Genomic DNA, 57,671 nt, shown 5'->3' on the forward strand with positions numbered 1-57,671 from the left:
GGTATTAGGCACGCCGCCAGCGTTCATCCTGAGCCAGGATCAAACTCTCCAATAAAGTTAGTTTGTCTAGCATCTAAAAATAAAAATTGACGTTTCACGTTGTTTGTTTCGTTTAGTTTTCAAAGTTCAACATCGCGTTTCAGCGACTTTCATAATATATCATAGTATATTATTTTCGTCAACAAGTTTTTTAAGATAATTTGTATCTCTCATTTGCTGACTCTGCCTATTATATAGAGTTTTCCATTGCTATGCAAGTATTATTATAAAAAAATAAGAGGAGGAAAAATCCCCCTCTTATTCTTCAGAAGAAACCTCTTCATTAGATTCCTCTTCTTCATCTTTCTGTGCTTTTGCTACCGTCGCTACCTCTTGCTCATCCTCTAATCGAATTAGACGAACACCTTGTGTATTACGTCCCATTTGAGAGATTTGATCAACTGGCATACGAATAATAACACCTGCTGCCGTAATTAACATGATATCTTCTTCACCTGTTACAGATTTAACAGCTACTAATTTACCGTTTTTATCTGTAATATTACAAGTCTTCAGACCTTTACCACCACGGCTTTGTAGACGGTATTCATCAATAGGTGTACGTTTTCCATAACCATTTTTCGTTACGATTAGAACATTTACATCCTCTTCGACAATTTCCATGCCTACAACTTGATCTTCATCACCTAATGTAATTGCTTTTACACCAGCCGCATTACGTCCCATAGAACGCACATCTTGCTCGTTAAAGCGAATTAACATACCATTGCTTGTTCCTACAATAATATCCTTATCACCAGATGTTAAACGTACAGATATTACTTCATCCTCTTCACGAAGAGAGATGGCGATTAAACCATTCGTACGTATATTTGCAAATGATGAAAGTGGCGTTCTCTTAGAAATACCTTGTTTTGTTGTGAAGAATAAGAATTCATCATCACCAAATTCACGAATTGGAATAATGGCGTTAATCCATTCACCCTTATCTACACCTAATAAGTTAATAATAGGTATACCTTTTGCTGTACGACTATACTCTGGGATTTCATATCCTTTCGTACGGTATACTTTCCCTTTATTAGTAAAGAATAAAATGTGATCATGCGTAGAAGTAGTTAATAAATGCTCTACGAAATCATCATCATTTGTTCCCATTCCTTGCACACCACGTCCACCACGGTTCTGTGTTTTGTACGTAGAAGCCGGTAACCTCTTAATATAACCATTATGAGTTAACGTAATAGCGATGTTTTGTTCTGGAATCAAATCTTCATCTTCAATAAATTCCATGCCACCAATTGTAATTTCCGTTCGTCTCTTATCATTGAAGCGTTCTTTTACTTCCGTTAATTCTTCACGAATAATCTCAAGAACTTTCTCTTCATCTGCTAAGATTGCTTTTAATTCAGCGATTAACTTCATTAAGTCTTGATATTCTTGCTCAATTTTTTCACGTTCTAATCCTGTTAAACGTTGCAGACGCATATCTAAAATTGCTTGTGCTTGTTTCTCACTTAAACCGAAACGTTCCATTAAGCCTTGTTTTGCAATATCTGCTGTTTTCGAACTACGAATTAACGTAATAACTTCATCTAGATGATCTAGAGCAATTCGTAATCCTTCTAAAATATGAGCACGCGCCTCTGCTTTTTCTAATTCATAAGCAGTACGTCGACGAATTACTACCTTCTGATGCTCCAAGTAATGATATAAATTTTGTTTTAAATTCAGTACTTGTGGCTCTCCATTTACAAGAGACAACATATTAATACCGAAACTTGTTTGAAGTGCTGTATGTTTATATAGATTATTTAATAGTACATTGGCATTGGCATCACGGCGTACTTCCATAACAATACGCATACCGTTTCGATCTGACTCATCACGTAAATCCGTAATACCTTCAATTTTCTTATCACGAACTAATTCTGCAATTTTTTCAATTAATCGCGCCTTATTAACTTGATAAGGTAGTTCAGTTACGAGAATAGATTGTTTACCATTTGACTTCTCTTCAATTTCAACTTTAGCTCGAAGCATAATAGAGCCTCTACCTGTTTCATACGCTCTTCGAATCCCACTTCGTCCCAAAATTAAACCTGCTGTTGGAAAATCTGGTCCTGGAATAAACTCCATTAATTCCGCAATCGTAATGTCGGGATTATGGCTTAGTGCCAATACACCATCAATTACTTCACCAAGTTGATGCGGTGGAATATTCGTTGCCATACCTACCGCAATACCCGTCGTACCATTCACTAATAAATTAGGGAAACGCGCTGGCAATACAATTGGCTCTCTTTCAGAACCATCATAGTTATCTTGATAATCAATCGTATTTTTTGAAATATCACGTATTAATTCCATAGAAATCTTAGACATTCTTGCTTCTGTATAACGCATCGCTGCTGCTGAATCACCATCAACAGAACCAAAGTTACCATGCCCATCAACAAGCATATAACGTTGACTAAAATCTTGCGCCATACGTACCATCGTCTCGTAAACAGCTGAATCACCGTGAGGGTGATACTTACCGATTACTTCACCGACAATACGCGCTGATTTTTTATACGCTTTATCAGCTGTAATTCCTAAATCATTCATCGCATATAAAACCCTACGATGCACAGGTTTTAATCCATCACGAACATCTGGTAATGCACGAGATACGATAACACTCATTGCGTAATCTAAAAACGAGGTACGCATTTCATGACTAATATTAATTTCTCGAATTCGTGCTTGTTGTTGATTGTCTGACATCAACCAGCACCTCCTCTTACATTTCCGTTACACATACATTGATTTATATGTAGAAGACAGGAATACTTAGATTCCTGTCATTACCCATTTAAATATCAAGGTTTTTCACGTATTTTGCATTTTCTTGGATAAAGTTACGACGTGGCTCTACTTTATCTCCCATCAAAATTTCAAATGTTTCATCCGCTTCAATTGCATCTTGAAGTGAAACTTGAAGTAATGAACGTACTTCTGGGTCCATTGTCGTCTCCCATAACTGAGTTGGATTCATTTCCCCTAGACCTTTATAACGCTGAATCCCCGGCTTAGGTTGGGCTGGTAATTCAGCTAAGATTTTTTCAAGTTCCTTATCATTGTAAGCATATTGAATTTTCTTACCTTGTTGTACTTTAAACAAAGGTGGCTGTGCAATATATATATAACCGCACTCAATTATTTGACGCATATAGCGATAGAAGAACGTTAATAATAGGGTACGAATATGCGCACCATCAACATCGGCATCCGTCATAATAATAACTTTATGATAGCGTGCTTTTTCAATAGCGAAGTCTCCGCCGATATTTGTACCAATCGCCGTAATAATTGTACGAACTTCATCATTTGATAAAATCTTATCTAAGCGTGCCTTTTCAACATTAATAATTTTACCCTTCAGCGGTAAAATTGCTTGGAAATGACGATCACGTCCTTGTTTTGCAGACCCACCCGCAGAGTCACCCTCTACGATATAGATTTCACTAATTGCTGGATCTTTAGAAGAACAGTCTGCCAATTTCCCTGGTAAACTTGAAACTTCTAAAGCACTCTTTCGGCGAGTTAACTCACGAGCCTTTTTAGCTGCTACACGCGCACGCGCTGCCATCGTCCCTTTATCTATAATCTTACGTGCAACATTCGGATTTTCCAGTAAGAACTTTTCAAATGCCTCTGAGAATACTGACTCTGTAATTGTTCTTGCTTCACTATTTCCAAGTTTCGTCTTCGTTTGTCCTTCGAATTGTGGATTTGGATGTTTAATTGACACAATCGCTGTTAAACCTTCACGAACATCTTCACCAGTTAAATTACTATCCGCATCTTTTAAAATATTATTTTTACGACCATAATCGTTGATCACACGAGTTAAGGCTGTTTTAAATCCTACCTCATGTGTACCACCTTCATACGTATGAATATTATTTGTAAATGAGTAAATATGATTTGTGTATCCTTCGTTATATTGAAGCGCAACTTCAACCTGAATACCATCTTTTGAACCCTCTACATATACAGGTTCTTCATGAATTGGCTGTTTTGAACGATTTAAATGTTCAACATATGATTTAATTCCACCTTCATAATGGAATTCTTTCTTCTGTTTATGTTCACGTTTATCTTCAATTGTTAATTTAATATTACGATTTAAAAATGCTAATTCGCGCATACGAGTTGCTAACGTATCAAATTCGTATACTATTGTTTCCTGAAAAATTTCTGGATCTGGTTTAAATCGAGTTATTGTCCCTGTTTGATCTGTGTCACCAATGACTTTTAAATCCGCAACCGGGATACCTCTTTCGTATTTTTGATAATGGATTTTGCCTTCACGATGTACAAATACCTCTAGTTCTGTTGATAGAGCATTTACTACAGATGCCCCAACACCATGCAAACCACCAGAAACTTTATAACCGCCACCGCCAAACTTACCACCAGCATGAAGAACGGTCATTATAACTTCTACAGCAGGACGTCCCATTTTTTCTTGTATACCAACTGGAATACCACGTCCATTATCCGTTACAAGAATACTATTATCTTCTTCGATACTAACGTTAATTTCATCACAATACCCTGCAAGTGCTTCATCAATACTATTATCGACGATTTCCCACACAAGATGGTGAAGTCCTTTTCCACTTGTAGATCCAATATACATCCCAGGGCGTTTTCGAACCGCTTCTAATCCTTCAAGTACCTGTATCTGACTTTCATCATATGAGTTTTCTTCCATTTGCTTTTGTTCCATTGACACAAAGATCACCTACTTTTCCATTTAAATAGGGATTACGCCCTATCTATTTCACAATCTACCGTGCCGTTCGTTACATGAATTGTTTTCGCTTCTTTTAATGTTTCGTGTTCAATTCCGTCGACACTCGTCGTTGTCACAAATGTTTGCACTTTTCCTTGAATTGTATTTAACAGATGCGATTGACGATAATCATCTAATTCTGATAATACATCATCCAATAAAAGAATTGGATATTCCTTAACTTCTGAGTAAATCAATTCAATTTCAGCTAATTTTAGGGACAGTGCGGTCGTTCGTTGTTGTCCTTGCGAACCAAAGACTTGAACATTTTTACTATTAACGAAGAATTGTAAATCATCACGATGAGGACCAATTAAAGTCGTACCACGGAAAATCTCACGTTGTTTCACAGATTGAAAATTTTCATAGTATACTTCTTTTATTTTCGACAAATCCATTGATTCTGATACATCTACACTTGGTTTATAGACAATTTCTAATTCTTCTAATCCGCGGCTTATACCGCGATGAATTGGAGCTGCCCATTCTTGTAGTAAATGCAAAAACTCAAACCGTTTTTGCAATATTTTTGCACCATGCTCAATAAGTTGAAGTGTAAATACATCCAACATCGTTTCCTCATTCTTACTATTCCCTTGCATCTTTTTCAGCAAGTGATTTCGTTGCGTGAGCACCTTTTGATATTGACTCAATTCATACAAATAGATTGGAGCTATTTGGCCTAATTCCATATCTAAAAAGCGTCTTCTTACTTGAGGGCTTCCTTTTACAAGATTTAAATCTTCTGGGGCAAACATGACAACATTCATCATGCCAATATATTGACTCAATTTTTGTTGTTCAAGTTGATTTAATTTTGCCTTTTTACCTTTTTTCGAAATATTTAATTCCAAAGACAAAGAACTATTTCTCTTTTGTAATTTCCCTTTAATTTGACCGAAGTCTTCATCCCAACGGATAAGCTCGCGATCATTAGAGGTTCTATGAGATTTCGCCATCGCTAAAACATAAATAGCTTCCATCAAATTCGTTTTCCCTTGTGCGTTTTCACCGATAATCACATTCACTTTATCTTCAAAGGAAAGCTCTAACTTTTCATAATTGCGATAGTTTTTTAATTGTATTTCTGAAATAAACAAAGGGCTCCCCCTTTATGCCTGAACTTGGAAACTTCCGCTTCCTGGAATTTCAATAATATCGTTCGCATATAATTTGCGACCTCTTCTATTTTCAAGTTCTTGATTCACGTACACTTCATATTCTTGTAAAAACCATTTTACAGCGCCACCTGTATCAATTACATCGGCTAACTTCAAAAATTGTCCTAGTGTAATATACTCTGTTGAAATTTTAATACGTTTCATAAAATCGCTCACTTTCTGAAAGTGTTCATTCTTTCATTGTACTAAATAAACTAACATTAGGAAAGTAATACCCAAAAATCAAATAAGGGCTACTAGTATCTGAAAACTAGCAACCCTTACTTCTTACTTAGTAAGTACGAACCGGTAAAATTAATTGAATAATGGACTCATCATTTACTGTACGAATTAAGAATGGTCTCATCGCACCAGTAAAGCTAATTTTAATTTCAGTACTATCTAAAGCTTTTAGTGCATCCATCATATATTTTGCACTAAAAGATATTTTTAACTCTTCCCCATCCATCTTTTCACATTGAACTTCTTCTACTACTTTCCCAATTTCTGGTGAATTCGAAGAAATTTCTAGCATTTCCTGTTCTAAAGTTGATAATTTTACAACATTATTACGACCATCCCTTGCTAATAAAGATGCACGATCAATCGCTTGTAAAAATTCTTTTGTATTTACAAAAATATCTGTTTTACTTTCGGCTGGAATTAAACGAGTTGTATCCGGATAATTACCTTCTAACAATCTTGAGAAGAATAATAAATGCTTTGTACGGAATAATACTTGATACTCCGTAATAACGATATCTACCATTTCTTCAGACTCATCTAGAATTTTGCTTAATTCATTTAAGCTTTTACCTGGAATAACAACATTCGCTTGAAATTCATCTGCGATTCCTTCGATTTTTGCTTTTCGAAGAGCTAACCTGTGACTATCTGTAGCAATGCAAGTTAATTCGCTGTTATATACTTTCCAGTTTACACCTGTCAAGATTGGTCTTGTTTCAGAAGTGGAAACTGCAAATACAGTTTGTCTGATCATATGTTTCAGTAAATCTGTTGGGATCTTAAAAACATGATGTTCTTCAATTTGTGGTAACAATGGATATTCAGCAGAATCTAAACCATTTAAATTAAACTCTGATTTTCCAGAAATTATTTTTGTCATAAAATGATTTTCCACAGAAATTTCGACAGTCTCTTTAGGTAATTTTTTTACAATCTCACTAAAATATTTTGCTTGTAAAATAATACTTCCTGATTGTGCTACTTCTACGATTTCTTTTCCATTGTCTTCAACTGGGATAAAAGATTCAATAGAAATATCAGCATCGCTTCCTGTTAACGTAACTCCTTCTTCCGTAGCGACAACTTTAATTCCTGTAAGGATCGGAATTGTTGTACGAGAAGAAACAGCCTTCATTACATCTTGTACACTTCTTACAAGATAGTCTTTTTGTATTGTAAAACGCATAAAGAAAAACCTCCGGTAAGTATAATATTTTATTTAATTAATAAAGATAAAAAATAGTAGTAATAGTAATAGGGCCTGTGGATATGTGGATAACCCCGTTGAAGGATGTAAAAACAGTCTATCTACATGTGGATAGACTGTGCGTAAAACAAGGGAAGTTATTCACACTATTCAGCTACTACTTTAAAATATCGTTAATTTCTTCAACTTGTTTTTGTAATTGCGTATCCGTTTTAAGCAGCTTAGAAATTTTTTCATGAGCATGGATAACTGTTGTATGATCACGTCCACCAAATTCTTCACCGATTTTAGGTAAGGAGTAATCTGTAAGTTCGCGTGATAAATACATTGCAATTTGGCGAGGGAAGGCAACTGATTTTGTTCGCTTTTTCGCCTTGAAATCTTCCAGTTTTATTTGATAAACATCCCCGACAGCCTTTTGAATATCATAAATGGAGATAATTTTTGGTTTAGAATTTGGAATAATATTTTTAAGTGCTTCAGCTGCTAAATCAGCATTAATATCTTTGTTAATTAAAGATGAATAAGCTACAACTCGGATAAGTGCACCTTCTAGTTCACGAATGTTTGAATCAATTTGATTTGCAATATAAAGCATAACCTCATTTGGTATATCGAGTCCTTCAGCCTTTGCTTTTTTACGTAAAATTGCAATTCGTGTTTCTAAATCTGGTGGCGTAATATCCGTAATGAGTCCCCATTCAAAGCGAGAACGAAGACGATCTTCTAAAGTTGGAATTTCTTTTGGTGGCCGATCACTTGAAATTACAATTTGTTTACTTTCTTCGTGTAATGCATTGAATGTATGGAAAAACTCTTCTTGAGTTTGTTCTTTTCCTGCTAGAAATTGAATATCATCTATCAATAAAACATCTACATTACGGTATTTATTACGAAAATCGACCGCTTTATTATCACGAATAGAATTAATGAATTCATTTGTGAATTTTTCTGATGATAAATATACAACCTTTGCGTTGGGGTTATGTTCAATTACATAATGACCAATTGCATGCATTAAATGGGTCTTTCCGAGTCCAACTCCCCCGTAAATAAAGAGGGGATTATATGCTTTAGCTGGCGCTTCGGCTACGGCCAATGAAGCAGCGTGAGCAAAACGGTTACCAGAGCCAATAACAAATGTATCAAACGTATATTTTGGATTTAGCATACTCTGTGGTAAATGATTAGAATCATCTTGTGCTGAATTTGGTTTAGAAGGAGGAAGATCAATCTCCTCTTCAGCTTGACTTTGGGGAATAATAAAGCGAATAGCTAATTTTGCCCCCGTTAAATCATAAAGTGTTTCCGAAATTAGCTCTGAATAATGAGATTCTAACCAATCACGAGCGAATTCATTTGGAGCTGTAATTGTTAACACGTCTTTCTTTAAATTATGTGCGGTTGTTGATTTTAACCATGTTTCATAACTTGGTTTACTGACCTTTTTTTCTAGTTCTTTTAAGGCGCTGTTCCATAAATCAGAGATGTTTTCCAAAGGTGTCCCTCCTTTACTAAGATGGTAAAAGAATAAGGTTGCGCAACAAATGTACAACCTAAATAAATATAAAATGTATATTTATACGAAACGTATTTTAAAACCTAAAAACGTCGTTTGTATATGAGATAGGGTTTTCGACAAAAAAAGCAAATGTGGATAAGCATTTACCCACATGTGATTAAAACTGTCCACATGTTATGCACAAATTGTGGATAAGATAAAGGTGTGGAAAACTTATTCAAAGTGAAAACACAACTATAATATCAAAAAAAAGTAGCTATAGCAATGAATTTAAGAAAGTTATCCACAAAATCAATACCTTGTGGAATAAACTTGTCCACAACACGATATACTGTGTAAAAGTACGAAAAGGGTTTGTGGATATAAAAACCGAGAAAAAACATTTATCCACAAGGAAATATAGGGTCTGTGAAAAAGTATGTGAATAGGTTCAAAATGAATATTTGATGAAAATTTCGAGAACCATTGACATTTTCCTAGTTGATTAACTATAATTTATAGGACTGTCTTTAACAGATATTCCTCAGGGAGGTGTCATATAATGAAAAGAACTTACCAACCAAATAAACGTAAGCGCAGCAAAGTACATGGTTTCCGCAGCCGTATGAGCACAGCGAACGGACGTAAAGTGCTAGCAGCTCGTCGTCGTAAAGGAAGAAAAGTATTATCTGCGTAGACCACTGATCGTTCAGTGGTCTTTTTTTCTAATAATAGTGAATTTCCACTGATGAACTACAGGAGTGTCAATTGATATGAAGAAAAAATATCGTATAAAAAAGAATGATGAATTCCAGACGGTTTTTCAAAAAGGAAAATCGAATGCTAACCGTCAGCTTGTTGTCTATCAACTAGATAAGGGAGAGCAGCCAAACTTTCGTATTGGCCTTTCTGTCAGCAAGAAAATAGGAAATGCAGTAGTGCGTAACCGAATTAAACGTATGATTCGCCAGTCGATCACAGAATTAAAAGATGAGATAGATTCTGGAAAAGATTTTGTTATAATAGCAAGGAAGCCTTGTGCAGAGATGACATATGAAGAATTAAAGAAAAGCTTAATTCATGTCTTTAAACGCTCTGGTATGAAAAGAATAAAAAAGTAGCGTAAGGAAATGAATTACACTATATACATACCGAAACAAGGAGGAGCAGGCTTTGAAAAAGAAAATAGGTTTACTAGCCATGGTTATTGCATTAATGGCAATTGCTGCTGGCTGTAGTGAAGTGAAACAGCCGATTACACCGAAAAGTACTGGAATTTGGAATGAATATTTCGTATATCCGCTTTCTCAGTTAATTACGTATTTTGCCAACTTATTTGGTAGTAATTACGGTTTAGCAATCGTTGTTACAACTCTTATCATTCGTTTTGCATTATTACCATTAATGATTAAACAAACGAAGAGTACGAAAGCAATGCAAGCGTTACAACCAGAAATGGTGAAGTTAAAAGAGAAATATAGTTCTAAAGATCAAGCAACACAGCAAAAACTACAACAAGAAATGATGCAGTTATATCAAAAAAATGGTGTAAACCCATTAGCAGGGTGTTTACCGATATTTGTTCAGATGCCTATTTTATTTGCGTTTTACCATGCGATTATGAGAACGGCAGAAATTAGTAAGCATACATTTTTATGGTTCGACTTAGGGCAGGCAGATCCGTACTATATCTTACCGGTTGTCGCGGCAATTACGACATTTATTCAGCAAAAGCTTGCAATGGCAGGAACAGCTGGTCAAAATCCGCAAATGGCAATGATGATTTGGCTTATGCCAATTATGATTTTAGTCTTTGCAATTAACTTCCCAGCTGCATTATCACTTTACTGGGTTGTTGGTAATATCTTTGGTATCGCTCAAATGTACTTGATCAAGGGGCCAGAAATTAAGGCTAGTAAGGCAGAAGGATCAAGCAAGTGAGTGTAATTACTGCTAAAGGACAAACAGTCGAGCTGGCAGTACAAGATGCTTTAAGGCAACTAAATGTTCTAAAAGACCGAGTAGATATAAATATTATCGATGAGGGTAAAAGAGGGTTCCTAGGTTTATTTGGGAACCGACCTGCAGTAGTAGAAGTTGTATTGAAGAAAGATCCGATTCAAGAATGTGAAGAATATTTAAAAAATATTATTCATGATATGGGTGTGGAAGCTGAGATTAGTAAAATTGTAAAAGGACGCGAAGTTGAATTTACAATTTCCGGCAAAAACATAGGTGTTTTGATTGGGAAAAGAGGAAACACCTTGAATTCTTTGCAGTATTTAACAAAACTTGTGGCGAATCGTAGTACGAAGCAGTATATTGGCATCACACTAGATGCTGAAAATTATCGTAGTAAAAGAAAAGCTACATTAGAAGCACTTTCTTATCGATTAGCAAAACAAGTAGTAAGTACGAAAAAAAGAGTTGTGTTGGAGCCTATGCCATCTTTTGAACGAAAGATTATCCACCAAGCATTATCTAATCATCAAAATATCATTACAACTTCTGAAGGAAAAGAACCACATCGACATGTTGTAATATCTTCCAAGTGACCGGTTACTCAATTGAGTGCCGGTTTTTTTGAGGGGAAAATAGGTGTGGATAACTAAAAAACACTAAACTTATCCACTGTGAATAAGTTTAGTGTTTTTTACATGAGGACATAATAAAATGAGTTATTATTCTTTTGTAGATAGGTTCGTTATGGTATTCTAATAATTTAGTGAAGAAAATAATCATGTTGAAATAGAGATAAATAAGCAAGTGAGGTGAAAGGACATGGAATTTGATACAATTGCCGCGATTTCCACAGCGCTTGGAGAGGGTGCAATTGCCATTGTTCGAGTAAGTGGAGATGATGCGGTTGAAAAAGTTAATCGTATTTTTAAAGGGAAGGATTTAACAGAAGTTCCTTCTCACACAATTCATTATGGTCATATTGTGGATTTAGATACAAATCAGGTTATTGAAGAAGTGATGGTATCTATTCTGCGTGCACCAAGGACTTTTACACGTGAAAATATAGTGGAAATTAACTGTCACGGCGGACTTGTTTCGGTAAATAAAGTATTGCAGCTTATTTTAGCGCAAGGAGTACGATTAGCAGAGCCTGGTGAATTTACAAAACGTGCTTTTTTAAATGGCCGTATTGATTTATCACAAGCAGAAGCTGTTATGGACTTAATCCGTGCAAAAACAGATCGTGCAATGAACGTAGCGATTAATCAAATGGAAGGACGATTATCTAAATTAATCGGCCGTCTGCGCCAGGACATATTAGAAACGTTGGCTCATGTTGAGGTAAACATAGATTACCCGGAATATGATGATGTGGAAGAAATGACACATAATATTTTAATTGAGAAAGCTACACATGTTCGCACGGAAATTGCAAAAATATTAGAAACATCGAAGCAAGGAAAGATTTTACGTGAAGGTATTGCTACTGCAATCATCGGTAGACCTAACGTTGGGAAGTCATCGCTATTAAATAGTCTTGTTCAGGAGAAAAAGGCAATTGTAACTGATATTGCAGGAACAACTCGTGATGTTATTGAAGAGTACGTTAATGTGCGTGGTGTACCACTTAAACTTATAGATACAGCCGGGATTCGTGAAACAGAAGATGTTGTTGAACGAATTGGTGTAGAGCGTTCAAAAGAAATGATGAGCCAAGCTGATTTAGTGTTAGTTGTCGTTAATTATAGCGAGGCTTTAACGCATGAGGATGAAGATCTATTCCGTGCCGTACAAGGAAAAGATTTCATTGTTATTGTAAATAAGACAGATTTATCGCAAGTAATCGATATGGAACGTGTTATAGAATTGGCAGCGGGAAATCGTATTATTACAACATCGTTAATTGAGGAACAAGGAATAGATGAGCTTGAAAAGGCAATAGCTGATTTATTCTTTGAAGGAACAATTGATTCTGCAGATGTGACATATGTTTCTAACGCGAGACATATTGGATTATTAACACAAGCAGGAAAAACAATTGGAGATGCAATTGAGGCAATAGAAAATGGTGTTCCAATTGATATGGTGCAAATTGATTTAACAAGAACGTGGGAAATACTTGGTGAAATTACTGGTGATACCGTCCATGAAAGCCTAATTGACCAGTTGTTCTCTCAATTTTGTTTAGGAAAATAATATAGCGATGTTTGAGAAAGATAGAGATTTTTAGGAGGAATAAACAATGGGATACAATGCCGGTTCATACGATGTCATAGTAATCGGTGCAGGTCATGCAGGATGTGAAGCTGGTCTTGCGGCAGCACGAATGGGCTCCAAAACATTAATGTTAACAATTAATTTAGATATGGTGGCGTTTATGCCATGTAACCCTTCTGTTGGTGGACCAGCAAAAGGGATTGTTGTTCGGGAAATTGATGCATTAGGCGGAGAAATGGGACGCAACATCGATAAAACATATATTCAAATGCGTATGTTAAATACAGGTAAAGGACCAGCTGTACGCGCGCTTCGCGCACAAGCAGATAAGTTTTCTTACCAGCATGAATTAAAGAAAACAATTGAAGAAACACCAAATTTAACGTTGTTCCAAGGAATGGTTGAGCGTTTAATCGTTGAAGATGGCGAATGTAAAGGGGTAGTTACGCAAGCTGGTGCTGAATATACAGCCAAAACAGTTGTAATTACGACTRGAACATTTTTACGCGGTGAGATTATTATGGGAGATTTAAAATATTCGAGCGGTCCGAATAATCAACAACCATCTATTACTTTATCCGAGCATTTAGAGGAGCTTGGATTTGATCTTGTTAGATTTAAAACAGGTACACCTCCGCGTGTAAATAGTAATACGATTGATTACAGTAAAACAGAAATTCAGCCAGGTGATGACAAACCACGAGCTTTCTCTTTTGAAACGACAAAATTTATTATGGATCAAATTCCATGTTGGTTGACGTATACAAGTACGGAAACACATCGTTTAATAGATGAAAACCTACATCGCTCAGCTATGTATTCTGGTATGATTAAGGGAACAGGACCTAGATATTGTCCTTCAATTGAAGACAAAGTAGTAAGATTTAATGATAAACCACGTCATCAAATTTTCTTAGAGCCAGAAGGACGTAATACACAAGAAGTGTATGTACAAGGTTTATCCACAAGCTTACCAGAAGATGTGCAACGTGATATGCTTAGAACAATACCTGGCCTAGAAAATGTTGAAATGATGCGTACAGGTTATGCAATTGAATATGATGCAATTGTGCCAACACAACTATGGCCAACACTTGAAACGAAAAAAATTAAGAATTTATATACAGCAGGACAAATTAACGGAACTTCTGGTTACGAAGAGGCGGCAGGACAAGGGCTTATGGCTGGGATTAATGCAGCATGTCGTTCTTTAGGTAAAAAAGAAGTTATTTTAGGTCGCGCGGATGCTTATATCGGTGTCTTAATTGATGACCTTGTAACGAAAGGTACAAATGAACCATATCGCTTATTAACATCTCGTGCAGAATATCGCCTATTATTACGCCACGATAATGCTGATCTTCGTTTAACTGAAGTTGGTCGTGAAATTGGATTAATTAAAGAAGAGCGCTATGAGCGATTTACAAATAAAAAATTAAAAATTGAACAGGAAAAGGAACGTTTAAGCAGCATTATTATTAAACCACGTCCTGAAGTTCAAGAATTAATCCGTAGTATTGGCGGAAGTGAATTGAAAGATGGAATACGTGCAAGTGACTTATTACGTCGTCCAGAGATGACATATGAGCATATTCATCTTTTAGTACCAAGCGAAGTAGAATTAAGTGATGAAATTACAGAACAAGTTGAAATTCAGATTAAGTACGAAGGATATATCGAAAAATCCTTACAGCAAGTAGAGCGTATGAAGAAAATGGAAAACAAAAAAATCCCTGTGGATATTGATTATGATGCGATTTCTAGCCTTGCCTCAGAAGCGAGACAGAAATTGAAAGATGTGCGTCCACTTTCAATGGGGCAGGCTTCACGTATTTCTGGCGTGAATCCAGCGGATGTTTCTATTTTACTTGTGTATATTGAACAAGGAAAAATTGCGCGAGTATCGAACCAATAAATAGTAAGGAGATATTGTTAGATGAAAATAGAACAATTTCAATCTATGCTAGAAGAGAAGGGTATCACCCTCTCTTCTAGACAGTTAGAGCAGTTCGAAATCTACTTTGAAACATTAGTAGAGTGGAATGAAAAAATGAACTTAACGGCTATTACGGAGAAAGAGGAAGTATATTTAAAACACTTTTTTGATTCCATTACAGCTGCTTTTTATTATGATTTTTCAGAACCATTCTCAATTTGTGATGTTGGCGCAGGAGCTGGATTCCCAAGTATTCCTTTGAAAATCTGTTTCCCGCACTTAAAAGTAACAATTGTAGACTCATTGCAAAAACGTATTAACTTCTTAAATCATTTAGCACAAAAGTTGGAATTAGGTGACGTTGCGTTTTGTCACGATCGTGCGGAAACATTTGGGAAAAAAGAAGGTGTACGTGAATCATACGATATTGTAATGGCACGTGCAGTCGCGCGTCTTTCGGTATTGAGTGAGCTATGTTTACCACTTGTAAAAGTTGGGGGAACATTCATTGCAATGAAAGGTGCCGCAGCAAACGAAGAAATTGAAAATGGCAAGTATGCTTTAGAGGTGCTAGGTGGGAATTTAAAAGAAATGTCTACGTTCCAATTACCGTTTGAAGAAAGTGAACGTAATATTTTATTAATCGAGAAAAAGCGCAAGACACCAAAGAAATATCCACGCAAACCGGGAACACCCAATAAATTACCTATTGAAAAATAAATCTTATTAGACGTAAGATTAAATTATATAAATGAAAACGTAAATGTTTCATAGGAAACATTTTATGGAGAATAGTCAATAGGCCTAAAAGGTGGTGGAATATGTATGAAAAATACGTTTTCTCGTTTATTTGGCTTTGGAGATAAAGAGAGCGAATTCGAATTACAAGACGAAAGCCATGAAGAAATAGATAAAAAGGTATATGAAGAAATACAAGAAATTCCGATAGTAAATATTACCCCTAACCGTTATCAACCACGAACAGTTTTTGATGATGCACGAATTGAAGAGCTAGCACTAACGATTCGTACACATGGGCTGATTCAGCCGATTGTTGTGAGGCAATATGAGGATGACAAGTACGAGATTATCGCTGGAGAAAGGCGTTTCCGTGCAGCAACAAAGTTAGGGTGGGAAAAAGTTCCTGCAATTATAAAGAACTTAAATGATACAGAGACAGCTTCTGTAGCTTTAATTGAAAACTTGCAACGTGAGGAACTAACAGCAATCGAGGAAGCTGTGGCATATCAAAAGCTAATTGAGTTACATAATTTAACACAAGAAGCATTGGCACAACGACTTGGAAAAGGACAATCCACAATCGCAAATAAGTTGCGATTGTTAAAGTTGCCTGAAGAAATAAAACGTGCGTTATTAGAAAAAAGTATTACAGAACGTCATGCCCGCGCTCTCATTCCTTTAAAGAATGAGGAATTACAACTGAAGGTTTTACAGGAAATTGTGGAGAAACAACTGAATGTAAAGCAAACAGAGGAACGAATTGCGAAATTACTAGAGGAAGCCAAACCGAAGCGTAAGGCAAAGCAAAAAGCAGTAAGTCGAGATACGAGAATTGCCATGAATACAATTAGGCAGTCATTACAAATGGTTGCTGACAGTGGTTTAAATGTTAATTCTGCGGAAGAAGAATTTGATGAGTACTATCAAATTACAATTAAAATTCCGAAGAAAAAATAATAATGGCGTGTTAGAGACCTTATCCTACTGGATAGGTCTCTTTTACTATATTTTCTTGTTAGATGAAGAAGGAGTTTAGAAATAAATTTTGAAGTTTAATAAGGACGTAAAAGAAAAACTTTTATTTCATGTTACAATAAACGTAATTGTTACTAGAATAAGATAGAAAGGTTGAAAGTAGGTGACATCATGGGAAAAATCATTGCTATTGCCAATCAGAAAGGTGGCGTTGGAAAAACAACAACATCTGTTAATTTAGGGGCTGGATTGGCACAAGTAGGTAAAAAAGTCCTTCTTGTAGATATTGACGCTCAAGGAAATGCAACGACTGGTGTGGGAATTGAAAAATCCGAATTAGATCAATGTATTTACAATGTTCTTGTGGAAGATGCAGATGTTCAAGGGGTTATACGTAAAACCGCAACTGAAAACTTAGATGTTCTACCCGCTACAATTCAATTGGCAGGTGCTGAAATTGAATTGGTACCGACTATTTCCCGGGAAGTACGTTTACAAAGGGCATTACAGCCAGTTCGTGATGAATATGACTATATTATTATCGACTGTCCCCCGTCCTTAGGGTTATTAACGATTAATGCATTAACCGCAGCAGATTCTGTTATTATTCCTGTTCAATGCGAATATTACGCACTAGAAGGATTAAGTCAGCTATTAAATACAGTTCGACTTGTGCAAAAGCACTTAAATAAAAATCTAGCAATTCAAGGTGTATTGTTAACGATGTTGGATGCCCGTACGAATTTAGGGATTCAGGTTATAGATGAAGTGAAAAAATACTTTAGGGATAAAGTATACCGTTCGATTATTCCTCGTAATGTTCGTTTAAGTGAAGCACCAAGTCATGGGAAACCAATTATGCAGTATGACGCTAAATCAAGAGGGGCAGAAGTATATATAGATTTAGCAGAGGAAGTGATTGCAGGTGGCTAAAGGATTAGGAAGAGGAATTAATGTGTTTTTTCCTGATTTAGATGTGAAAGAAGAAGAGGCAATTCAGGAGATTGTGATAACTGAATTAAGACCGAATCCATATCAACCACGTAAACACTTTAATAAAGAGGCAATTCAAGAATTATCGGCCTCTATTAAAGAGCACGGCATATTGCAACCGTTAATTGCTAGGAAGAGTATTAAAGGATATGAAATTGTTGCAGGTGAAAGAAGATATCGTGCTGCCAAAGAGGCAGGGCTCGAAAAGGTACCTGCTGTTGTAAGACAATTAAATGAGCAGCAAATGATGGAGTTTGCATTGCTTGAAAACTTACAACGAGAAGATTTAAACCCAATGGAAGAAGCAATGGCATATCAAATGTTAATGAATGAGCTAAATGTAACGCAAGAACAATTAGCAAAACGTCTTGGTAAGAGCAGACCTTACATTGCAAATTATACGCGGTTATTAAGCCTCCCTTCTTTTGTGCAAGATATGATTGCAAATGGTCAACTTTCAATGGCCCATGGGAGAACTTTGCTTACTATAAAAGATGAAGAACAATTGAAATCTTTATTAAAACGAATCGAAAAAGAAGGATTAAACGTTCGTCAATTAGAGAAAATTGTTCAGGAGATTAATCAACGCGTTTCACGTGAAACAAAACAAGTGAAAAAAGAGAGGAACATATTTTTCGTAGAACGCGAAACGTTCTTAAGAGAAAAGTTTGGCACAGATGTGAAAATTAAAGAAACGAAAAAAGAAAAAGGTAAAATCGAAATTGAATTTTTTAATAAAGAAGATTTAAATCGTATTTTAGAATTATTAGCGCAGAAAAACTAAAAAGCAAACCATCTTATTATTTATAGATGGTTTGCTTTTTTTAATACAGATAATTTTTGGTCTGTTTCTTTTATACTTTGTGCAATTACATCAGCCATTTTCATGACTAAACTTAATCTTGTATTTTGCAGGACGAAAAACTCCATAAAACCATTTAGATTTACGATGCCATGAATATGTAAATCACCAACTGCAGGTAATTTTTTATTCATCGCAGCTCCAGGTTTACTAGGCCCCATTCCGGTAGTGATGGAACCGATGTTTTGAGACTTTCCTAAACAGGCATCAACCGCAATTATAAATGAAGTAGGATTATCTTTCTGTATATTCTGAATTCTTTCTTCTAAATTTAGCGCATGCACTGGCTCATCTAGTGTGCCGAACACTTGGAAGTTTTTAATTCCTGCTTGTTCTAGTTTCGTACCGACTAACGGACCGAGTGCATCGCCTGTAGAACGATCTGTTCCGATACAAACGAGAATAATCGGTATATTCGTTTTAATAGGGATATGGGAAAGTAAGAAGTTACTAATTGTCTCGGAGGCTTCTACGTCTTGGTGCATAACATTTTGAGTTTCTTTTTCGAAAAAGGGTAAGCGAAAACTTCCAATATTCATGAAGCATCCATCCTTTTAATAAATTTTCAAAATATGTTATATGGTGAGTAAAATGGAAAACTATAAGTGCGTACTTCCTGTAAAACTTGAGTGAAAACGGAAATAATAGTACTAGTATATATATATTCGTTCCATTTTATACCTGCATGGAAGTTAACAAATGCAATTAAAGTCATAAAAATTTTTCAGAAATCAGGGTGACTTCTGATACAATAAGAAGGATGATTAAAAAGAAATTTTAGCTGGAGAGGTAGAGGTACATGGATTTAGCGTTGAAATGGTTTGAGTCCATTGATTGGACGAATATAGGTGTGAAATCACTAAAAATAGTCGTTATTTTAATACTTGGTGCAATTATTGTGCGAGTTGCGCGTGCAATTGTACGAAATGCGTTTCGTATGGGAAGCCGTTCGCCAATTCAAATTTCAGAACGTCGTACAGTTACAGTAGCGAAGTTACTTGAAAATATTGTGGCATACGTTGTTATGTTCATTATGTTAATTGCGATTTTGGGTGTGTTTAATATTAATGCATCTGGTTTATTAGCGGGTGCCGGGGTAATTGGTTTAGCAGTCGGATTTGGTGCTCAAAGTTTAGTAAAAGATGTTATTACGGGGTTATTTATTTTGCTAGAAGATCAATTTTCAGTAGGTGACTATGTAAAAATTGGTCAGTTTGAAGGTGTCGTTCTAGAAATTGGACTTCGTACAACAAAAGTAAAGAGTTGGACAGGCGAAATTCATACTTTACCAAATGGAAGTATTATTCAAGTTACGAACTATTCAGTTAGTAATAGTGTAGCATTTGTTGATGTATCCATTTCGTATGAGGCTGACATAGCGAAAGCGGAGCAAGTCATTGAAGAGTTATTAGAAGAATTACCTGCACAGTATACGCAAATGGTAGCAAAGCCTCAGTTATTAGGTGTGCAAACATTGGCTGCGTCAGAAGTTATATTACGTGTTATTGCGGAAGTAGAGCCGATGCAACATGCGGTTGTTGCGAGAGCACTTCGTAAAGAAATTAAAAATCGTCTAGATTTACATGGGATTGAAATTCCATATCCACGTATGGTTTTATATAATCGTGAAGAATTGGTGAGTGGAAAAGCAATTTAGTATGGAGAGGGGTTTGGAGAATGGAGCAAAAGCAGTATAACTTGTACGATGTTGTGGAAATGAAGAAAGCCCACCCATGTGGTGAGAATCGCTGGAAAATTATTCGTATGGGAATGGATATCCGCATTAAGTGCGAGGGATGTGACCATTCAGTAATGATTCCTCGAAGAGAATTTGATCGTAAGGTGAAAAAAATACTTGTGAAGCACGAAGAATAGAGAGAAAGTAACAGTTGCAATGGGTAGCTGTTACTTTTTTTCGTTTGGAGGAAACTTGTCATTTTTTTCGTTACTATCTATAATGATGAAAGATTGAGACATAGGAGTGAAAAATATGGGATTAACGGCTGGGATTGTTGGATTACCTAACGTAGGGAAGTCAACTTTATTTAATGCAATTACACAAGCAGGAGCAGAATCTGCAAACTATCCATTCTGTACAATTGATCCAAACGTAGGGATTGTAGAAGTACCAGATGAGCGTTTAAATAAATTAACGGAATTAGTAGAACCGAAAAAAACTGTTCCGACTGTATTTGAGTTTACTGATATTGCAGGTATCGTAAAAGGTGCTAGTAAAGGTGAAGGTTTAGGAAATAAATTCTTATCTCACATTCGCCAAGTAGATGCAATTTGCCAAGTTGTTCGTTGTTTTGAAGACGAAAATATTACACACGTTTCAGGGAAAGTAGATCCAATCGATGATATTGAAACAATCAACTTAGAGCTAATCTTAGCGGATTTAGAATCTGTTGATAAACGTATCGAGCGTGTTGCGAAGTTAGCAAGACAAAAAGATAAAGAAGCAGTATATGAGCATGAAATTTTAGTTCGTTTAAAAGAAGCTTTTGAAGAAGGAAAACCAGCTCGTACTGTTGAATTTGCAGAAGAACAAATGAAGATTGTTAAAGGCCTTCATTTACTTACAACGAAAGAAATGTTATACGTAGCAAACGTAAGTGAAGATGATATTATGGATCCTTCTGAAAATAAATATGTACAAATGGTAAAAGAATTTGCTGCAAATGAAAATGCTCAAGTAATCGTTGTATGTGCAAAAATCGAAGAAGAAATCGCTGAGCTAGACGAGGAAGAGAAAAAAGTATTCCTTGAAGAACTAGGCATTGAAGAATCTGGTTTAGATCAATTAATTCGTGCTGCATATGATTTATTAGGACTTGCTACTTACTTCACAGCTGGTGTGCAAGAAGTACGTGCATGGACGTTTAAACAAGGTATGAAAGCACCACAATGTGCTGGCGTAATTCATACAGACTTTGAGCGTGGATTTATTCGTGCGGAAACAGTTTCTTACGAAGACTTAATGACAAACGGTTCTATGACAGCTGCAAAAGAAGCTGGTAAAGTTCGTTTAGAAGGAAAAGAGTATATCGTAAAAGATGGAGACGTTATGCATTTCCGCTTCAACGTTTAATTTAATATTTCCTAGGAAAAATAAAGATATGAGCTTGGCAAATATATTATGTGTTTGCCAAGTTTTTTATGCATGGGTGAGTTGATTCATCTAACTTACTATGATATAATCTAAACTCGTGAGTAATTACTATAAATTAATTGCTCCTTGCCCATTATGGGCCGTTTAGACCAAAAGGAGGTGAAAGTGTAATGAGAAAGTACGAAATTATGTACATCATTCGTCCTGGCGTTGAAGAAGAAGCTCAAAAAGCTTTAGTTGAACGTTTCGCAGGTGTTTTAACAAACAATGGTGCAGAAATCATTAACACGAAAGAGTGGGGTAAGCGTCGTTTAGCTTACGAAATCAACGACTTACGTGAAGGTTTCTACATGATCTTAAACGTGAACTCTAACGCAGAAGCGATTAACGAATTCGACCGTTTAGCTAAGATCAACGAAGACATCCTTCGTCATATCGTTGTTAAAGAAGAAGAAAAATAATTGATATATAAGGGAGAGTGGTTCGATTGATGAATCGTGTTATCCTCGTTGGTCGTTTAACTAAGGACCCTGACTTACGTTACACGCCCAATGGTGTTGCAGTAGCTACTTTTACGTTAGCTGTGAATCGCGCATTTGCGAATCAACAAGGTGAGCGTGAGGCTGACTTTATTAATTGTGTAATATGGCGTAAACAAGCAGAAAACGTAGCAAATTATTTGAAAAAAGGTAGCTTAGCAGGCGTAGATGGACGTCTTCAAACTCGTAATTACGATGGACAAGATGGTAAACGTGTATATGTAACAGAAGTTCTTGCGGAAAGCGTACAATTTTTAGAGCCGCGTAATGGCGGTGGGGAGCAACGTGGTTCATTTAATCAGCAACCATCAGGAGCTGGTTTCGGTAACCAAAGCTCTAACCCATTTGGTCAATCTAGTAATTCAGGTAACCAAGGTAACCAAGGTAACTCTGGATTTACGAAGAATGACGATCCATTTTCAAATGTAGGTCAACCGATCGACATTTCCGACGACGATTTACCGTTCTAATACAGTAAATTAGTTAGTTTTAACAAAGAATGGAGGGAATAGACATGGCAGGACGCAAAGGTGGACGTGCGAAACGTCGTAAGGTGTGTTTCTTCACATCTAACGGCATCACTCGCATTGACTATAAAGATGTTGATTTATTAAAACGTTTCGTTTCTGAGCGTGGTAAAATTTTACCTCGTCGTGTAACAGGAACAAGCGCAAAATACCAACGCAAACTTACAGTTGCAATTAAACGTGCTCGTCAAATGGCACTTTTACCATATGTTGGTGAATAATAGCGTATGAAATGCACAGTAGAGTCGGACTCTACTGTGCATTTTGCTATGCTTTTCTTTTTTTGAAAGAGAGGTTAGATGATGAAGAATACGAAATTTATTACTGAGGGTGCAGCGTTGCTAGCGATATATGCAATGTTATTGCTTATATCTATGTATGTTCCAATTTTAGGTACAGTTGTAACGTTTGCGTTGCCATTGCCGTTTATATTGCTAACGATAAGATATAGATTATCTAACGCCTTTGTAATTTTTACGGCGGCACTTTTTATTACTGTTATTGTCAGTCAACCGATGAACCTAGTAAAGACAACTATGTTTGGATTGATAGGTATCGTTTTAGGATATATGTATAAAAAACAAAAAAAACCGGTAGAAATTTTGATGGCGGGGACGCTTGCGTACTTAATTGGTATTATGCTCATTTATGTTGCAAGTATAAAGTTTTTTAACATAGATTTAATGAAGCAAATGCAAAATATGCTTAATGAAAGTATGGCGCAAAGTGAAAAGATAGTCACTGCTGCTGGTATGCCTATTAGTAAGGAGCAAAAAGAATTATTTGCACAATTTAATGATGTGTTACAAACGTTTTTCCCAAGTTTGCTTGTAATGGTCTCGGTATGTTTTTCTTGGATTACAGTTATGATATCAGGTAGTGTTTTGAGAAAACTAAAGCATGACGTTATACCTTGGCCTAAATTTAAAGATATACAATTACCAAAGAGTATTGTTTGGTATTACGTTATATTTATTTTGCTATCAACTTTTATAAAAGTAGAACCGACATCATATTTACATATGGTATTTTCTAACCTATATGTCATATTTGCCTTACTACTAGTACTACAAGGTCTGACATTTATCGCTTTTCTAGCGCATAGCAAAGGTTTTACGAAAGGGGTTCCTATTATTAGTTTTATTGTCTGCATGTTTATACCGATGTTGTTTCCTCTTGTGACAATCTTAGGTATAATTGATTTAGGGATTTCATTGCGTTCTAAAATAGGAGGATAAAGTAATATTCCTTATACTATTTTAATCTGTTTAACTAACTGAAAGGTGAGTTAGTTTTACTTTATAGGAGTTGTATACATGCCTGAATTTTATAAGAAACAGTGGTTTTTATATCCTGTTTATGTATTGGCATTTTTCTTGTTTGTGCTCATTGCCATCCTCTGTTATTTTCATTTAATTATGGGGATATCCACCTTTTTTATTTTTTGCATTGTACTTTTTGTTGTTATACGCTTTGAACTGACCTTTCAAAGGAATTTCGAAAAGTATACGACAGATATGATTACAAGAGTAAAGAAAGTGAGTAATGAAGCATTTAACCAAATGCCGATTGGTATTTTGTTATACAATAAGGATTATGGGATTGATTGGGCGAATCCTTATCTATCTTCATGTCTAGGACAGCATGCGTTAGCTGGATGGCACCTTTATGATGTATCAGAAACGTTGCTTCTTTTTATTAAGGGAGAAACTTCCGACGATATAGTCTCTTTAAATAACCGAAAGTTTCGCGTTTTTGTAAGGAAAGAAGAAAAGTTAATTTATTTCTTTGATGTAACGGAACAAACAGAGATTGAAAAGATGTACGAGGATCAACGAACTGTTTTGGCTGTTATTTATTTAGATAATTATGATGAAGTTACACAGGGGTTAGATGATCAATTACGTACGAATATCACAAGTCTTGTAACATCACGACTAAATGAATGGGCCGTTAAGTATGGGGCATATTTAAAACGTGCATCTTCAGAAAGATTCTTCGTTGTACTAAATGAGAGTATTTTAGCGCAGATGGAGAAAGGGAAATTTAGCATTTTAGATCAGGTGCGTGAAGAAACATCCAAAAGGAATATACCACTCACCTTAAGTGTAGGTGTTGGATCAGGTGATTTACCTTTATCAGAGCTTGGGGCAATGGCTCAGTCCGGTTTAGACCTTGCGCTTGGCCGTGGTGGAGATCAAGTAGCTATTAAACAAGCGACAGGTAAAGTTAAGTTTTATGGTGGTAAGACGAATCCAGTTGAAAAACGTACTCGTGTACGTGCCAGAGTTATTTCGCATGCATTAAAGGATTTAGTATTAGAAAGTAGTAATGTCATTATAATGGGGCATAGGGCTCCTGATATGGACGCAATTGGTGCTGCGATTGGTATTTTAAAGGTAGCGCAATTAAATGAGCGCAAAGGATATATTGTGTTAGATGAAAATGATTCTGATAAGGGAATTAAGCGTTTAATGGATAAAGTGAAACAAAACGAAGAGTTATGGTCTCACTTTATTACCCCAGGACAAGCGATGGAATTTGCAAATGATGATTCATTACTTGTTGTTGTTGATACGCATAAACCTTCAATGGTGATGGAAGAAAAGCTGTTACATAAAATTGAAAATGTAGTTGTTATTGACCATCATCGCCGGGGAGAAGATTTTATTGAAGATCCATTGCTTGTTTACATGGAGCCATACGCTTCTTCCACGGCAGAACTTGTTACAGAATTACTTGAGTACCAACCGAAAAATTTAAAAATGACAATGTTAGAAGCAACGGCATTGTTAGCAGGTATTATTGTTGATACGAAAAGCTTTACATTCCGGACGGGTGCTCGTACGTTTGATGCCGCTTCTTATTTACGCTCACATGGTGCAGATACTGTACTTGTACAAGAGCTTTTAAAAGAAGATATGGATCAGTATTTACGGGTTGCAAAAGCTATTAAAAATGCGTACATTTATACAAATGGAATTGCGATTGCAAAAGTTGATAGTGATGATTACTACGATCAAGTGCTTATTGCGCAATCAGCGGACACATTATTAACAATGACAGGAATTATTGCGTCATTTGTTATTGCAAAACGTGGCGAGAATTTCATTGGAATTAGCGGTAGGTCTTTAGGTGAAGTGAACGTGCAGCTAATTATGGAAAATTTAGGCGGTGGTGGGCATTTAACGAATGCAGCCACACAAATGAAAAATGTTACAGTAGATGAAGCTGAGGAGAAGCTTCGATTTGTTATTGATGACTATTTACAGGGAGGCACACAATCATGAAAGTAATTTTTCTAAAAGACGTAAAAGGTAAAGGGAAAAAAGGAGAAATAAAAAACGTACCAGATGGCTATGCAAATAACTTCTTACTAAAACAAGGATTAGCTGCTGAAGCGACAAATAGCAGTATGAAAACTTTAGAAGCTCAAAAGCGAAAAGAAGAAAAAGATGCAGCAGCAGAGGTTGAAAATGCAAAAGAGTTGAAAGAAAAGTTAGAGAAACTAACTGTAGAAGTAAAGGCGAAATCTGGAGAAGGTGGCCGTCTATTCGGTTCAATCACAAGTAAACAAATCGTAGATGCAATGCAAAAATCACATAAAATTAAACTTGATAAACGTAAATTTGAAATGGATGATGCAATTCGTGCATTAGGCTATACAAACGTTACTGTGAAGTTGCATCCGCAAGTAACAGCAACAGTAAAAGTTCATGTTAGTGAACAATAAAAATAAGTTAAGCAAGGAGGATTGCGTATGAGTGATGTAATGGCTGATCGTACCCCTCCGCATAATATAGAGGCTGAGCAGGCGGTTTTAGGGGCCATATTAATTGATCAAGATGCGTTAACGTCAGCATCGGAATTATTGGTACCTGACTCATTTTATCGAACGAAACATCAAAAGATTTTTGAAGTCATGCTTGGGTTATCTGATAAAGGAGAGCCGATTGACTTAGTAATAATGACGTCAGCAATGGCTGATCAAGGATTATTAGAAGAAGTTGGTGGGGTTTCTTACTTAGCAGAATTAGCAGAAGTTGTTCCAACCGCTGCTAACGTAGAATATTATGCACGAATCATCGCTGAAAAGGCGCTATTACGTCGTTTGATTCGAACAGCGACTCATATCGTGTCTGATGGGTATGAGAGAGAAGATGACGTGGATGGTCTTTTAAATGAGGCTGAGAAAAAAATATTAGAAGTATCTCACCAAACGAATGCAAAAGCATTCCAAAACATTAAAGATGTTCTTGTAGATGCTTACGATAAAATTGAACTTTTGCATAATCAAAAAGGTGAAGTTACTGGGATACCAACTGGATTTACAGAATTAGATAAGATGACCGCAGGTTTCCAGCGAAATGATTTAATCATCGTAGCGGCACGTCCATCAGTAGGGAAAACCGCATTTTCATTAAATATCGCACAAAACGTAGCGACGAAAACTGATGAAAATGTAGCGATTTTTAGTTTAGAGATGGGCTCTGATCAGCTTGTTATGCGTATGCTTTGTGCAGAAGGAAATATTGATGCGCAAAGACTGCGTACCGGTTCATTAACTTCTGATGATTGGGCAAAATTAACAATGGCGATGGGGAGCCTTTCTAATGCTGGTATCTATATTGATGATACACCAGGGATTAAAGTAAATGAGATTCGAGCGAAATGCCGTAGATTAAAGCAAGAACAAGGTCTAGGGATGGTTTTAATTGACTATTTACAGCTTATTCAAGGAAGCGGGAAATCAGGAGAAAACCGTCAGCAGGAAGTATCTGAGATTTCTCGTACATTAAAAGGGATTGCGCGTGAATTACAAGTGCCTGTTATTGCCTTGTCACAGTTATCTCGTGGTGTAGAATCTCGTCAAGATAAACGTCCGATGATGTCTGACATTCGTGAATCAGGAAGTATCGAGCAGGATGCTGATATTGTAGCCTTCTTATATCGTGAAGATTACTATGACCGAGAAACGGAAAATAAAAATACGATTGAAATTATTATTGCAAAGCAGCGTAACGGTCCCGTAGGCTCAGTAGAGCTCGCATTCGTTAAAGAGTTCAATAAGTTCGTTAACTTAGAACGTCGCTTCGAGGATGGACATGCGCCGCCTGCATAAAGATAGTATAAAAAAGAAATGCATTTCTTATAATAAGATGTGTTTCTTTTTTTTTATAGGAAAGATAAGGCTTTCATAGTGTGAAAATATAATTCTTACGAACGAAAATGTTTTTTAATAAAAAAATGTTCGCTTTTTGGTTGACTTCTTTTTCGGTTTTGGTACAATTATATTGTTTGAATAGATCGTTTGAAAATCGCGGAGGTGCTTTAATAATGTCTTCAGTAGTAGTTGTAGGAACACAATGGGGCGACGAAGGAAAAGGTAAAATCACTGATTTTCTTTCTGAGCATGCGGAAGTAGTTGCAAGATATCAAGGTGGAAATAACGCGGGACATACAATTGTTTTCGGCGGAGTTAAATATAAATTACACTTAATTCCATCTGGTATTTTCTATAAAGAGAAAATTTGTGTAATCGGAAATGGCTTAGTAGTAGATCCGAAAGCATTACTTGAAGAGTTAAAATACTTACACGATCGTGGTGTAAGTACTGATAATTTACGTGTGAGTAACCGTGCGCACGTTATTTTACCTTATCACTTAAAACAAGATGAATTAGAAGAAGCAAGTAAAGGTGATAACAAAATCGGTACAACGAAAAAAGGTATCGGTCCTGCATATATGGATAAAGCTGCTCGTATTGGTATTCGTATGGCTGATCTTTTAGACCGTGAAGCATTTAAAGAAAAGCTTGAGCGCAATTTAGTAGAAAAAAATCGTTTATTTGAAAAAATGTACGATACAGAAGGTTTCAGTGTAGAAGAAATCTTCGAAGAGTACTTCGAGTACGGACAACAAATCGCGCAATATGTATGTGATACGTCTGTTGTATTAAATGATGCACTAGATAACAATCACCGTGTATTATTTGAAGGTGCACAAGGTGTTATGCTTGATATCGACCACGGTACGTACCCGTTCGTTACATCTTCTAACCCGATTGCTGGTGGTGTAACAGTTGGAACTGGAGTTGGTCCTGCGAAGGTTACTCGCGTTGTAGGTGTGTGTAAAGCATATACAAGCCGCGTAGGTGATGGTCCGTTCCCTACGGAGCTTCATGATGAAATTGGTCATCAAATTCGTGAAGTTGGTCGTGAGTACGGAACGACAACTGGTCGTCCACGCCGCGTAGGTTGGTTCGATAGCGTTGTTGTAAGGCATGCGCGTCGTGTTAGTGGTTTAACAGATTTATCATTAAATTCTATCGACGTTCTAACAGGTATTCCGACTCTTAAAATTTGCGTTGCTTACAAATACAATGGCGAAGTTATCGATGAAGTTCCAGCAAACTTAAACATTTTAGCGAAATGTGAGCCTGTATACGAAGAACTTTCAGGTTGGACAGAAGATATTACTGGTGTAAAATCATTAGACGAGCTTCCTGAAAATGCACGAAAATACGTAGAACGTGTTTCTGAGTTAACAGGAATTCAATTATCTATGTTCTCAGTTGGACCAGATCGTAACCAAACAAATATCGTTCGTAACGTATACGAAGCTTAATTGATATTTTTGAGAAAAAACTCATGTCCGCATGAGTTTTTTCTTATCTTTTATAAAAAAATAAAAAAAGTATTGCAAAAAACAAAGGAAACATGTTATGATACATCTTGTCGTCACGAAAATATGACGTTGGTGAGTATGAGCCATTAGCTCAGTTGGTAGAGCATCTGACTTTTAATCAGAGGGTCGAAGGTTCGAATCCTTCATGGCTCACCATTTTATTTTTCGTGGCCCGTTGGTCAAGTGGTTAAGACACCGCCCTTTCACGGCGGTAACACGGGTTCGAATCCCGTACGGGTCATGTTTTTTTATGTTCATTTTTGGTCCCGTGGTGTAGTGGTTAACATGCCTGCCTGTCACGCAGGAGATCGCCGGTTCGACCCCGGTCGGGACCGCCACTTTTGTTTATACCACCATTAGTGGTTTTATATATAGTTTTGGCTCGGTAGCTCAGTCGGTAGAGCAGAGGACTGAAAATCCTCGTGTCGGCGGTTCGATTCCGTCCCGAGCCACTCTCAGGATATTAAGTGGGCCCACTTAATATCCTTTTTATTTGTGTAATTTTACAAAATTGAGTAGTTATTTTAAAATAGAATGAGAAGCCTCTAGCAGTTGAAGCTAGAGGTTTTTCTATAGATCGTATAGGATTCCGTGTAAAAGTGGATCATACATGAGTCTGTGAGAATAGAGGAGAAAGTACTTAAGCAAAAGATGCGGCCATATAGGGACATACTATGTAGACATCAATGTGTTTAGGGATATTGAACATATTTTTACCCCGCATTAACGGGCAGTAAGACCCCACCCAAAAATTCAACGAAGGTAAAGAAGTTAGGTGCGGGATCAACTGCACGTAAATGCCCGATTAAAGTTTCACTTTATAAGGAGGAAATAGACGATGATGGGAAAGAAAATTTTAGTAGTTGATGATGAAAAGCCGATTGCGGATATTTTGAAGTTCAACCTAGAAAAAGAAGGTTTTGAAATTGTAATGGCGCATGATGGTGATGAAGCGATTGAAAAAGCGAATGAAGAGCAGCCAGATATGGTTTTATTAGATATTATGCTACCAGGTAAGGATGGCTTAGAGGTTTGCCGTGAAATACGTAAAAGCTCAGAAATGCCGATTATTATGCTTACAGCAAAGGACTCTGAAATTGATAAAGTATTAGGGCTTGAGCTTGGAGCAGATGATTATGTAACGAAGCCATTTAGTACGAGGGAACTACTTGCTCGTGTGAAGGCGAATTTACGTCGCCATCAACAAGGTGGTGCTGCAGAAAAAGAAGAAAATACGGAAATGGTTATTGGACCAATCGTTATCAATTCAAATGCGTATAGTGTAACGAAACGTGAGGAAAATATTGAACTTACACATCGTGAGTTTGAGCTACTACATTATTTAGCCAAACATTTAGGACAAGTTATGACTCGTGAGCATTTATTGCAAACAGTTTGGGGTTATGACTACTTTGGAGATGTACGTACAGTGGATGTAACAGTGCGTCGTTTACGTGAAAAAATTGAAGATAATCCAAGTCATCCTACTTTAATTGTAACTAGACGTGGAGTAGGATATTACTTGCGTGACCCAGAGCAGGAATAGTATATGAAGAAAGTTGGTTTTTTTCAATCTATTCATTTAAAATTTGTACTCATATATATGCTATTAATATTGATAGCTATGCAAGTTATTGGGGTATATTTTGTAAGAGAGTTAGAAAAGAGTCTTGTACAAGGCTTTAGAGATTCTTTAACGCAGCAAACGAACTTATTATCATATAACTTGAAACAAGAGTTTAAAAAAAGTTATACAAAGGCAGAAACAGAATCAACAGATGAAACGATTAAAACTTCAATTCGAAAATTTGCCTCTGATCGAAAGAAAGATATCCAAGAGGTAAGTGTATTTGATTCGCATAGAAAGTTACTCGCTATTTCAGATGAGTCAAAGCAAAACAAGGTAAATAGAACATCAACTGATATAGCTGTTCAACGGGTATTGGTACAAAAAAAGCCAGAAGTGAAAATTGAGAAGGATGGTCGTACAGGCCATCGTGTACAAGTTATGCTTACTCCTATTCTAGATGATAACGGCAAGGATGCACTTGGTGTTATTTACATTGTTGCATCTATGGAAGATGTTTATAAACAGATGAAGGATATTAATCAAATTTTTGCGACTGGAACCGTTATTGCATTACTCGTAACAGCTGTACTTGGAATTTTGTTAGCTCAAACGATTACGAGACCAATCTCAGATATGCGAAGACAAGCGATTGAAATGGCAAAAGGAAACTATTCAAGAAAAGTAAAAGTGCATAGCCATGATGAAATAGGACAATTAGCATTATCTTTCAATAATTTATCAAAAAAATTACAACAAGCTCGTTCTTCAACGGAAAGTGAAAGACGTAAATTATCATCTGTTTTATCACATATGACAGATGGAGTAATTGCTACTGACCGAAAAGGAGACATTATTTTATTAAATGATCCTGCGGAAAAGATGCTAAATGTTTCGCGTGAAACGGCGCTCGATCAATCTGTTTTAGAAGTATTAGGGATACAAGAAGAATTTACGCTCGATCATTTATACGAAGAGCCTGATTCCGTTTTATTAGATTTTAGTACGAGAAATGAGCCATATATTTTACGTGCTAGTTTCTCTGTTATTCAAAAAGAGACAGGGAAAGCAAATGGTTTAATTGCCGTATTATATGATGTAACTGAGCAGGAGCGTATAGAGAGGGAACGCCGTGAGTTTGTGGCAAACGTTTCCCATGAATTAAGAACGCCATTAACAACGATGCGCAGTTACTTAGAGGCACTTACGGACGGCGCGTGGCAAGATCCGAATATTGCACCGCAATTTTTAACAGTTACACAAGAAGAAACAGAAAGAATGATTAGACTTGTAAATGCGTTATTGCAACTTTCTAAACTCGATAGTACAGAACATCGTTTAATGAAAGAATGGGTCGACTTTACTGACTTCTTTAATAATATTATTGATCGTTTTGAAATGTCTAAAGAGCAAAACGTAAGTTTCAAACGATCTTTCTCTAAGAAATCCCGATTTATTGATATGGATACGGATAAAATTACGCAAGTTTTGTATAACATTATTTCGAATGCATTAAAGTATTCACCAGAAGGTGGAACAGTAACATATCGCTTACGTGATCGTGGGGAATTATTAGAGGTTAGTGTAAGTGACCAAGGAATGGGTATTCCCAAAGAAAACGTCGATAAAATCTTTGAACGTTTTTACCGCGTAGATAAAGCACGTTCAAGACAAATGGGTGGTACAGGACTTGGATTAGCAATTGCAAAAGAAATGATTGAGGCACATGGTGGCTCGATTTGGGCGAAGAGTGAGGAAGGAAAAGGGACAACTATTTACTTCACATTGCCAATGGCAGCAGATGAAGAGGACGATTGGGAATGAGTATGGAAAATGTTAAAACGATAGTTTTAATTAATTTAGTTGTAATTAGCCTATTTCTTACTTTTAACTTATGGACGTATGTGCCAGATTCCACGTCTATGCAAAATGCAAAATTTGTGCAGGGGAATGAAGGAATTACTCAAACTAAAATCGCTGATGTTGTCCGCCCTACTTCTATCATCGTGCATAAAGATAAAAATCATTATGGGAGCAAAAGAGAGGGAGATATAGAATCAATCTATAAACCTTTGGAAGCAGGGGAATTACATGATTTCAAAGAGATATCGATTGCTAAGGCTGATTTCCTTTCTTATGTGCATGGTGAAGGGAAAATTGAACTTGTTTTTCCTACCAACATCCCATTTGATGCAGTTAAATCTATGTTTAATATGAAAGAAAAAAGTATAAATAAGCCTAAATATTTTAATCGAATTATTCTTGATCCTTCTAGAAGTAGGGATCAAGAAATTAAAATTAATTTTGTTTCTGATGGTGATAACTCTAGAATATATGAAGCAAAATTAAGTGGTGTGTATTTAAAAGATATTGTAAATGTACAAAATCAATTTATAGTATCGGCAAAACCTTATTTTGACTATCAAATTAATGATATGAAAAAGCTATTTTTACCAGATGGAACGACAGAATTAAGTAATATAACATATATTTCATCTAATTTAGCGGTTGATACATTTAAGAATGCTCTTTTTAGTGACCCACGTTATTTAAGCCCTATTACCGAGAAATCGAAAGAAACATTTACGGATGGTATTAGGTCCATGGAGATTGAAAACGATCATCATATGCTAAAGTATAAAAATTCTTCTGTTTCAAGTGAGAAAACGACAGATAATTTAATGCTTTTACAAAAAAGCTTTGATTTTGTAAATGGTCACAGTGGGAGTTTGGATTCATATCGTTTGGATTATATGAATAAAGGACAGACGGTATTCCGTTTACATGAAGATGGATATTCCGTATTCAATACAGATGGATTAGCTGAATTGAGACAAGTATGGGGATCAGAAGAAGTAATGGAATATGAAAGACCGTTGTTGTCTTTAAATACGAAAGGTATAGAACAGAAGGTTACTCTTCCATCAGGTCATGTTGTAATAGCATCTTTAGAAAATAATGCCGCGGTAGATAAAAGATTCATTAAAGACATTGGTATTGGATACAAATTATCACTAGATGGGCAAGTAGCTCGACTACAGCCAATTTGGTATGTAAAGTTTGTTGAAGATGAAGCGGGTAAACAAAAAATATATGAGTGGAGTGAGGGAGGACTAAATGGATTGGGATCGGATTAAAACCATATTTATTGTGACCTTTTTTGTTTTGGACCTCTTTCTCATTTTTCAATTCATTCAAAAGCAAGATAGTAATCAATTGGAGCTTATTGCAGAAACAAAGATAGATCAAGAATTAAAAGCAAATAAAATTACTATGGGTAATTTCCCTAAAGAACCGAAAAAAGAATCATTTATTAGGGCGGAAAACAAGGCGTTTAAAGAAGAAGATGTACAGTCTTTAAAGAATCAAACGGCGCATATACAAAATATGTACAGGATAGAAAGTAAGCTAAAAGAGCCCTTTTTAAATACAAAATCATTATCCAAAGATAAGTATAGTGATTTTTTGAAGAACTATGTATTGGATGGACAAAAGTATGAGTTTGGGGCGATGAAAGACTCTAAAATTTACTTCTTCCAAAAATATAAAGATAAGCCTATTTTCTATAACGATCAGGCAATGATTGTTGTGGAATTAAATGAAAAAAATGAACTCGTGTCGTACACGCAGACGATGCTAACTGATTTAAAAGAAATGGGCGAAAGTGAAAAAACGAAACAGCAAGAAATTATTACTGCTCAAACAGCTTTAGAAAATCTGTATTTAAAAAATAAAGTTCATGGGAATACACATGTAAAAGAAGCACAAATTGGTTATGCCACCCTTACCGCATCTACTTCTAATAACCAAGTACTCGCTCCAACATGGAATTTAAAAACGGAGCAGAAGCAGGACTTCTTTGTAAATGCAATCGAAGGACAAGTTATGGAATTAGGGGAAAGGGAAAATCAAGTGGTTGATGAACATACTGGAGTGAGAAAGAATGGGGTTGCATTTTAGCGTACTTGCAAGTGGAAGTACAGGGAATATGCTATATGTAGGAACAGATGAAAAAAAATTACTCGTCGATGCAGGTTTAAGTGGTAAAGCAACAGAGGCTTTATTTAAACAGGCAGAACTAAATATAAATGATGTATCAGGTATTCTTGTAACACATGAACATAGTGACCATATTAAAGGGTTAGGTGTATTGGCACGTAAATATGATTTACCTGTTTATGCAAATGAGAAAACATGGAATGCAATGGAACATTTAATAGGAAATATCCCAACTGAGCAAAAGTTTATTTTCTCAGTTGGGGATGTGAAAACATTCGGTGATATTGAGGTCGAGTCATTTGGGGTTTCTCATGATGCGGCAGAGCCGATGTTCTATGCTTTTCATAACAATAATAGAAAGTTAGCCCTTATTACAGATACGGGATACGTGAGTGACCGTATGAAAGGTGTTATTAAGGGTGCTAATGCTTTCGTGTTTGAAAGTAATCATGACGTGGAAATGCTTCGTATGGGACGTTATCCATGGAGTATTAAGCGACGTATTTTAAGTGATGTGGGTCACGTTTGTAATGAGGACGCTGCATTAGCGATGGCGGATGTAATTACAGATGAGACAAAACATATTTATTTAGCTCATTTAAGTTTAGATAATAACATGAAAGAGCTCGCACGTATGTCAGTATCACAAGTATTAGAGGAAAAAGGATTTGGAGTGGGAGAAGCCTTTGAAATTCACGATACAGATCCGAAAATGCCTACAAAAATTCAATACGTATAATTCTTCATTTTAGTAAACAATAAAGGTGAATATAGTTGTTTTCAGGAAGATGGGTGAACAAATATGTCCTTTATTGATGAAGAAAATTATCGTATGAAACGTGCAAGAAAAAAGAAGCATAAAGGTATTGTTATTTCTAGTATAGCAGGAACAATTGTAGGAGCTTCGTTATTTGCATTTGGAGCTCCTTTATTTGCGAATGATGCGGGCGCGCTTCCGCAAGCTGAAGCAAGTGGAAGTAATATGGCCGAAGCTCAAGGAATTAAACAGATTAGCTTTGTTGATGCTGTTGATCGTGCGTCTGAAGCTGTTGTTGGCGTTATTAATATTCAACGAGATAATTTTTCAGAGGCAGATTCAGAAGCTGGTACAGGATCGGGTGTAATTTATAAAAAAGCAGATGGCCAAGCTTATATTGTAACGAATAATCATGTTGTTGCTGGAGCAAATCGTATTGAAGTAAGCTTAAGTGATGGTAAGAAGGTTCCGGGAAAAGTATTAGGAACGGATGTAGTCACAGATTTGGCTGTACTAGAAATAGATGCAAAGCATGTGAAAAAAATAATTGAGATTGGCGATTCTAATACTGTTCGTAGAGGAGAACCGGTCATTGCGATTGGAAACCCACTCGGGCTGCAATTTTCAGGAACCGTTACACAAGGCATTATTTCAGCTAAGGAACGTATTGTTCCTGTAGATTTGGATCAAGATGGACATTACGATTGGCAAGTAGAAGTATTGCAAACAGACGCAGCAATTAATCCAGGTAATAGTGGTGGTGCGCTTGTAAATGCGGCAGGTCAATTAATTGGCATTAACTCAATGAAAATTGCAGCAAAAGAAGTAGAAGGAATTGGACTAGCTATTCCAGTTACTAGAGCTGTTCCAATTATGAATGAATTAGAGAAGTATGGAAAAGTAAGGAGACCGTATGTTGGAATTGAACTTAGATCGTTAAATGAGATTCCAAATTACCATTGGTCAAAAACATTGCATTTACCAAGCAATGTAACAGAGGGAGTTTGCATTTTAGATGTGAAAAGTCCTTCGCCAGGTGTAGATGCTGGTTTACGAGAACACGATGTGATTGTAGCAGTAGATGGAAAACCGGTTCGCGATATTATTGGATTCCGTACGGCCTTATATGATAAAAAAATTAATGATAAAATGACTCTTACGTTTTATCGTGGTACAAAACGAGCAACAACAACGGTTAAACTAGGCATTCAAAAGTATTAAAAACAGGAGGGCCTACCTCCTGTTTTCTATTGTAGAAAAGTGAGGTGAAGAATATGAATTTACCTTGTTGTTTAGAACATGTTGAATTAGCTTTAGATATTATTGTGGATGAGTGTGAAGTTGCACCGGTTATCAACAATGTGGATAACTCAGAAAAAGAGAAAAAAACATGTGAATTTTGTCAAAACGAGGCTACATATGTTGTATCGAACACAGATTCTCACACAATATGTGGGTAACAATTGTGGATATGTGGATAAGTTATGTGGATAACATGTTTGTAAGGTGGGGAATGAGTGTGAATATCTCGATTATTTCAATTGGGAAATTAAAAGAAAAATATTTAAAACAAGGTATAGCAGAATACTTAAAACGATTATCTGCATACGCAAAAGTAGAAGTAATTGAATTGCCAGATGAAAAGGCGCCAGAAAATTTAAGTGAAGCAGAAATGTTAATTGTAAAAGAAAAAGAAGGTATACGTATACTGGATAAAATTTCTGACGATACGCATGTCATTGCGTTAGCAATAGAAGGAAAACAAAAATCATCAGAAGAATTTGCAGTAAGCTTAGATCGTCTTGCTACATATGGAAAGAGTAAAGTTGCATTTGTAATAGGTGGATCACTTGGACTAAGTTCAGAAGTAATGAAGCGTTCAAACGAATCTCTTTCTTTTTCAAAGATGACATTACCACACCAATTAATGCGATTAGTATTGCTTGAGCAAGTGTATAGAGCGTTTCGTATTAATCGTGGGGAACCGTATCATAAATAAAATTACTTTTTGTATATAAAAAGAGTAAAAAAGACCATTGGGCAAAAACCACCGATGGTCTTTTAAATATTAATAGGTAGTACGAAGGTTTCCTAAAATAAGTATGTTTCTATTTATAAAAAAGTGTGTTGTAATATGAAGAGGAAAAAGTATAAGTAGTCATAGAAGTGAGGAATTAAAGGTGAAGAAGTTTAAAAAGTTTTACTTGGAGATTACGAGTGTATGTAATCTTGCGTGCAGCTTTTGTCCGCCGACGGAAAGGCAGAAGCAATTCATTTCTGTGGAGGATTTTGCTAAAAGATTAGACCAAATTAAACCTCACACAGACTACATTTATTTGCACGTGAAGGGTGAGCCATTGCTCCATCCAAAAATAGATCAACTGTTAGATTTGAGCCATGAAAAAGGGTTTAAAGTTAATATTACAACGAACGGAACGTTAATTAATAAGAGAAGGCATAGACTGTTAAATAAGCCTGCTTTAAGACAAATGAATTTTTCACTGCACAGTTTTGATGGGCATCCAGGTTCGCAAGATAAAGAAGGTTATGTAAGGAGTATACTTTCCTTCATTAGAGAGGCGACAAGTCAATCGGATTTAATTGTTTCACTACGGTTATGGAATTTAACTCAGGATAATAAAACAAATGCTGAAATCCAGAAAAATAGAGATTTATTATCCATCATTGAAAATGAGTTTGGTCTCTCTTATCAAATCGAAGAGAAGCTTACACCAGGAAAAGGTATAAAAATTGCAGAACGCGTCTTTATTAATCAAGACTATGAATTCCAGTGGCCAGCATTACATGAAGAAGAGGATGATGGAAAAGGATTCTGTCATGGTCTTCGAAATCAAGCGGGTATTTTAGCGAACGGAACGGTTATTCCTTGCTGTTTAGATGGTGAAGGGATTATTAACCTTGGGAATATTAATAATGACTCATTTTCTAATATTATAGAAGGTGAAAGAGCAACAAACATTGTCGATGGATTTTCGAAAAGAGTTGCAGTCGAAGAGCTATGCAGGAAATGTGGATACCGTAAAAGATTTGGAAAATAAATATGAAAAAAGCCCTCATAAAGTGAGGGCTTTTTTTTATTCTTGATAAGAACGTTCCAATTCATCAATTAAGGAACCGACGTAAGAAACAGCCCTGCGGATTGCATCTGGTTTTGACATATCTACTCCGGCATGCTTCATTAATTCAAGTGGTTTCATCGTACCACCAGCGCGAAGTACATCTAACCAGCGATCAACGGCAGGTTGCCCTTCCTCTTTAATCATTTGGGCTACCGCAGTAGATGCAGTGAGGCCTGCGGAATAGGTGTAAGAATATAAGCCCATATAATAATGAGGTTGGCGCATCCAAGTTAAGCCAGCACCTTCGTCAATTTCTACAGAATTTCCCCAGAATGTCGAAAGTACATTTGTTTTTATTTCAGTTAAAGTTGTAGCTGTAAGTGCTTCTCCTTCTTCTGCTAGGGTATATACTCTTCTTTGATATTCTCCCTCAAGTAAGTGAGTAACAAAGTTATGATAATATGTGCCAAGTAGTTGCAGAATCACCCATCTGCGCATTCTCTTGTCGTCAGTAGTCGCTAATAAATGCTGGGCTAATAGTAATTCATTCATTGTAGATGGTGCTTCAACAAAGTACATAGATGGACGTACATTCATAATACGCTGGTTTTTATTTGCTAAATAAAAATGACCAGCATGGCCAAATTCATGTGCTAATGTGAAGCATCCACGCATCGTATTTTGCCATGTAATTAAAATGTATGGATGAGAACCATATGGGCTTGAACAAAATGCTCCGGTGGATTTGCCTACGTTATCTGCAAGATCAACCCATCTTTCTTTGAATCCTTTTTCGATAATGGAACTATATTCATCGCCTAATACCTTTAAAGAATCTTGAATTAATTTACCAGCCTCCTTGTATGTGATGGTTGGATTAAATTCGGGATCTAAAGGTGCATGTAAGTCGCAGAACAGCATTTGATCGAGTCCTAATACTTTCTTTTTTAAATCTGCAAAACGGCGCATATGAGGCGCTAATTCTTTATAAATAATATCAAGTTGATTGTTATACATTTCAAGTGGAACTTTTTGAGGTTCTAAAAGCATATGAGTAACAGATTCAAATTTGCGTAAACGAGAGAGTGTTACTTGTTTTTTTACTTCAGTAGCATATGTTGTTGCCACTGTATTCTTATATCGTTTTAAGGTGGAAACAAATGATGAGTATGCTTTTCTACGTATGTCTACGCTTGGAGAGAACTCATATTTGCTTTCAAATAATGAAAATGATACAGGGAGTTCGTTTCCTTTTTCGTCTTGTATGGAGGTAAAATCCATATCGGCTAATTTAGTCATACCGTAAATTTTGTATGGAGAACTATGTACTTCGCCAAGTGCAGCAAGAGCTTCTTCTGTTTCAGGAGAGAGCGTGTGCGGCCTTTTTTGTAGGATGTCTAGTAATGATTTACGGAAAGGTTCGAGTTTTGTTTCTTCAGCTAAATATTTTTCAATTGTTCCTTCGTCGAATGAGAGGATTTCATTATGGATAAAGGACAGTGCAGTATGTACTTTCGTCCATAAAGCAGCAATTTTGGAAGAGTTCGCTTGAATAATTGGATTTGTACGATCAGTGGATTCTTTTAAATTTGCATATGAGTATAGTTTTGTTAACTCCATTAAAAGATCTTCTTCTAAAAGTAGGCAATGTAATAAGGTAGTGGGGCTAGTGTGTAATTGTCCTTTAAACGCATCAAGTTTTTTTATATCGTTTGTTAATACACGTAATGCAGTTTCCCACTCTTTATCAGATTCGTATAAATCAGAGAGGTCCCATGTTAGTTCAGTAGGGACTTCTGTGCGAATATGGCGTTTCTCAATTACATTTTTCATTTGTTATATCCCCCTTATTATAAGTATCTAAAAACATGATACTAGAAAATTCAGTAAAATGAAAATAATTTACATTTCTATGTATGAAAAAGAAGGACAAGCATAAAAATGCTTGTCCTTCGAGTTAAATTTAAAATTAATATACTTTATCACCGTTGAAAATAGAGTTTTTCACGACTACATAATCTACAGTACGAATTGAGTCTAATTTTGTTCCGCCAGCGTAAGAGATAGAAGATTGAAGATCTTGTTCCATTTCGATTAAAGTATCTTCTAAAGAACCTTTATGCTCAACGAACATTTTCTTACCTTCAACGTTTTTCTTCTCACCTTTTTGGAATTCAGAAGCTGAACCGAAGTACTCTTTATAAAGTTTGCCGTCTTTTTCGATTGTTTCCCCTGGAGACTCTTCATGACCAGCGAATAGAGAACCGATCATAACCATAGTCGCCCCAAATCGAATAGATTTAGCTACGTCGCCGTGTGTACGAATACCACCGTCAGCGATAATTGGCTTACTTGCAGCTTTTGCACACCAGCGAAGTGCAGCTAGTTGCCAACCGCCAGTTCCAAAACCTGTTTTAATTTTAGTAATACAAACTTTACCAGGTCCAATACCAACTTTTGTTGCGTCAGCACCAGCGTTTTCTAATTCTCTTACCGCTTCTGGAGTCCCAACGTTTCCAGCGATAACGAAGCTTTCTGGTAAATGCTTCTTAATATGTTGAATCATGTTGATTACAGCATTAGAATGTCCGTGTGCAATATCAATCGTGATGTATTCAGGTGTAAGTTGCTCAGCAGCTAATTGTTGTACGAATTCATACTCGTCCTCTTTTACACCAACGCTAATAGAAGCGATTAATCCACGTGATTGCATATCTCTAATGAATGAGATACGTTTCTCTGGTTGGAAACGATGCATGATATAGAAGTAATTGTTTTCAGCTAAATAAGTTGCGATTCTTTCATCAATAATCGTTTGCATATTTGCAGGTACGACAGGTAATTTAAATTTATGTTTACCTAAAGTGACAGTTGTATCACATTCAGAGCGGCTGTTTACAATACATTTTGCAGGAATTAATTGAATATCTTCATAGTCGAATACGTTTTCCATCATTTACACCCCTAAAATACGAATATTTAATTCATTTTATTTAAAAATGTTCGTCCAAAAGATAATTTACATTATTTTCACTCATAAGTCAAAGGTTTTCATGTTTATATTTAAAAATTAAGGTTTAGCTACGTATGTTGTAAGTTCATGTAATTAAAATGTGTTTAAACATAGTATTATTTGATGTAAAATTATGTTTGGGAAATAAAAGTTAAAGAGGTAAATTTAGGAGGGGTGCTAATGAAGCGCTTAGTATATATGGATTGGTTGCGTGTATTAGCAACGATCGCAGTGGTTACAATTCACGTTTCTGCTGGTTATGTTTCTATGTTAGATGCAAATAACGTATCACGCTGGATGGCTGGTAACTTGTTTGAATCGATTTCACGTGCGAGTGTTCCGATTTTTGTAATGATTAGTGGAGCGTTATTGTTAAAGGGTACAAAAGATATTTCAGTCGGGGAATTTTTACAGAAGCGTGCAAGTAAAGTAATTATACCTTTTGTAGCTTGGAGCGCTATATTTTATGCATATGGAGCATATGCAGGATATTTCCCGGCATCTTTAAAGCAAGGGATAAAGCACTTTTTAACGGATACTATTGGGGGACATTTATGGTTCTTATACATGATTGTAGGGATATATTTAATTACACCTCTACTGAAAATCTTTGTGAAGAACGCTAAAAAAAGAGAGATAGAATACTTTTTAATTTTATGGCTATATGCGTCTGTTGTAGTCAATTTAGTGAAATATTATTATCCTATCAACTTTAACATTGAATTATTTTACGTTACAAATTATGTAGGGTATTTCTTACTTGGTTATTATTTATCCAATTACGATATTTCGAAAAAATGGAGGAATATTTCTTACATTGGAGGACTTGTAGGATTTATTAGTACATTCTTTATTACATATTACTATACAGTAAAAGCAAATGGACAGTTAGAGCAGTTTTGGTATGGATATTTTGCGCCAGGTGTTGTACTGATGGCGATCGGATTATTTATATTTTTCAAATATGCATTCCAAAAGTCAGAAAGAGAATTACCATTGTTATTCCGTTTTATAAATCAAGCAAGCCTTGGAATCTATATTCTTCACTTCTTCTTATTAAATAACTTGTTGTACATGGTTTTCCCTAAGGTAAATGAGCGTGTACATGCAATATTGGCAATACCTATTAATGTAACGATTACAATTGTTCTTAGTCTGGTAATTACGTTAGTATTGCAAAGAATACCAGTTGTGAAAAAATTAGTTCCGTAAAAATGAATACAGTATAGATAGGGCAGACTTATTATTAAGGCTGCCTTTTCCTATTTTAAAATTATACTTAGATAAATTTAGGTTGAAACGAATTGAAAACAGTGGATTAATATAGTATCTTACTATAGTCTAAAGTGAGGTATGAAGAACATAATAGGTTAAATATAAAATCAAATGAGGTTAATATATGAGTAAAAAAAGCTTTAGTAATTATGCATTAAGTAAAGAAGTAAGACGAGCACTTACTGGTTTAGGATATGAGTATCCGACAGAAGTGCAAGGAGAGGTTATTCCAGTTGCATTGCAAAAGAAGGATCTTGTTGTAAAGTCGCAAACGGGAAGTGGAAAAACGGCTTCGTTCGGAATACCACTTTGTGAAATGGTAGAGTGGGAAGAGAATAAACCACAAGCATTAGTTTTAACACCAACGAGGGAACTTGCTGTTCAAGTGAAAGAAGATATTACGAATATAGGGCGATTCAAAAGAATTAAAGCTGCTGCAATTTATGGTAAATCTCCATTTGCACGTCAAAAATTAGAGTTAAAGCAAAAGACGCATATTGTAGTGGGGACCCCAGGACGTGTGTTGGATCATATTGAAAAAGGGACCCTTTCTTTAGATCGATTGAAATATTTAGTGATTGATGAAGCAGATGAAATGCTAAATATGGGCTTTATCGATCAAGTAGAGGCAATTATTGATGAATTACCTACAAAAAGAATGACAATGCTATTTTCAGCAACCCTACCGGAAGATATTGAAAAGTTATCCCGTACATATATGAATGCACCAACTCATATTGAAATTAAAGCAGCTGGGATTACAACAGATAAAATTGAACATACCCTTTTTGAAGTAAGGGAAGAAGAGAAGCTTTCACTTCTTAAGGATGTAACTATGATTGAAAATCCAGACAGTTGCATTATTTTTTGTCGTACACAAGAAAACGTAGACCATGTATATAGACAGCTAAAACGAGTTAATTATCCTTGTGACAAAATACACGGTGGTATGGTGCAGGAAGATCGTTTTGAAGTTATGGATGATTTTAGAAAAGGAAAGTTCCGTTATTTAGTAGCAACTGATGTAGCTGCGAGAGGAATTGATATTGATAATATTACACATGTTATTAATTACGATATTCCATTAGAAAAAGAAAGCTATGTACACCGTACTGGAAGGACGGGACGAGCTGGTAATAATGGAAAAGCTATTACATTTATAACGCCTTATGAAAATAGATTTTTAGAAGAGATTGAGGAATATATCGGATTTGAAATTCCAAAGGAACTGGCACCTTCAAAAGAAGAAGTTATAAAAGAGAAAGCAGTATTTGAAGAAAAAATATATGCTAAACCAATTATAAAGAAAGATAAAAATGCAGACCTAAACAAAGGAATTATGAAATTGTACTTTAATGGCGGAAAGAAAAAGAAAATTAGGGCGGTAGATTTCGTTGGTACAATTGCTAAAATTCAAGGTGTTTCTGCTGATGATATAGGTATTATTACAATACAAGATAATGTTTCGTATGTTGAAATATTAAACGGAAAAGGACCACTTGTTTTAAAGGTTATGAGAAATACAACGATAAAAGGTAAACAATTAAAAGTTCATGAGGCAATTAAGTAAACAAAAAAACTATCCACTATAATAGGTGGATAGTTTTTTTATTTAAGATTCTTTTAAATCATCAATCAACTTCTCAGCTAAGCGCCTATACATATTACTCATCGACACAAATGATGTTAGTAATAAAAATTTCTCTAGATTCGGATCTTCTAAGGAAGAAATTTCACTTACTTCTGAAACAAGATTATTTACGTCTTGTGTAAAGCTTTCGACGTTTTTTTCGGTAAGAGAAAGATAATCTTTATATAATGTATTTAATTCGAATGAATCATCGTTTAATAAGGATTCATTTATATTTTCTAAGGAGCTTTTTATGTCATTAATGGAAAGGGCTCCTTTTAATTGATAAATTAAGCTGATTAAAATCATATGCTCTTTTGAGTATTTTTTATTTTTGATTGGAATAAACAGTTTCCCTTTTGCGTAATTGTTAATCATTGTTTTTGTTAATACTTTTTCATCATCGGTTCTTGTTGTATCCGAATAAGTATTTTCAAATAATTGGACAACCTGGTCTACATACAAGTCGACATTTGGAATATCCTCAAGCGTAATGTTTTTTTCTAAATATAATGTTTCAAGCAGTTTATTTATATTTTCCACGTAGAACCCCTCACTTTTATAACTTAGTGGAGCATAATGTTTAGTTTATCTCTAAATATGGTATTACGAAACAAATGAATTGTAAATGTTGACCTCTAATAATAATACGTATATAATTACATGTAGTTATTGAAACTACATGTAATTATATGAGGGGTGTATATATGAATGCTTATGTAAGAGAACCAGTTAATGCTTTTACCCACTTGGGAGGAGCTGTATTATCATTTATTGCATTATTAGCTATGCTTGTAAAAGTTTCTATTAAGATGCCATCTTTTRCGGCAATTACAGCTGTTATTTTGTTTGGTATCGGAATGATGGTTCTGTATACAGCATCAGCTGTATATCATAGTGTTGTAGCCAGTGAACGTGTTATTTATTTCTTTCGGAAGCTTGATCACTCTATGATTTTTATATTGATTGCAGGTACATATGCACCATTTTGTTTAATTACATTACATTCCGCAAACGGTTTATTATTATTTTGTTTAGTTTATGCAACTGCCATTTGTGGTATTGTTTTTAAAATGTTTTGGTTTAGTTGCCCGAGATGGTTATCAACAGCAATTTATATTACAATGGGCTGGTTAATTGTTCTGTTCTTTGCACCGTTAGCTGCTAACTTAAGTGCAGGAGGTATCGTGCTTCTAGTGCTTGGAGGCATTCTTTATACAATCGGTGGATTTATTTATGGAACAAAGCCAAAATGGTTAGAGTTTAAACATATGGGGCATCATGAAATTTTTCACGTGTTCGTGTTATTGGGAAGCCTTGCCCACTTTTTAAGTGTATATTGCTACGTAATTTAACAAGATGAAATTTCCGAGTGATTTTTATTTTTTCTTGATTAATAAATAAAGATATAGACACATATGTATGTTAAAGAGTTGCATAACGTAAAGGTTATGCGGCTCTTTTTTATATAAATAATAATTCGAAATAAATATTCTAAATTATCAGTCTTTTGTGGTAGGATAGATTTGTATTGAGGTTATAAAATTTTATAATTAATAATAAGTGGGGGACTATATATATGGCGATACTTATAACAGGTGGAGCAGGATATATTGGTAGTCATACGTGTATAGAATTATTAAATAATAATTATAAAATTATAGTCGTAGATAATCTTTCAAATAGTTCAATCGAGTCCTTAAATCGAGTAAAAGAAATAACAGGAAAACAATTTGAATTTTATAAAGAAAGTGTTTTAAATCGTGAAAAAATGAATGAGATTTTTTTGAAAAATAATATTGAAGCGGTTATACATTTTGCTGGATTTAAAGCAGTGGGGGAATCGACTACAATTCCTCTAACATATTATTATAATAATATAATAAGTACAATCGTACTATGTGATGTGATGCAGAAACATCATGTTAAAAAGTTTATTTTTAGTTCATCTGCAACTGTATATGGAATTCCAAAAACGTCACCAATTACAGAAGAATTTCCACTAAGTGTGACAAATCCATATGGGCAAACAAAATTAATGATTGAGCAAATTATGCGTGATGTGGCAAAAGCTGATGATGAATGGAGTATTGCGTTACTTCGTTATTTCAATCCCTTCGGAGCACATAAAAGTGGTCGTATTGGAGAAGATCCAAATGGGATTCCGAATAATTTAATGCCATATGTAACGCAGGTGGCGGTAGGTAAATTAAAGGAACTAAATATATTCGGAAACGACTATCCAACAAAAGACGGGACAGGTGTCCGTGATTATATTCACGTTGTTGACCTTGCAAAAGGACATGTAAAGGCACTTGAGAAAGTACTTGAGACGAAAGGAATAGAGGCATATAATCTTGGCACAGGTAAAGGGTATAGTGTGTTAGAGATGATAAAGGCTTTTGAGGAGGTTTCAGGTAAAAAAATACCTTATAAAGTGATAGGGCGTCGTCCTGGTGATGTAGCAGTATGTTTTGCTGATGTATCTAAAGCGAAACGAGAATTAGGATGGGAAGCAGAATATGGGTTAGAAGAGATGTGTGTAGATTCTTGGAGATGGCAGGTAAATAATAAAAACGGCTATCAAATGATTTAAGGTAGTTAGTAAAGCATTCTCTTATTAATTTGTAGGATATTTTATGTATATAATAAATTGTTTTCTTTATTATGTTGCTTGAGGTCAGTAATATGTTCAATTTAGGAAAGAGAATGTAATAAAATATTACTGACCATAGCATTTGAATAGCAACCGGTTCTATTGAAAAGTATTCCAATACTTGTATCATTGTTAAAGTGCGTTTATAATCAAATAATCTTGTTAGCTTTTTGCTTGAATTACGTATTATTGAAAGCGTTTTTATTGCGTGATATATTTTGATTGACATCATTACTGTATAAAATGTATGAAAAGGGTTTTTCTATTGTTTTTTAAGGTAGGAAGTCTGACTTATTTTCGAAAAAACTTCGTATGTAGTTGTAAGTAAGAAGGAGAATAAGGAATAATATAATTTTTACAAGACGGGGAGGGTACAGTGTGAAAATGTAAGGTTTTCACATGAGGATATATGGGGTACGTAGGATTATTACTTTCGGGTGCAGCTTTATTTTTAAATAGTCTTGTTATATTAGGGAAAGCAGAGATGAAAAGTGCGGGTGTTTTTAATTTATTTGTGGGTGCACTACAAATTATTATTCCGTTCTATTTGATCATGATTTCTGACCAAAGTAATTGGACAGTGTATTCATATGCAGCTACTTTCTTATTTGGATTAACCTATTTATATGTAGGTGTTACCTTTATAAAAGGAATGGATAGTAGCGGTTTAGGTTGGTTTTGTATTTGGGTAGCAATTATTGCTTTATTCTATATGGTTGTTTCATTTGTTCAATTTCACGATGTTGTTAATGCATTAACGTGGTTTATGTGGGCATTACTTTGGTATTTATTCTTTGTATTAAATACACAAAAGAAGAATATCAATCAATATCTTGGAAGAATTGCCTTCGTACAATCATGGGTAACATTGACGTTGCCTTCACTCTTTTATTTTATGGGAGTATGGGGAGAGGGATTCGTATATGAACTATGGGTTTATGTATCCGTAATTTCTATTTTATACTTCTGTTATTGTATTTATAAATATCGAGTACGTTAATATATTTTCTGTAGAAAAGCATGGAATCGTTAAACGAATTCCATGCTTTTTCTATATTAGCATTTATAATAGAGAGGTAGTATTTTACAATTTATCAAAATGGGGATGATGAATTTGAAAAAAGTATTGGTGCTAGGGGGAACAAGATTTTTTGGTAAACATTTAGTAGAAGCACTTTTGCAAGCTGGACACGATGTAACAATTGCGACGAGAGGCATTACTGAAGATTCTTTTGGAAGTGTAGTAAACAGATTGATTGTAGATAGAGAAGACGAAAAACAACTAGCTGAGCGTCTAAAAGATAAAAGTTATGATATCGTATACGATAATTTATGCTATAGCTCGAATGCGGCGAAGATAGTATGTGGAGTGTTACGAGGAAAAACGAAGAAATACATTATGACATCTTCAATGGCTGTTTACGAGCCAGCACTAGGCTTATTAGAAGAGAACTTTAATCCGTACGAGTATGCCGTTACGTATGGTGGTAGGAAGGATTTTACTTATAGTGAAGGAAAGAGATTAGCCGAAGCGGTTTCATTTCAACAAGCAACATTCCCAGTTGTTGCAGTACGTTTTCCAGTTGTTATTGGAGAAAACGATTATACGAAAAGGTTACAATTTTACGTTGAACATATTGTGAAGCAAGAACCTGTCGCCGTGAATAATCTAGATGGAGAGTTATCATTTATACATGAAAAAGAAGCAGGAGAATTTTTAGCTTGGTGCGGGATGAAGGACATAGAAGGGCCAATTAATGCTTGTAGCAACGGGGTAGTTTCTACTCGAGAAGTTATTCATTTCATAGAAGAAAATACGGGAATAAAAGCACTCGTTCAAGAAGTAGGAGATAATGTAGCACCTTATAATGAAGTGATTAATTGTACATTACATAATGGAAAAGCTAGTGAATTAGGATTCCCGTTCCGAGAATTGAAAATAGAAATAGAACAAGTATTACGTTATTACATACATGCAATGAAATAATCATAAATCCCCCGGTGGCAATCCGGGGGATTCTGGAGGATTTCGACAATACTAATTGTACATTACCAAACTTACCTTATACGCACGACTAATGTTTTTGTGATCGCATTGCTTGTAAATACTTTTCATTTACCTGGTCCCAGTTCACTGTATGCCACCAGTTGGTAACAAATTCTGGACGCCGATTTTGATACTTTAAATAATAGGCATGTTCCCATACATCGATGACGAGTAATGGAATTTTACCTTCTTGCAAAGGTGTATCTTGATTGGGTGTACTCATAACGGAAAGTTCCTCACCGTCCAGAACAAGCCATCCATAGCCACTTCCAAAACGACTAATAGCTGCTTTGGAAAGTTGATCTTTTAAGTTGTCAAAGGTATTGAAATAATAATCAATTACTTTTGCAACGTCTCCATTAGGCTCACTGCCACCTCGCGGGCTCATTACTTCCCAAAAAAGACTATGACAATAGTGACCACCACCGTTATTTCTGACAGCTGTAACAATTTCTTTTGGTAAAGTTTCTAAATTACATAGTAACTCTTCTAAAGATTTATTATGTAATTCCGTATAGTTTTCTAAAGCGGCATTCAAGTTATTTACGTATGTCRCATGGTGCTTTCCATGATGAATAGAAAGCGTGTTGCTATCGATATATGGCTCTAGTTCATCATAGTCATATGAAAGCTTTGGCAATTGAAATGAAGACATAACATTCCCTCCTTTCTCATTAAAAAGTTGGTCTAGGTAAAAATAATTTACCTGAGTCAAAAATACACCTATTTTTTATACAAGTCAATAGTAATCTCTTTAATTTTCTGAAAAATATTACAATAAAAGTAACACTTCGACTTTCATTTGTGACTCTTATTCTTTTTGCTTATACTGTAAAGTAGTAACGTTTTGTTGAAATAGAAGGAGATCGTTTATGAGTAAAACGAAACAATTAATAGAGGAAGCGAGTCATTTTATTACGGTTTGCTATAAAGAGCTTAATAAAGAACAATTCATAGAAGAGAGAATAAAAGAAATTCAAGTTGAGATAGAGAAGACGGGGACGTATGAGCATACATTTGAAGAACTTGTTCATGGATCGCGAATGGCATGGCGCAATAGTAATCGATGTATCGGAAGACTATTTTGGAGTAAGATGCACATATTAGATGCACGTGAAGTAAATGATGAGGAAGGTGTATACAACGCATTAATTCATCATATTAAATATGCAACGAACGATGGGAAAGTTAAACCGACAATTACAATTTTTAAGCAATATCAAGGTGAAGAAAATAATATACGAATTTATAATCACCAATTGATTCGGTATGCAGGGTATAAAACAGAAATGGGAGTGATTGGTGACTCTCATTCCACTGCGTTTACGGATTTTTGCCAGGAACTTGGCTGGCGAGGAGAAGGTACGAATTTCGATGTATTGCCACTTGTTTTTTCTGTCGATGGAAAAGAACCTGTATATAAAGAAATTCCAAAAAAAGAAGTGAAAGAGGTACCAATTGAACATCCAGAGTACCCAATCTCATCTTTAGGAGCAAAATGGTATGGGGTTCCAATGATTTCAGATATGCGCTTAGAAATTGGCGGTATTTCCTATACAGCCGCTCCGTTCAATGGATGGTATATGGGGACGGAGATTGGGGCTCGTAACTTAGCGGATCATGATCGTTATAATTTACTGCCGGCTGTTGCGGAGATGATGAAGCTCGATACATCGAGAAACGGTACGTTATGGAAAGACAAGGCGCTAATTGAATTAAACGTGGCTGTTTTACATTCTTTTAAAAAACAAGGAGTTAGTATTGTGGATCACCATACAGCTGCGCAACAATTTCAACAATTTGAGAAGCAGGAAGCGGCATGTGGACGGGTTGTAACAGGTAATTGGGTATGGCTCATTCCACCGTTGTCGCCAGCTACCACTCATATTTATCATAAACCGTATCCAAATGAAATTTTGAAGCCAAATTTCTTTCATAAATAATAGCTAGTATAGTTTTTTTATGCAAATTATAATTTTTTTTAATTACTGTTACGTAGCAAATGGAAGCCTTTACTCTCGGTTATTTTTGGAAGGAGCTTTTTGAACCAAGGAGTTCCTTATGTTATAATCAAATTTCTGTTTCGAAGACCTTATAGAAATATAAGGTCTTTTGTTTTGCTTTTTTATGTAATAGGAATAGAAAATTTCTTTTAAATAAGGGATTTAGCATATTTTTAGGGACAACATAAGTGTGTAGAAAATTGATGAATTATTATGCTTATATAATCATTGTGTTTTGGATGTAAACAATAAAACATAATAAAGTTGTTTTTTTAGATTGCTGAGGAAGGAGGAAGTGTAAATGAGAATGAAGAGTCGAAAAACGGATTGGCCTGTATTTCTTATTAGTGGTGGCTCACTTTTATTATTTGTAATTGCAGTTATTTTAAATAAAAGTTACGTAGAGGGAGTCATTAATAGCAGTTTTGCAGCTTCAATTAAATATTTTGGTGCCTTTTGGCAAGTTTTATTAATTGGTACATTTGTTGTTGCAATGTGTATGGCATTTTCGAAATATGGGAGAGTTAAACTTGGGGGGCTAGAAAAACCTGAGATTAGTACGACAAAATGGCTCGCTATTATTATGTCTACATTACTTGCTGGAGGTGGCGTTTTTTGGGCAGCCGCAGAGCCGATGTACCATTTGATGACGGTGCCACCAATACATGAAGGTATAACTGCTGGGACGCAAGAAGCGGTAATGCCTGCTTTAGCACAAAGTTATATGCACTGGGGTTTCCTGGCTTGGACGATTTTAGGTACAATTAGTGCGGTAGTTATGATGTACGGGCATTATCATAAAGATATGCCGTTAAAACCTCGAACGCTTTTATATCCTATCTTTGGGGAGAGATTGCGAAAGAGTTGGCTTGGAACAATGATCGATGTATTTGCCATTATTGCGGTAGCTGCAGGGACGATTGGTCCAATCGGATTTTTAGGACTACAAGCAAGTTATGGGTTACAAGCATTGTTTAACATTCCTGATGTGTTTACTACTCAATTAGCTATTATTGTTTGTGTAGTAGCTGTTTCTACTATATCTGCGGTAACGGGAATTGATAAAGGGATTCAAATTATAAGTAATTTAAATGTTAGGTTAGCAGTTTTATTAATGGTATTCGTATTACTGTTTGGACCAGGTGGATTTATTATCGATTCATTTGTTTCTTCGTTTGGATTTTATATAAATGAATTTATTCCAATGAGCACATATCGTGGTGATACAGCTTGGTTAGGGTCGTGGACAATCTTTTTCTGGGGATGGTTTATTGGATATGGACCGATGATGGCAATTTTAGTGAGCCGAATTTCAAGAGGAAGAACAATCCGAGAAATCATCGTTGCAATTGGAATTATTGCACCTATTATTACAACGTTTTGGTTTACTATACTAGGGGGATCAGGTGTGTTTTATGAGTTAATGAATCCTGGTTCTATCTCGGTGGCATTAAGTGAATCTGGTATGCCAGCGGCTATGATTGCAATTACAGAGCAACTGCCACTATCTAATATTATTGGACCTGCATTTCTTTTATTAACAATTTTATTTGTAGTAACAACAGGAGATTCAATGGCTTATTCGATTTCAATGGCAGTGACTGGAGATGGAGATCCTAGAATTAGTTTGCGAGTTTTTTGGTCGCTTATTATGGGCGCAGTTGCGGCGATTCTTTTATATATGGGTGAGGGAAGTATTAACGCCTTACAATCCTTCATTGTAGTGACGGCTGTTCCAGTATCTATTCTGTTATTCCCGATGCTATGGCTAGCGCCTAAAGTCGCAGGGGAATTAGCGTTAAAACAAGGTATTGTAAAAGAAGAAGATAAAACTAGCTTCTTGTTCCAAAAAGCTAGTAAATCAAAATAAATAATTGTATTTATATAAGAAGAGGAAGCGTTTCATTTGAGATGCTTCCTCTTTGCTATTTATTTAACTACTGTTCATACTCTGTACATTTTCAATCTATTCTAATACTTTATCTTTCGTCTCTGGAACACATAATAACATCGTAACTAAACCGATTGGATAGATAATGAAGATGAGAGATAATGCTCCCATTAAATTACCACCTGCAGCAAGTAAGCCGATAATAACAGGCCCAAATCCAGCTAAACCACGTCCTGTACCGAAAATAAAGTTTTCTGCTGTAGAGCGAGCTTCAGCAGGATAGTTTTCGGCTAAAACTGCCCCGAATCCTCCCATCATGCCATTGGCAAAGAATCCAAGCAATGCACTTCCCCATAACAATAATGTTGAGTCTGTGAATAAGAAGAAGTAAATGAGACAGTATATAGTACCACCGACATAATAGATTGTAAAAGTTTTACGGCGACCAATTTTATCAGCTAGAATACCAAAAGTTGCAATTCCAATTAGCATGCCAATTGTAGAGATGAACATCCAACCGCTCGCTTTTGCTAATGTGTAGTTATATTTATTCGCTAAAATAGTTGGCATCCATGTGAAAATTCCATAATATCCGAAGTTCTGGATGAATGACATAATAATAAGACCGATTGTTGTTATCGTTACTTTTTTATTGGCAAATAACTTTCGAAGTGGGAACTTTTTTATTTGCTTTAGTTGTTCTGCCTCGGTAGTTGTTAAATTACCTTCAGCTTCTTTTTGTAACAATTCTTTTTTGTATCGTTGTTTTTGTTCCCATATTTTCGGTTCACTTAAACTTTTGCGGACGTAAACAGCTAATAAAGCGGGAATGAGTCCAAATAAGAAAACAGCTCTCCATCCGAAATGCGGGACGATAAATGCTGGAAGGAGTGAAGCGACTAGTACGCCAAATTGCCATCCAAGTGCAACAACGGATGTCGCCTTAGCGCGCATTTCTTTAGACCATGTTTCAGTTACGATGGCCATTCCAATCCCGAATTCACCACCAACTCCCATTCCAACTAAAAAGCGAAGAATTAATAATTGCCAATAATCTGTTGCGAAATAAATAAGTGCTGTTGCGAGTGAAAATAGTAAGATTGTGAAGGCCATCGTACGGATACGCCCAAATAAATCAGCAATAAATCCAAATAAATAAGACCCGATTAGCATTCCTATTGTGGTAGCTAATGTCAAGTTTCCACCTTCAACAGGGCTCAAATGAAATTCTTTTAAAATGTAGACGAGTACGAAAGATAAGAGCAACATATCTAAACCTTCTGCTGCATATCCTAGCGCAGAACCAAACAATGTTTTATATCTTTTCTCCTTCGTTTCCTCTGTTGTTGATTGTACATCAGTAGTAACGTTCATCATTACTCCTCCTTATTTTCTTCTACAGTCGCTATGGAAGAATAACAAAAGGCCTTCTCACCTGATATGATGAGAAGGCCAAAAAAGCATACGTATCTCTAAAAAAGACCATACGTATAGTATATTCCGACTTCCTTCTCAACCTCACGGGGTTGGGTTAAAGGACTGTATTATATTACTTTATTTTTAGCACTCTTCTATTAGGTTGTCAAATAAAGAGGGGATAGTTATGTGTAAAATATTTCAAAAGATATTGCATTCTTCTTGACGCCCACTTCATTATTTTCCCATAATAAAACTAACTCATATAAAAAGGAATGAATCACAGATGCTAAATTTAGTACTTATGATGATTGAACGTGTCGGACTTATTGTTATTTTAGGATTTTTACTTTCTCATATTAGAACGTTCAGGCGCCTTCTTCATAGACAAGATGGGTATGTAGATAAGCTTAAGCTTATTTGTATTTTTTCAGTGTTTACAATTGTCAGCAATTACACGGGAATTGAAATTGCGGGGAATACAATTATGAATGAAAATTGGCTACAAGGTGTTTCGTCATCTAGTACAATTGCGAATACACGTATTATGGGTGTTGGAATTAGTGGATTGCTTGGTGGTCCTATCGTCGGAATTGGAGTAGGATCGATTGCTGGTATTCACCGTTATATGCTTGGCGGGACGACAGCGCTAAGTTGTGCAATCTCTTCAATTTTAGCAGGTGTTATAACTGGGTATATTGGACACATTTTCAAAAAATATAATCGTGCAATTACGCCTAAATTTTCAGCGATTTTAAGCGTGTTTATTGTTTCTTTAGAAATGATTATGATCCTATTAGTCGTAGAGGATGGAACTAGTATCGTGAAAACAATTGCGATACCAATGATCCTTGTAAATAGTTTCGGAAGTTTTATTTTACTTTCAATGATACAAGCTATTTTGCGTCAGGAAGAAAACGCGAAAGCTCTGCAAACGCATAAAGTATTACGAATTGCTGATAAGACATTACCATATTTTCGCAGGGGATTAACAGAAGAGTCTTGTAAACATGTGGCACAAATTATTCACCGTTTTACGGGAACGGATGCGGTATCCTTAACAGATACAGAGAAAATATTAGCTCACGTTGGATTGGCATCAGATCATCATATTCCTTCACACAGTTTAATAACAGGTTTATCGAAAGAGGTTTTACATACAGGGAAAATAATGAAAGCGAAATCACGTGAGGTTATTAATTGCCAACATGAAGGCTGTCCTTTGCAAGCAGCTATTGTTATTCCATTAACTTCACATGAAAATACGATAGGGACATTAAAACTGTATTTCAAGAACCCTAACCAGTTAAGTCGTGTTGAAGAGGAACTTGCAGAAGGATTAGCAAAAATATTTTCCACGCAGCTTGAGTTAGGTGAAGCAGAGTTACAAAGTAAGTTATTGCAAGATGCCGAAATAAAAGCGTTACAAGCACAAATCAATCCGCATTTTTTATTTAATGCGATTAATACCGTATCAGCTTTATGCCGAACAGATGTAGAAAAGGCAAGGAAGTTATTATTGCAGCTTAGCGTGTATTTTCGTTGTAATTTGCAAGGGGCACGTCAGTTGTTGATTCCACTAGAACAAGAATTAAACCATGTACAGGCATACCTATCACTAGAACAAGCAAGATTCCCAAATAAGTATGAAGTAAAGATGTATATTGAGGAAGAGTTAAAGACAACATTAGTACCACCATTTGTTCTTCAACTGTTGGTTGAAAATGCGTTGCGACATGCTTTTCCGAAGAAACAGCCAGTATGCGAAGTAGAAGTGCATGTTTTTGAAAAAGGGGGCATGGTTCACTTCGAAGTAAAAGATAATGGACAAGGAATTGAGGAAGAACGCTTAGAACAATTAGGAAAAATGGTAGTGTCGTCAAAGAAAGGGACTGGAACAGCTTTATATAATATTAATGAACGACTTATCGGGTTATTTGGGAAAGAGACAATGCTTCAAATTGAAAGTGAATTAAATGAGGGAACAGAGATTACTTTTGTTATTCCTAAAAAAATAGGGGAGGAAGAACGGAGTGTTAAAAGTATTAGTAGTTGACGATGAAATGTTAGCACGTGATGAATTGAAGTATTTATTAGAGCAAACGAAAGAAGTAGAGATAATTGGTGAGGCGGATTGTGTAGAGGATGCATTAGAGGAATTAATGAAAAACAAACCAGATATTGTTTTCCTAGACATTCAGCTATCTGATGATAACGGATTTGAAATCGCAAATATATTAAAGAAGATGAAAAATCCCCCTGCAATTGTGTTTGCTACTGCCTATGATCAATATGCGCTGCAAGCATTTGAAGTAGACGCGTTAGACTACATTTTAAAACCATTTGATGAAGAACGTATCGTACAGACATTAAAGAAATATAAAAAGCAAAAACAAATAAAATTAGAAACAAATCAAGAGGTAAAGAGTGTAGACGTAACGACCGAGATGCATAAATTAGCATTACCAATTGAAGAATCGATTGTACTCGTGAATATTGAAGATATTATATATGTAGGACTTGTGGACGGAAAAGTGACAGTAAAAACAATGAGAGAAACGTATGTAACACACGATACACTTGTAATTTTGGAAAAGAAGTTGCCACAAGCAAGTTTTATGCGTGTCCATCGCAGTTTTATTGCAAATATTAATCATATTACGGAAATACAACCATGGTTCAATTCTACATATAATTTAATTATGAAAGAAGGATCAAAAGTACCTGTTAGCCGTACATATGCAAAAGAACTCAAAAAGCTACTTCGTATTTAAGAAGTAGCTTTTTGCATTTCATCTGCCTATTTTTGTAACTAATTTTGTATAT

At 35.6% G+C, this 57,671-nt stretch carries 52 protein-coding genes and 4 tRNA genes; 44 read left to right on the plus strand and 12 right to left on the minus strand.

What is annotated here, in order from left to right; genetic code table 11:
* Positions 1-297: 297 nt before the first annotated feature.
* The 6 genes from gyrA to dnaA all read right to left on the minus strand — a co-directional run bounded on the left by gyrA (position 298) and on the right by dnaA (position 8,957).
* Positions 298-2,769, minus strand: coding sequence for a DNA gyrase subunit A (gyrA, locus tag AC1DMU_RS15240; RefSeq protein WP_001282859.1), 2,472 nt, complete (start codon positions 2,767-2,769; stop codon positions 298-300).
* A gap of 88 nt (positions 2,770-2,857) precedes the next feature.
* Positions 2,858-4,780: a DNA topoisomerase (ATP-hydrolyzing) subunit B gene (gene gyrB, locus AC1DMU_RS15245; protein ID WP_000435974.1), complete on the minus strand. Its 1,923-nt coding sequence runs from the start codon at positions 4,778-4,780 to the stop codon at positions 2,858-2,860.
* 38 nt (positions 4,781-4,818) lie between these two features.
* The gene (gene recF / locus AC1DMU_RS15250; RefSeq protein WP_000470742.1) at positions 4,819-5,946 is read right to left on the minus strand and encodes a DNA replication/repair protein RecF; all 1,128 of its coding nucleotides are present in this window, start codon (positions 5,944-5,946) and stop codon (positions 4,819-4,821) included.
* Between the two features lie 12 nt (positions 5,947-5,958).
* Positions 5,959-6,171 carry a S4 domain-containing protein YaaA gene (gene yaaA / locus AC1DMU_RS15255; protein WP_000821366.1) on the minus strand — a complete coding sequence of 71 codons (213 nt, stop codon included), beginning with the start codon at positions 6,169-6,171 and terminating at the stop codon, positions 5,959-5,961.
* Between the two features lie 127 nt (positions 6,172-6,298).
* Complete coding sequence (dnaN, locus tag AC1DMU_RS15260) at positions 6,299-7,438, minus strand: DNA polymerase III subunit beta (protein WP_087981847.1); 1,140 nt, start codon at positions 7,436-7,438, stop codon at positions 6,299-6,301.
* 178 nt (positions 7,439-7,616) lie between these two features.
* Complete coding sequence (dnaA, locus tag AC1DMU_RS15265) at positions 7,617-8,957, minus strand: chromosomal replication initiator protein DnaA (protein ID WP_000428027.1); 1,341 nt, start codon at positions 8,955-8,957, stop codon at positions 7,617-7,619.
* 565 nt (positions 8,958-9,522) lie between these two features.
* Here dnaA and rpmH point away from each other — a divergent pair.
* The 10 genes from rpmH (at position 9,523) to spo0J (ending at position 18,568) form a co-directional block, all read left to right on the plus strand.
* Positions 9,523-9,657, plus strand: coding sequence for a 50S ribosomal protein L34 (rpmH, locus tag AC1DMU_RS15270; RefSeq protein WP_000831901.1), 135 nt, complete (start codon positions 9,523-9,525; stop codon positions 9,655-9,657).
* 76 nt (positions 9,658-9,733) lie between these two features.
* Positions 9,734-10,081 (plus strand): ribonuclease P protein component, encoded by a 348-nt coding sequence (gene rnpA, locus AC1DMU_RS15275; protein ID WP_000731505.1) that lies wholly within the window; start codon positions 9,734-9,736, stop codon positions 10,079-10,081.
* 52 nt (positions 10,082-10,133) lie between these two features.
* A complete protein-coding gene (gene spoIIIJ / locus AC1DMU_RS15280) occupies positions 10,134-10,901 on the plus strand; it encodes a YidC family membrane integrase SpoIIIJ (protein WP_048542855.1) in 768 nt (255 codons plus the stop codon).
* Positions 10,898-11,515 (plus strand): RNA-binding cell elongation regulator Jag/EloR, encoded by a 618-nt coding sequence (jag, locus tag AC1DMU_RS15285; protein ID WP_060487895.1) that lies wholly within the window; start codon positions 10,898-10,900, stop codon positions 11,513-11,515. The genes spoIIIJ and jag overlap by 4 nt, the downstream gene beginning before the upstream one ends.
* 226 nt (positions 11,516-11,741) lie before the next feature.
* Positions 11,742-13,118, plus strand: a complete 1,377-nt coding sequence (gene mnmE / locus AC1DMU_RS15290; protein ID WP_087981843.1) for a tRNA uridine-5-carboxymethylaminomethyl(34) synthesis GTPase MnmE — start codon at positions 11,742-11,744, stop codon at positions 13,116-13,118.
* Positions 13,119-13,164: 46 nt separating this feature from the next.
* On the plus strand, positions 13,165-15,054 hold the full coding sequence (gene mnmG / locus AC1DMU_RS15295; protein WP_476941525.1) for a tRNA uridine-5-carboxymethylaminomethyl(34) synthesis enzyme MnmG: 1,890 nt from the start codon (positions 13,165-13,167) through the stop codon (positions 15,052-15,054).
* A 21-nt stretch (positions 15,055-15,075) separates the two neighbouring features.
* Complete coding sequence (gene rsmG / locus AC1DMU_RS15300; RefSeq protein WP_088065091.1) at positions 15,076-15,795, plus strand: 16S rRNA (guanine(527)-N(7))-methyltransferase RsmG; 720 nt, start codon at positions 15,076-15,078, stop codon at positions 15,793-15,795.
* A gap of 105 nt (positions 15,796-15,900) precedes the next feature.
* Positions 15,901-16,773 carry a nucleoid occlusion protein gene (gene noc / locus AC1DMU_RS15305; protein ID WP_000799025.1) on the plus strand — a complete coding sequence of 291 codons (873 nt, stop codon included), beginning with the start codon at positions 15,901-15,903 and terminating at the stop codon, positions 16,771-16,773.
* Between the two features lie 189 nt (positions 16,774-16,962).
* Positions 16,963-17,724, plus strand: coding sequence for a sporulation initiation inhibitor protein Soj (gene soj, locus AC1DMU_RS15310; RefSeq protein WP_000516117.1), 762 nt, complete (start codon positions 16,963-16,965; stop codon positions 17,722-17,724).
* A complete protein-coding gene (spo0J, locus tag AC1DMU_RS15315) occupies positions 17,717-18,568 on the plus strand; it encodes a stage 0 sporulation protein Spo0J (RefSeq protein ID WP_001051814.1) in 852 nt (283 codons plus the stop codon). Before soj ends, spo0J begins: the two co-directional genes overlap by 8 nt.
* A 20-nt stretch (positions 18,569-18,588) precedes the next feature.
* Here the strand turns inward: spo0J and yyaC are convergent, their stop codons facing one another.
* Complete coding sequence (yyaC, locus tag AC1DMU_RS15320; RefSeq protein WP_001020737.1) at positions 18,589-19,185, minus strand: spore protease YyaC; 597 nt, start codon at positions 19,183-19,185, stop codon at positions 18,589-18,591.
* Positions 19,186-19,445: 260 nt separating this feature from the next.
* Between yyaC and AC1DMU_RS15325 the strand changes: the two genes are divergently transcribed.
* The 24 genes from AC1DMU_RS15325 to AC1DMU_RS15440 all read left to right on the plus strand — a co-directional run bounded on the left by AC1DMU_RS15325 (position 19,446) and on the right by AC1DMU_RS15440 (position 38,893).
* On the plus strand, positions 19,446-20,303 hold the full coding sequence (locus AC1DMU_RS15325) for a mechanosensitive ion channel family protein (protein WP_000362298.1): 858 nt from the start codon (positions 19,446-19,448) through the stop codon (positions 20,301-20,303).
* Between the two features lie 20 nt (positions 20,304-20,323).
* Positions 20,324-20,521 carry a DUF951 domain-containing protein gene (locus AC1DMU_RS15330; protein WP_000436051.1) on the plus strand — a complete coding sequence of 66 codons (198 nt, stop codon included), beginning with the start codon at positions 20,324-20,326 and terminating at the stop codon, positions 20,519-20,521.
* A gap of 115 nt (positions 20,522-20,636) precedes the next feature.
* Positions 20,637-21,737 carry a redox-regulated ATPase YchF gene (gene ychF, locus AC1DMU_RS15335; protein WP_088065090.1) on the plus strand — a complete coding sequence of 367 codons (1,101 nt, stop codon included), beginning with the start codon at positions 20,637-20,639 and terminating at the stop codon, positions 21,735-21,737.
* Positions 21,738-21,928: 191 nt separating this feature from the next.
* On the plus strand, positions 21,929-22,219 hold the full coding sequence (gene rpsF / locus AC1DMU_RS15340) for a 30S ribosomal protein S6 (protein WP_001233781.1): 291 nt from the start codon (positions 21,929-21,931) through the stop codon (positions 22,217-22,219).
* 26 nt (positions 22,220-22,245) lie between these two features.
* Positions 22,246-22,767, plus strand: a complete 522-nt coding sequence (ssb, locus tag AC1DMU_RS15345) for a single-stranded DNA-binding protein (protein ID WP_000981963.1) — start codon at positions 22,246-22,248, stop codon at positions 22,765-22,767.
* A gap of 44 nt (positions 22,768-22,811) precedes the next feature.
* Positions 22,812-23,045, plus strand: coding sequence for a 30S ribosomal protein S18 (rpsR, locus tag AC1DMU_RS15350; protein ID WP_000918874.1), 234 nt, complete (start codon positions 22,812-22,814; stop codon positions 23,043-23,045).
* An 81-nt stretch (positions 23,046-23,126) separates the two neighbouring features.
* Complete coding sequence (locus AC1DMU_RS15355; protein WP_141542728.1) at positions 23,127-24,062, plus strand: YybS family protein; 936 nt, start codon at positions 23,127-23,129, stop codon at positions 24,060-24,062.
* Between the two features lie 78 nt (positions 24,063-24,140).
* On the plus strand, positions 24,141-26,114 hold the full coding sequence (locus tag AC1DMU_RS15360) for a DHH family phosphoesterase (RefSeq protein WP_088065088.1): 1,974 nt from the start codon (positions 24,141-24,143) through the stop codon (positions 26,112-26,114).
* Entirely contained in the window at positions 26,111-26,557 is a 447-nt protein-coding gene (gene rplI, locus AC1DMU_RS15365) for a 50S ribosomal protein L9 (protein ID WP_088065087.1), read from the plus strand. The genes AC1DMU_RS15360 and rplI overlap by 4 nt, the downstream gene beginning before the upstream one ends.
* Positions 26,558-26,584: 27 nt before the next feature.
* A complete protein-coding gene (dnaB, locus tag AC1DMU_RS15370; RefSeq protein WP_001286242.1) occupies positions 26,585-27,946 on the plus strand; it encodes a replicative DNA helicase in 1,362 nt (453 codons plus the stop codon).
* 215 nt (positions 27,947-28,161) lie between these two features.
* On the plus strand, positions 28,162-29,451 hold the full coding sequence (locus AC1DMU_RS15375; RefSeq protein WP_044740892.1) for an adenylosuccinate synthase: 1,290 nt from the start codon (positions 28,162-28,164) through the stop codon (positions 29,449-29,451).
* 140 nt (positions 29,452-29,591) lie between these two features.
* A tRNA-Lys gene (locus AC1DMU_RS15380) sits at positions 29,592-29,667 on the plus strand.
* Between the two features lie 13 nt (positions 29,668-29,680).
* Positions 29,681-29,752: transfer RNA gene (locus AC1DMU_RS15385), tRNA-Glu, on the plus strand.
* A gap of 21 nt (positions 29,753-29,773) precedes the next feature.
* Positions 29,774-29,849 (plus strand) — tRNA-Asp (locus AC1DMU_RS15390).
* A gap of 41 nt (positions 29,850-29,890) precedes the next feature.
* Positions 29,891-29,963, plus strand: a tRNA-Phe gene (locus AC1DMU_RS15395).
* A gap of 386 nt (positions 29,964-30,349) precedes the next feature.
* Positions 30,350-31,057 carry a cell wall metabolism DNA-binding response regulator WalR gene (gene walR / locus AC1DMU_RS15400; protein WP_000971866.1) on the plus strand — a complete coding sequence of 236 codons (708 nt, stop codon included), beginning with the start codon at positions 30,350-30,352 and terminating at the stop codon, positions 31,055-31,057.
* Between the two features lie 3 nt (positions 31,058-31,060).
* The gene (walK, locus tag AC1DMU_RS15405; protein WP_048542845.1) at positions 31,061-32,902 is read left to right on the plus strand and encodes a cell wall metabolism sensor histidine kinase WalK; all 1,842 of its coding nucleotides are present in this window, start codon (positions 31,061-31,063) and stop codon (positions 32,900-32,902) included.
* Positions 32,899-34,215 (plus strand): YycH family regulatory protein, encoded by a 1,317-nt coding sequence (locus tag AC1DMU_RS15410; protein WP_088065085.1) that lies wholly within the window; start codon positions 32,899-32,901, stop codon positions 34,213-34,215. The genes walK and AC1DMU_RS15410 overlap by 4 nt, the downstream gene beginning before the upstream one ends.
* On the plus strand, positions 34,196-35,038 hold the full coding sequence (locus AC1DMU_RS15415) for a two-component system regulatory protein YycI (RefSeq protein WP_088065084.1): 843 nt from the start codon (positions 34,196-34,198) through the stop codon (positions 35,036-35,038). The genes AC1DMU_RS15410 and AC1DMU_RS15415 overlap by 20 nt, the downstream gene beginning before the upstream one ends.
* Entirely contained in the window at positions 35,022-35,816 is a 795-nt protein-coding gene (locus AC1DMU_RS15420; RefSeq protein WP_000522836.1) for an MBL fold metallo-hydrolase, read from the plus strand. Before AC1DMU_RS15415 ends, AC1DMU_RS15420 begins: the two co-directional genes overlap by 17 nt.
* A gap of 63 nt (positions 35,817-35,879) precedes the next feature.
* Complete coding sequence (locus AC1DMU_RS15425) at positions 35,880-37,055, plus strand: S1C family serine protease (protein ID WP_048542840.1); 1,176 nt, start codon at positions 35,880-35,882, stop codon at positions 37,053-37,055.
* A gap of 53 nt (positions 37,056-37,108) precedes the next feature.
* Positions 37,109-37,294, plus strand: coding sequence for a CxxH/CxxC protein (locus AC1DMU_RS15430; RefSeq protein ID WP_001052827.1), 186 nt, complete (start codon positions 37,109-37,111; stop codon positions 37,292-37,294).
* 59 nt (positions 37,295-37,353) lie between these two features.
* The gene (gene rlmH, locus AC1DMU_RS15435) at positions 37,354-37,833 is read left to right on the plus strand and encodes a 23S rRNA (pseudouridine(1915)-N(3))-methyltransferase RlmH (protein WP_001027003.1); all 480 of its coding nucleotides are present in this window, start codon (positions 37,354-37,356) and stop codon (positions 37,831-37,833) included.
* Between the two features lie 181 nt (positions 37,834-38,014).
* Positions 38,015-38,893, plus strand: coding sequence for a radical SAM/SPASM domain-containing protein (locus AC1DMU_RS15440; protein WP_000713629.1), 879 nt, complete (start codon positions 38,015-38,017; stop codon positions 38,891-38,893).
* 36 nt (positions 38,894-38,929) lie between these two features.
* On the opposite strand, the gene pepF is transcribed toward AC1DMU_RS15440, so the two are convergent.
* Complete coding sequence (gene pepF, locus AC1DMU_RS15445; RefSeq protein WP_088065083.1) at positions 38,930-40,747, minus strand: oligoendopeptidase F; 1,818 nt, start codon at positions 40,745-40,747, stop codon at positions 38,930-38,932.
* Between the two features lie 136 nt (positions 40,748-40,883).
* Positions 40,884-41,867, minus strand: a complete 984-nt coding sequence (guaC, locus tag AC1DMU_RS15450) for a GMP reductase (protein WP_000432444.1) — start codon at positions 41,865-41,867, stop codon at positions 40,884-40,886.
* 240 nt (positions 41,868-42,107) lie between these two features.
* On the opposite strand from guaC, the gene AC1DMU_RS15455 reads away from it, so the two are divergent.
* Both AC1DMU_RS15455 and dbpA read left to right on the plus strand, forming a co-directional pair.
* Positions 42,108-43,139, plus strand: a complete 1,032-nt coding sequence (locus AC1DMU_RS15455) for an acyltransferase (RefSeq protein WP_087981859.1) — start codon at positions 42,108-42,110, stop codon at positions 43,137-43,139.
* 187 nt (positions 43,140-43,326) lie between these two features.
* Positions 43,327-44,772 carry an ATP-dependent RNA helicase DbpA gene (dbpA, locus tag AC1DMU_RS15460; RefSeq protein WP_088065082.1) on the plus strand — a complete coding sequence of 482 codons (1,446 nt, stop codon included), beginning with the start codon at positions 43,327-43,329 and terminating at the stop codon, positions 44,770-44,772.
* A gap of 42 nt (positions 44,773-44,814) precedes the next feature.
* Here dbpA and AC1DMU_RS15465 read toward each other — a convergent pair whose 3' ends face one another.
* Positions 44,815-45,375 carry a DUF1836 domain-containing protein gene (locus AC1DMU_RS15465; RefSeq protein WP_088065081.1) on the minus strand — a complete coding sequence of 187 codons (561 nt, stop codon included), beginning with the start codon at positions 45,373-45,375 and terminating at the stop codon, positions 44,815-44,817.
* A 164-nt stretch (positions 45,376-45,539) separates the two neighbouring features.
* Between AC1DMU_RS15465 and trhA the strand changes: the two genes are divergently transcribed.
* From trhA to AC1DMU_RS15485, 4 genes are all read left to right on the plus strand, one after another.
* Positions 45,540-46,187: a PAQR family membrane homeostasis protein TrhA gene (gene trhA, locus AC1DMU_RS15470; protein WP_476941526.1), complete on the plus strand. Its 648-nt coding sequence runs from the start codon at positions 45,540-45,542 to the stop codon at positions 46,185-46,187.
* A gap of 224 nt (positions 46,188-46,411) precedes the next feature.
* Complete coding sequence (galE, locus tag AC1DMU_RS15475) at positions 46,412-47,428, plus strand: UDP-glucose 4-epimerase GalE (protein ID WP_087981865.1); 1,017 nt, start codon at positions 46,412-46,414, stop codon at positions 47,426-47,428.
* Positions 47,429-47,897: 469 nt separating this feature from the next.
* Positions 47,898-48,488 (plus strand): AmiS/UreI family transporter, encoded by a 591-nt coding sequence (locus AC1DMU_RS15480; protein WP_000542569.1) that lies wholly within the window; start codon positions 47,898-47,900, stop codon positions 48,486-48,488.
* A gap of 99 nt (positions 48,489-48,587) precedes the next feature.
* Positions 48,588-49,475, plus strand: coding sequence for an NAD-dependent epimerase/dehydratase family protein (locus AC1DMU_RS15485; RefSeq protein WP_142287457.1), 888 nt, complete (start codon positions 48,588-48,590; stop codon positions 49,473-49,475).
* Positions 49,476-49,563: 88 nt separating this feature from the next.
* Here the strand turns inward: AC1DMU_RS15485 and sodA are convergent, their stop codons facing one another.
* The gene (gene sodA, locus AC1DMU_RS15490; RefSeq protein WP_476941527.1) at positions 49,564-50,190 is read right to left on the minus strand and encodes a superoxide dismutase [Mn]; all 627 of its coding nucleotides are present in this window, start codon (positions 50,188-50,190) and stop codon (positions 49,564-49,566) included.
* A 217-nt stretch (positions 50,191-50,407) separates the two neighbouring features.
* On the opposite strand from sodA, the gene AC1DMU_RS15495 reads away from it, so the two are divergent.
* Both AC1DMU_RS15495 and AC1DMU_RS15500 read left to right on the plus strand, forming a co-directional pair.
* Positions 50,408-51,478, plus strand: a complete 1,071-nt coding sequence (locus AC1DMU_RS15495; RefSeq protein ID WP_088065079.1) for a nitric oxide synthase oxygenase — start codon at positions 50,408-50,410, stop codon at positions 51,476-51,478.
* A 361-nt stretch (positions 51,479-51,839) separates the two neighbouring features.
* Complete coding sequence (locus AC1DMU_RS15500) at positions 51,840-53,408, plus strand: BCCT family transporter (RefSeq protein WP_088065078.1); 1,569 nt, start codon at positions 51,840-51,842, stop codon at positions 53,406-53,408.
* A 96-nt stretch (positions 53,409-53,504) separates the two neighbouring features.
* Here the strand turns inward: AC1DMU_RS15500 and AC1DMU_RS15505 are convergent, their stop codons facing one another.
* Entirely contained in the window at positions 53,505-54,803 is a 1,299-nt protein-coding gene (locus AC1DMU_RS15505; protein WP_088065077.1) for an MFS transporter, read from the minus strand.
* A 328-nt stretch (positions 54,804-55,131) separates the two neighbouring features.
* Here AC1DMU_RS15505 and lytS point away from each other — a divergent pair, with 328 nt between their 5' ends.
* The gene (gene lytS, locus AC1DMU_RS15510; RefSeq protein ID WP_088065076.1) at positions 55,132-56,901 is read left to right on the plus strand and encodes a two-component system sensor histidine kinase LytS; all 1,770 of its coding nucleotides are present in this window, start codon (positions 55,132-55,134) and stop codon (positions 56,899-56,901) included.
* Positions 56,879-57,619: a LytR/AlgR family response regulator transcription factor gene (locus tag AC1DMU_RS15515; RefSeq protein ID WP_048542820.1), complete on the plus strand. Its 741-nt coding sequence runs from the start codon at positions 56,879-56,881 to the stop codon at positions 57,617-57,619. Before lytS ends, AC1DMU_RS15515 begins: the two co-directional genes overlap by 23 nt.
* Positions 57,620-57,671 lie beyond the last annotated feature (52 nt).

It is taken from the genome of Bacillus sp. 01N45, from assembly GCF_056399205.1.

Excerpts from the sequence above, each read along its gene's own strand:
- gyrA (WP_001282859.1), bottom strand. The coding sequence starts at position 2,769 with ATGTCAGACAATCAACAACAAGCACGAATTCGAGAAATTAATATTAGT.
- gyrB (WP_000435974.1), bottom strand. The coding sequence starts at position 4,780 with ATGGAACAAAAGCAAATGGAAGAAAACTCATATGATGAAAGTCAGATA.
- yaaA (WP_000821366.1), bottom strand. The coding sequence starts at position 6,171 with ATGAAACGTATTAAAATTTCAACAGAGTATATTACACTAGGACAATTT.
- dnaN (WP_087981847.1), bottom strand. The coding sequence starts at position 7,438 with ATGCGTTTTACAATACAAAAAGACTATCTTGTAAGAAGTGTACAAGAT.
- rpmH (WP_000831901.1), top strand. The coding sequence starts at position 9,523 with ATGAAAAGAACTTACCAACCAAATAAACGTAAGCGCAGCAAAGTACAT.
- rnpA (WP_000731505.1), top strand. The coding sequence starts at position 9,734 with ATGAAGAAAAAATATCGTATAAAAAAGAATGATGAATTCCAGACGGTT.
- mnmE (WP_087981843.1), top strand. The coding sequence starts at position 11,742 with ATGGAATTTGATACAATTGCCGCGATTTCCACAGCGCTTGGAGAGGGT.
- rsmG (WP_088065091.1), top strand. The coding sequence starts at position 15,076 with ATGAAAATAGAACAATTTCAATCTATGCTAGAAGAGAAGGGTATCACC.
- noc (WP_000799025.1), top strand. The coding sequence starts at position 15,901 with ATGAAAAATACGTTTTCTCGTTTATTTGGCTTTGGAGATAAAGAGAGC.
- soj (WP_000516117.1), top strand. The coding sequence starts at position 16,963 with ATGGGAAAAATCATTGCTATTGCCAATCAGAAAGGTGGCGTTGGAAAA.
- yyaC (WP_001020737.1), bottom strand. The coding sequence starts at position 19,185 with ATGAATATTGGAAGTTTTCGCTTACCCTTTTTCGAAAAAGAAACTCAA.
- AC1DMU_RS15325 (WP_000362298.1), top strand. The coding sequence starts at position 19,446 with ATGGATTTAGCGTTGAAATGGTTTGAGTCCATTGATTGGACGAATATA.
- AC1DMU_RS15330 (WP_000436051.1), top strand. The coding sequence starts at position 20,324 with ATGGAGCAAAAGCAGTATAACTTGTACGATGTTGTGGAAATGAAGAAA.
- ychF (WP_088065090.1), top strand. The coding sequence starts at position 20,637 with ATGGGATTAACGGCTGGGATTGTTGGATTACCTAACGTAGGGAAGTCA.
- rpsF (WP_001233781.1), top strand. The coding sequence starts at position 21,929 with ATGAGAAAGTACGAAATTATGTACATCATTCGTCCTGGCGTTGAAGAA.
- rpsR (WP_000918874.1), top strand. The coding sequence starts at position 22,812 with ATGGCAGGACGCAAAGGTGGACGTGCGAAACGTCGTAAGGTGTGTTTC.
- AC1DMU_RS15355 (WP_141542728.1), top strand. The coding sequence starts at position 23,127 with ATGAAGAATACGAAATTTATTACTGAGGGTGCAGCGTTGCTAGCGATA.
- AC1DMU_RS15360 (WP_088065088.1), top strand. The coding sequence starts at position 24,141 with ATGCCTGAATTTTATAAGAAACAGTGGTTTTTATATCCTGTTTATGTA.
- rplI (WP_088065087.1), top strand. The coding sequence starts at position 26,111 with ATGAAAGTAATTTTTCTAAAAGACGTAAAAGGTAAAGGGAAAAAAGGA.
- dnaB (WP_001286242.1), top strand. The coding sequence starts at position 26,585 with ATGAGTGATGTAATGGCTGATCGTACCCCTCCGCATAATATAGAGGCT.
- AC1DMU_RS15375 (WP_044740892.1), top strand. The coding sequence starts at position 28,162 with ATGTCTTCAGTAGTAGTTGTAGGAACACAATGGGGCGACGAAGGAAAA.
- walR (WP_000971866.1), top strand. The coding sequence starts at position 30,350 with ATGATGGGAAAGAAAATTTTAGTAGTTGATGATGAAAAGCCGATTGCG.
- walK (WP_048542845.1), top strand. The coding sequence starts at position 31,061 with ATGAAGAAAGTTGGTTTTTTTCAATCTATTCATTTAAAATTTGTACTC.
- AC1DMU_RS15410 (WP_088065085.1), top strand. The coding sequence starts at position 32,899 with ATGAGTATGGAAAATGTTAAAACGATAGTTTTAATTAATTTAGTTGTA.
- AC1DMU_RS15415 (WP_088065084.1), top strand. The coding sequence starts at position 34,196 with ATGGATTGGGATCGGATTAAAACCATATTTATTGTGACCTTTTTTGTT.
- AC1DMU_RS15420 (WP_000522836.1), top strand. The coding sequence starts at position 35,022 with ATGGGGTTGCATTTTAGCGTACTTGCAAGTGGAAGTACAGGGAATATG.
- AC1DMU_RS15425 (WP_048542840.1), top strand. The coding sequence starts at position 35,880 with ATGTCCTTTATTGATGAAGAAAATTATCGTATGAAACGTGCAAGAAAA.
- AC1DMU_RS15430 (WP_001052827.1), top strand. The coding sequence starts at position 37,109 with ATGAATTTACCTTGTTGTTTAGAACATGTTGAATTAGCTTTAGATATT.
- pepF (WP_088065083.1), bottom strand. The coding sequence starts at position 40,747 with ATGAAAAATGTAATTGAGAAACGCCATATTCGCACAGAAGTCCCTACT.
- guaC (WP_000432444.1), bottom strand. The coding sequence starts at position 41,867 with ATGGAAAACGTATTCGACTATGAAGATATTCAATTAATTCCTGCAAAA.
- AC1DMU_RS15455 (WP_087981859.1), top strand. The coding sequence starts at position 42,108 with ATGAAGCGCTTAGTATATATGGATTGGTTGCGTGTATTAGCAACGATC.
- dbpA (WP_088065082.1), top strand. The coding sequence starts at position 43,327 with ATGAGTAAAAAAAGCTTTAGTAATTATGCATTAAGTAAAGAAGTAAGA.
- galE (WP_087981865.1), top strand. The coding sequence starts at position 46,412 with ATGGCGATACTTATAACAGGTGGAGCAGGATATATTGGTAGTCATACG.
- AC1DMU_RS15480 (WP_000542569.1), top strand. The coding sequence starts at position 47,898 with ATGGGGTACGTAGGATTATTACTTTCGGGTGCAGCTTTATTTTTAAAT.
- AC1DMU_RS15485 (WP_142287457.1), top strand. The coding sequence starts at position 48,588 with ATGGGGATGATGAATTTGAAAAAAGTATTGGTGCTAGGGGGAACAAGA.
- AC1DMU_RS15495 (WP_088065079.1), top strand. The coding sequence starts at position 50,408 with ATGAGTAAAACGAAACAATTAATAGAGGAAGCGAGTCATTTTATTACG.
- AC1DMU_RS15500 (WP_088065078.1), top strand. The coding sequence starts at position 51,840 with ATGAGAATGAAGAGTCGAAAAACGGATTGGCCTGTATTTCTTATTAGT.
- AC1DMU_RS15505 (WP_088065077.1), bottom strand. The coding sequence starts at position 54,803 with ATGAACGTTACTACTGATGTACAATCAACAACAGAGGAAACGAAGGAG.
- lytS (WP_088065076.1), top strand. The coding sequence starts at position 55,132 with ATGCTAAATTTAGTACTTATGATGATTGAACGTGTCGGACTTATTGTT.